The organism is Yinghuangia aomiensis (assembly GCF_039542225.1).
Taxonomy (GTDB): Bacteria; Actinomycetota; Actinomycetes; order Streptomycetales; family Streptomycetaceae; genus Yinghuangia; species Yinghuangia aomiensis.
In genome coordinates this window covers 1-54424 of the sequence record NZ_BAABHS010000017.1, presented here as the reverse complement: position 1 = coordinate 54424, position 54424 = coordinate 1, and the positions used below count along the sequence as shown (strand labels likewise).

Sequence of the window (54424 nt, the reverse complement as noted above, 5' to 3'; positions counted from 1 at the left end):
CGATCGTCATGGGCCTCGGCTACGGCTCCTCGCTGCTGCTGCTCGGCACCGCATGGGGCGTCATGCTCGTCGGCGCCATCTGCATGATCGGCCTCGCGCTCGCGTACGGCGCCATGCCCGCGCTCATCATGGGCGCCGTCCCGCCGTCCCAAACCGGGTCGGCGACCAGCTTCAACACGCTGATGCGCGCCGTCGGCACGTCCGTCTCCGCGGCCATCGTCGGCGTCGTGCTCTCCCACATGACCACCGACTTCGGCGGACGCGCGCTGCCGTCCGAGAGCGGCTTCCACGTCGGCCTGCTCATCGGCTGCGCGCTCGCCTTGGCCGCCGCCGCGATCGCCGCGTGCATCCCGGTGCAGCACCGCCGCACGGAAGCCCCCAAGGCCACCCCTGCCGGAACGCCCGCCGCAGCCCGCGTCTCCTGACCGCGACAACACCCCGGAAACCACGTCGCGCCCGCGACCGCGACGCCACCCCCGAAATCACGTCGCGACCGGGGACGCACGGCTGAAACCATGCCCCCATGGCACAAAACACCTTCGAAGCCCTCGTCGCCGAAGCCGAGGCCGCGCCCGTCGAAGGCTGGGACTTCTCCTGGCTCGACGGGCGCGCCACCGAGCAGCGGCCGTCGTGGGGCTACCAGCGGCTCATGGGCGAACGCCTGGCGCATGCCCACGCCGCGCTCGACATCCAGACCGGCGGCGGCGAAGTCCTCGCCGGCGTCCCGAAACTGGCGCCGCTGACCGTCGCCACCGAATCGTGGCCACCCAATGTCGCCAAGGCCACTCGGCTGCTCCACCCCCTCGGCGCGGCCGTCGTCCACGACCCGGACGAGCCGCCGCTGCCTTTCGCAGCCGACGCCTTCGACCTGGTGGTCAGCCGCCACCCGGTCACCGTGTGGTGGGACGAGATCGCCCGTGTCCTCGCCCCCGGCGGCACCTACCTGTCGCAACAGGTCGGACCCGCCAGCGTGTTCGAACTGGTCGAGTTCTTCCTCGGCCCGCAGCCCGAAGGCGTGCGCCGCAAACGGCACCCCGACGACGCCCGCCACGACGCGGAAGCCGCCGGTCTGGAGGTCGTCGACCTGCGCGCAGAATCGCTGCGCACCGAGTTCCTCGACATCGGCGCGGTGGTCTACTTCCTCCGCAAGGTCATCTGGATGGTCCCGGGCTTCACCGTGGACGCCTACCGCGGCCGCCTCCGCGACCTGCACGACCGCATCACCGCGGAAGGCCCTTTCGTCGCCCACACGACGCGGTTCCTCATCGAGGCCCGCAAACCGCGCTGACCCGCCGGTCACCCGCCCGGCCGCTCGCCGATCGGCAACCGCGCCTGCGGCTTGTGTCGTCGGCAGGCGCCTCGTCGTCAGCCGCCGTTGCCCACCCGCTCCTCGATGCGATCCCGGCTCAGGTACGCGTCCGTGTACTCGAAGTCCTGGAGCCGCGCCGGGCGGCCGGTCTGGAAGCCGGTGCGCACGAAGTCGTCGCCCGCGGCGGCGTTCAGCGCCCAGTTGACCATCACGCGGGTCCGCGCCGTCATGGTCGGCAGCGCCATCAGGTGGTAGCCGCGGGCGACCGCCTGCGCGGGGATGCCGTGGAGTTCGACGCCGAGCGGCTTCGACACCGCGTCCTTGCCGCCCAGGTCGACGACGAGCCCCAGGTCCTTGTGGAAGTACGGCCGCATGACGTCGCCGCGGATCCGGGCGGCCACGTTGTCGCCGAGCGTCTTGCCCTGCCGCTGGGCGTGCTGCGCGGTCGGCGGCGTGATCGCGTCCCCGCCCTTCGCCAGGTCGGGGATCGCAGCCGCGTCGCCCGCCGCGAATACGTCCGCCAGCCCCGGCACCGTCAGGTCCGGCGCGACCACGAGCCGCCCGCGGAGCGTGTCGCACGACAGCGTGTCGACCAGCGGGCTCGCCGCGACACCGGCGGTCCAGATCAGCGTGTGCGACGGCAGCACCCGGCCGTCGGTGAGCGTCACCTGCGTCGGCTCGATCGCCTTCACCGACGTGCCCAGCGAGAACTCCACGCCGCGCTTGCGCAGCATGGCCATGGCCTTCGCACCCAGGTTCTCGCCGAGTTCGGGCAGCAGCTTCGGCGCGACGTCGACGAGGTGCCATTCGATGTTCGCCGGGTCGAGCCGCGGGTAGCGGTGCGCGGCGGCGGTGGTGAGCCGTTGGAGGCAGGCCGCGGTCTCGGTGCCCGCGTAGCCGCCGCCCACGACGATGAACCGCAGCCGCGCGTCGCGTTCCACCGGATCGCTGGTCACCGCGGCGAGGTCGAGCTGCGAGATGACGTGGTCGCGCAGGTACGCGGCCTGCGCGAGCGTCTTCATGCCCAGCGCGTGCTCGGCCAGGCCCGGGATGTCGAAGGTACGCGTCGTGCTGCCCGCGGTCAGGACCAGGTGGTCGTACGGCACGTTCACCAGTTCGCCGGTGGTCTTGCGGACCACGCACACCTTCGCCGCGGGGTCGACGCCCACCGCGCCGCCCGGCAGGATCCGCGTCCGGCGCAGCCGCCGGCGCAACGACACGGCCACCGACTGCGGGGTGAGCACCCCGGCGGCGACGTGCGGCAGCAGCGGCAGGTAGAGCTGGTAGTCGGTCGGGGTGACCAGGCACAGGTCGGCCTCGGCCGGTGCGAGCCTGCGTTCGAGCCGGTGCAGGCATTCGGCTCCCGCGAAGCCGCCGCCGACCACCACGATCTTGGGACGCGCCATGGACCGCACTCCTTACGCCGGGGCTTGGACGTCGTGCGCCGGAGCGCGCCACGGCGCACAACCGGCATACCGGGCAGCCTACGGAGCAAACCGCCGGTCCGCGCGCGTCAACGAGCGAAGACAACGGCGGACACCCGCGGGACACCCGCTTGGCACTCGCCGATACCCGGAGACGCGGCACCTAGGCACCTATCCGGCGATCTTCCGGGAATTCCCATGACGGCCGCCTCCGTATACGGCCGAACAGGTGGCCGCCGCGGCCGCGGACCGGGACGTTCGACGTCGTCACGCGGACAACAGCGCCGGATCGATCCCCAGGGTCTCCCGCAGCGCCTCGACCCCGCGGGGCGTGACCTTGACCGCGCGCCGTGAACCGAAGCGTTCGCACCAGCCGGAGTCGAAGGCGTGGGTGCACAGCGCGGCACCGGCGATCCCGGACAGGTGGGCGCGGCGTTCCGTCCAGTCCAGGCAGGGCCGGGCCAGCGGGCGGCGACCGGGGCGGGACGGGGTGAGCGGGATGCCCTGGGCGGCGAACCACGCGAGGCCTGCGTCGGTCAGCGCGAAGCCGGTGTCCTGGACGAGCAGGCCGCGCGTGGTGAGGGCGTCGGTGATGGCGATGCCGAGGCGCCCGGCGAGGTGGTCGTAGCAAGTACGGCCGCGGGCCAGCGCGTCCGACACGCTGCGCGCCCGGAGGGTGGTCGCGGGCTGCGCCGGGGGGCCGGCGAACGCGGCCAGGTCTTCGACGAGTTGCGCGGCGCGCGAGTCGGCGACCCGGACGTACCGGTGCCGCCCCTGGCGTTCCTCGGCGAGCAGGCCGCCCGCGACCAGGCGGCTGATGTGCTCGCTGGCGGTCGACGGGGCGACCCCCGCGTAGCGGGCGAGTTCGCCGCCGGTCCAGGCCCGCCCGTCGACCAGTGCCAGGCAGATCGCCGCCCGGGTGGGGTCCGCGAGCAGCCCGGCGACGGCGGCGAGCCGGGCGGCGGAACGGTCGGATTCGGTCACCCGTCCAGCATGCCGCAGGCACGATTCGGCGAGCGCCGAAACGTCCTCGGCCTAGCGTCGAGGACATGACGAGCCCTGAACACGCGTCGCCGACCGCCACCGCGCCGGTCGCCATCTGCGGCCACGCCGCGGTCGTCCGCGTCCTGGCCGATCCCCGGTACCAAGTCCCGCCCGCCGCCACCGATTTGACCGGCGCGCCGGCACGTGGAGTGGCCTGGCTGCGGGCATCCGTCGCCCGCTTCGCCAACGGCGAGACCCACGCCCGGCGGCGCGCCTACGTCACCGCCCGCCTTGCGGCGCTCCGGCCCGACGACCTCCGGGACGCGGCTCGCCGGGAAACCGCGGCGACGTTGGCGCGTACCGCTCTGTGGGCGGCCTCCCGCCCCACGGTGTCGGAGGCCGCGCATCCGCACGGCACGGTCGTCGTCGACGTCATGGCCGCGCTTGCCCGCCGCGTCCCCCTGCGGGTCGTCGCCGCCGCGCTGGGTGCGCCGGACGCGGACCTCGACCGCGCGGCTGCCGCGACCGTCCGGGCCGCGGCCGCGTACCACCCGACCGCCGACGAGGACACCGTCCGCCGCGCCGACCCCGCCGTCGCCGACCTCGCGGCGATGTTCGCCGCCGCCGAACCGCACGCCGGTTCCGAGGACATCGCCAACCTGATCGGCATCCTCGTGCAGACCTGCGAGTCCACGGCCGGCCTCGTCGGCAACACCGCGGCCGCCGCCCTGCGCCTCCCGCCCGCGGCCCGCGCCGTCCCGGTCGAACGGCTGGTCGGGGAAACCCTCCGGCACGACCCGCCGGTACGTGCGACGCTCCGCCGCACCACCGAACCGCTGTCCGTCGACGGAACCGCGCACCCGCCCGGCACCGCCGTCGCCCTCGACTTCGCCGCCGCGAACCGCGACCCCGTGGTGTTTCCGGCACCGGACGCCTTCGACCCGGACCGCCCCGCGGCGGACCCCGGACACCTCGCCTTCGGCGCCGGGCTCCGGCCCTGCCCCGGATCCGCGCATGCGCTCGCGCTGGCCTGCGGCGTCCTGGAACCGCTGCTCGCCGCGGCCGAGCTTGCCGAGCCCGACGCGGCGACCGCCTACCAGGAGCCGGCCAACCCCCGCGTCCCCGTGCGTCTCGACGTCCGCATCCCCACACCCCACGGAGAGCCCCGATGACCGCCCCCGACCGCTCCCGCGTCTACCTCGCCTTCCGGGCCCTGCACCGCGGCCCGCGCCCGCTGCTGCTGCCCAACGCGTGGGACCACGCATCCGGCGCCGCGCTGGCCGCGGAAGGGTTCCCCGCGGTCGGCACCACGAGCCTCGGCGTCGCCGCGGCCGCCGGGAAGCCCGACGCACACGGCGCGACCCGCACCGAGACCCTCGCGCTCGCCCGCGGACTCGCCCGGCTGCCCGTCGCCGTCAGCGCCGACATCGAATCCGGCTTCGGCGGCGGCCCCGACGACATCGCCGCACTCGCCGCGGACCTGAACGCGGCAGGCGTGGCCGGGATCAACATCGAGGACGGCCGAGCCGACGGCACCCTCGCCGACACCGCCACCCAAGCGCGGCTGATCGCCGCGATCAAGGCCGCGGCCCCCGACCTGTTCGTGAACGCCCGCACCGACACGTACTGGCTGGGCGGCGGCGCCGACCCGCTCACCGACACGCTGCGCCGCACCGAGGCCTATGCGGCGGCCGGAGCGGACGGCGTATTCGTCCCGTCGCTGCCCGGCGACACGGCGATCGCCGCCGTCGTCGCCCGGATCGAGGTCCCGCTGAACGTGCTGTACGCGCCCGACCGGCACACCTACGCCCGGCTCGCCGACCTCGGCGTCGCCCGCATCAGCTGCGGCTCGTTGCTGTTCCGGGCCGCCCTGCACGCCGCGGTCGCGGCGGCCCGCGCAATCACCGCGGAATCCCCGGACGCGGTGGGGGAGATCGCCGCCGGGATCCCGTCCTACGCCGCGGTCGCGGCCCTCGCCGACGCGTTCGCCTGACGGGGACGGAGCCCGGCACCGCCACCGGGCCCCACCCCCGCGTGTTCAGCTGCGTTCGAGCGACCGGAGGCCGCGGCCTTCCTGCCAAACGCGGATCACCAGGCCGTCCGAAGCGGCGTTCAGGCCGGTCATGACGACCTCGGACAGGTCCGCGCGGAACAGGTACGACGCGCCCGGGTCCGGGAGTTCGCCGCCCCACGACTCGAACACCGCGAGCTTCTCGCCGAGGTCGGTGATCGCCACCGCGCGGCCGGCGAGCTTGGCGTCGCCGCGCCAGTCGGCACCCGACGCGGTGCCGGTCCCGCAGTGCAGCGCGAACCGCGGATCACGCAGGAGGTCCTTCGCCTTGACGGCGCCCGGCATGCTGCCGAACCACAGGTCGCCGTCCAGGAACTTGCACTCGGTACCGCTGATGCGCGGCGAGCCGTCCGCCCGCAGTGTCGCGACGGTCTTGTGGGTGAACGCGTCGAACGCGTGCTGCACCTCCGCCGCGAACCCCGGTTCGTCCTTGGCCACATCGGCCCAACGCGCCATTGCTTCCCCTTTTCCCTCGAGCCCCTCGGAGCTGCGCGGACGGCGCGTGCGGGCATGGTCCCCGGCGGCCGTCCACACAAGCCGACCACGCTACGGGCCGGGACCGACAACCCCGCGAACGCGCGCCCACCGGGCCGGTGCACGTGACCCGAGTGGACCAACCGAAGAGTTTTTCCGGTGATGTCCCGGGCTCACACGAGCGCGGCCGGTTCGGCGGACAGTGTCCGGGCCGTCGCGCGCAGCTGCCCGAGGAATGCCGCGGCCGCCGCCGACGGGGCCACGCCGCGGCGCGTCGCGGCATGCACCGCACGCACCGGGACGTCGTCGGCGTCCAGCGCGCACACCGCAAGATCCGCGCGCAGCGCGCCCGCCGCGAGGGCCGGGACCAGCGTCACGCCGAGCCCCGCCGCGACGAGCCCCTGCTTGGCGATCCAGTCGGACGCGACGAAGCCGATCCGCGGCGCGAAGTCCGGGCGCAGGTAAGGCCCGAGCAGGGTCTGCTCGGGCCGCCGCCCGCCCGCGATCCACGACTCCGCGGCCAACTCGGCCAACCGCACCCGGCGCCGTCCGGCGAGCGGATGCGTGCGGGGCAGGGCCACGAGCATGACCTCGTCGAGCAGGTGGTGCAGCTCGGCATCCGGACTGTGGCCGGCGGGCCCGCTGACCACCGCGACGTCGAGTTCGTCCGCCGCGACGGCGGCGAGCAGCCGGGGCGTGAGGTCTTCGTCGAGGGTCAGGCCGACACCGGGGTGGTCCGCGAGAAAGCCCGCGATGGCCCGCGGCACCAGCGCGGCGCCCGCGGTGGCGAACGCCCCCACGCGCACCCGGCCGCGCGCCAGCCCACGCAGCTCGGCCAGGTCGCGCCGCGCCAGGTCCACCTGGTCGAGCACGGCGCGGGCCCGGGGGAGCAGGGCGTGGCCGGCGTCGGTGAGCCGTACGCCGCGGGGGAGTCGATCGAACAGCGGAGAGCCGACTTCGTCCTCCAGCGCGGAGATCTGCCGCGACACGGCGGACTGCGTGTAGCCGAGGCGGACGGCGGCCGCGGTGAACGACGCGGCTTCCGCGACGGCGAGGAAGACCCGGAGCCAGGCCGTCGAGAAGTCGTGCGCCACGGGATCGGCCGCGGTGCGCGCGATGCCGGCGTCGGCCACGGGCTCGGCGTGGGACCGTGCGAGCGGCCCGTCGGCGGCCGGGGTGGGCCGTGCCGCGTCGGTGCGCCCTGAGGCATGCGGTTCCTGCATGGCAACCATGCTAGACAATCGCTGGTGGCATCGCTTGTGCGCGCCTAGCGTCAAGGCCATGGAACACATCGCCTTCTTGGGTCTCGGGCGTATGGGCCTGCCGATGGCCCGCCGCCTTCTCGCCGCCGGTCACCCGCTGACCGTGTGGAACCGCACCGCCGCCCGCGCGGAACCCCTCGCGGCAGCGGGCGCCCGAATAGCCGCCGACCCGCACGACGCCGTCGCGGACGCGGACATCGTCGTCACGATGCTCGCCGACCCGGACGCCGTCCACGCCGTCGTCGCGGCCTTCGCACCCGCTCTCAAGCCCGGCACCCGGGTGATCGAAATGTCCACGATCGGCCCCGCGGCGCTGCGCGCGATCGCCGCCGAACTCCCCGACGGCGTCCACCTCGTCGACGCCCCGGTGCTGGGCAGCGTGGACCGCGCCGAGGCCGGCGAACTCCTGATCTACGCGGGCGGCGACACCGACCAGGTGACGGACGTCCTGGCCCACCTGGGCACCGTCCTGCCGTGCGGCGCGCTCGGCGACGGGGCCGCGCTCAAGCTCGTCGTGATCAACGCCGTCGTCGGCGGCGTCGCCCTGATCGGCGAAGCGCTGGCGTTGGCCGACGCCCTCGGCGTGCCCGCGGGGGCCGCGGAACGCGCGCTGGCAGCAAGCCCGTTGGCGGGCCCGTACGCCCGCGCCACCGCCACCGGCAGCGACTTCGCGGTGCGGCTTGCCGCCAAGGACGTCCGCCTCGCCGCCGACGCGGCACGCCTGCCGATCGCCGAAGCCGTGCTGGCCACGCTCACCGCGTTCCCGGACGTGGCCGACGCCGACCTCGCGCAGGTCACCGACCGGATCCGCGCCCGCGGATAGGCCGGACGGCGGCGGGCCGGCGCGCTCCGGCCGAACCCCGCCCCGACCGGGCCCGGGCGAGCCCGAACCCCCGCCGCGACCCGGTCCCGCGTCAGCCGAGCCCGGCCGTGACCGCGCCCCCGACGTGGAAATGCGCGGCCGCATGCTCGCCCACCGCGGTGGCGATGCGGTTGAGCATGTCCTCGCTCATCGGCGGCAGCGCGTCCAGCGGGAACCAGGCCGTCTCGGTGTTCTCGCCGTCCGCCGGATACGGCTCACCGCCGAGGTGGCGGCAGCGGAAGACCAGGTCCAGGTACTGCGCCTGGTCGCCGTTCGTGTAGACGGACATCTTGGTGACGTGCACGAGCGCCAGCCGCTCCGGCGCCGCGTCCACGCCCGTCTCCTCGAGGACCTCGCGGACCGCCGCGTCGGCGGGGTGCTCGCCGGGATCGATGATGCCGGTGACGGGCGTCCACGCGCCGTTGTCGGCGCGGCGCACCAGCAGGACGCGATCACCGTCCACCACCACGGCGGTCACGCCGGAGAGCCACAGCGGATGCGTGCCCACCTTGGCGCGCAGGGCGAGGATGAAGTCCGGAGTCGACATCCGGCCAGCCTACGTGTCCGCGCCGGAGCCGGGCGCGCATCCGTGCGGCGCCGAAGCCGTGTCCGGCGCCCCTGTCGTCGGGTTCGGAGCCGCGCACTGCTTGGCTTCTGCGCCTGGGGCTGGTTCGAGGGAGTCGTCCTCGCCGTCCGTCACCGTCCTCGTCCTCGTCCTCGGATTGGGGAAGGCCGAGTGCCTGGTCGAGGAGGCGGCCGTGGTCGGCGGGATGGCGCAGCCGCGTGCCGGGGGTGATGCGGTAGGTGTTGCGTTGGTACATCGCGACCATCAACACCCGCCGCTTCACAAGCGCGGCCCGACGGCCCGTGGGTGGACAACTCTCCGGCAACCGGCCGCGCCCCGTGACTTGGCCAAGTCATTCGTGGCCCGAACCAAACCTCAGCTTGCGTGCCAGGCCCTTATCGGCATGCGCGCTCATCGCTGCGAGCATCATGGGGGGCATAGCTGCACGATTCCTCGGTGAAAGTCCATCCTGCTTACTCACCGAGGGCGCGAGGGGGGTAAATCCCACACTTGTTACACGGGTTGGCGACGGAGAAGATGTCGGTGGTCGCCGGCCCCGATTATCATCGGACCCGCGGGTGCCATGAATGGAAACGGAGAATCTGTCGCCAAGGTGGCGTGCCATGGTTTGTGTTAAATGGCCGTCCGGCGCAAGTGATTCATTCATCCAGTGCAGCGCGGCACGAAAATCTGGAGCAACGCGGAGGACATCCGACGCGTTGGGGAGGAACGCATTCGCGAGTCTTCCCAAGGCGTCGTCCCGCCCTTCCCACCCGTACACATGAGCTTGTCCTCCCACCTCGGCTCCCAGCTCCGATATACCATGGATCCAATCAGTAGCGTAGGTCGCGGCATATGATCCCATCGCTCGGAGAACCTGACCGGGCTCAACGTCCGCCTTGCCAACCCGGGCCCTCAGATACCTCCGGGCAGCGTCGAAATGGTTTCTCCCCAGGGGAGGCCAGTTGAAATCCCCTTCTTCGAGTGACCCAAGTCGCGAGAAGGCGGCATGCGATAGTTCATGAATCACTTTGACGGCAAACTTGTCGCCTTCCGGTCCGGATTTCGCATCCAGATACCGTGTATTGATACTCACGCCCCCCTGCCAGGCCCGACCCCATGAAGGCTTCCCGGCACCGGGCCCGGCATTTTCCGGCGCCAGCGGGAGGGGGTGGGCGTGTAAAAACAGGGCATGGGCTTCGGGGTTCACCAAGCGGTGGTGCACGACCGAAGCGCCCAATAATTTTGCTTTCTTTAGACTTATCCGTTCCGGAGGCTTCTCCAGACTTATGCGCTCACCGGGCGGAATCGGCGGATATGGTGCTGAAATCTTGAAAGAAAACCGTGATCCGACAGCAGTGTCCACGATTTCTGTCATCTCGCCAACGGACTGCGCTCTCATAATTTCCCAAAATTCTCCAGAGTGTAAACTCAATCCTGTCATATTTGATTGCCTCGAATCGGGATCCTATTGACCGGGCTCCGGCGGTCGGAGTCATTTCGGGGCCCTTATGCTATAGCCGGTGAACGAAAGTGGACTATCTGTATTTCTGCGGGGACCTGCCGCGTCGGATCAAAAATCAACAGAGACCCTCGGCGTCAGCCACCCTGGCTGGTCTGTGTGGCACGACAGCGGATGTTGACGAGTTCCGGGAGCGGACGTTAATGCGTTGCGCTCTTCGAGTGCGTCTACAGCGTGGTGGCGACATGTCTGCCCTGCTGGATCACCCGTCGTGCGCCCGCGGTGGAGCGACCTGGAACGACCCGGCCGCCCGTCACCATCTGGGCAGACGCGCCCGCCGCCCGCTCCGAGGACGGCGCATGCACGAACCACCGGGCACCGTACGCCCCAGCCGCCCACGCGCCCGGACTCGTCGCGGCCACCACCGCCGCGGCCTGGACCCGGACGATCCGCCGCACCTGCAGCGGCGTCGCCCCGACCGCCCGCAGCAGCACCAACTCCCGCTGCCGTACCGCATAGCCGAGCATCGCCGCGACCACGAACACCGCCGCGGCGAGCCCGGCGAACGTCATCGGCCGGGCACGGATCCCGGCGTACGCGAGACCGGGGATTGCTGTGGCTCTCATGCGTCCAGCGTCGCCGCTCCGCCGCGGCGTGCCGATCGGGCGGGCTCCCGGATCGGGGGTTCGGATCGGCCTAGGAGCTACTCCGCCGCCGACGCCCCGGCCTTCGGGTGGTCCGCCGGCATCGGCTCCGGCGTCAGTCCCTGGTCGATCGCCGCCTCCGCCCATGTGTCGGTGAAGCGTTCGAGCAGTTCGCTCAGCCGGGTGCGGTCTTCGGCGGGCCAGTCCCTGATCGCCCAGGCGATGTCCCGCCGTCCCACCGCGTGGGCGCGTTCGCACGCGGCCGCGCCCGTCTCGCTGAGGGCGAGGAGCTGGATGCGGCGGTGGGAGGGGTGCACGGTGCGGGTCAGGTAGCCGTCTTCCTCCAGCGGGGCCACCTGGCGGCTCGCGGTGGACTGGTTGACGCCGAGGTGGCGGGCCAAGTCGGTGACCGAGAGCGGGCCCGTCCGGGACAGCAGCATGAGGATGCCGATGCCGGACTCGTGGGTGTCGATCTGCGCCAGACGCCGGAGGCGGCGGCGGGACGCCGGGAGGCGGCTCATCGCGGTGACCTGGGTGATGAAGGCTTCGATGCCGGCCACCGCGGGGTCGTCGGTCGGCGCGGCGGCGGCCATCCGGTCGGTCTGCTTCCTCACCATCCGGTTAGAGATACACGGGGGTGGAACGCGAGAGCAAGAACGGCGCCGAGGGGTGGCGGCAAACGGCGGCGGCGGTGGTGCGTTGTGGGCACCGCCGCCGCCAACGTCCGCCGTCTTGCGGACCGCCCCGTCGGGCGGCCCGCCGCGATCCGGGCGCCTACGCCAACCCGACCGGTCCCGGCGGCTCGCCGCCCTCCGGGCCCGGGGCGGAGCCCGTGCCCCCCTCGCTCGCATGGGACTCCGCATGGGCGTCCAGCAGGCCCAGCAGCCGGGCGACCTCGTCGTGGGGCGCCCCCTGCCGTTGCTCCGCGTAGTACGCGGCGCCGAGTTGCTTGAACAAGTCGGACTGGGCGCGGTTGGCCTGGAACTCGTCGGCCTTGAGCTTCCCCGTGGCCACCGTTTCCCGGACCTTCTCCTTCGCCTGGTCGAGGAAGCCGCTCATGACGTCGCCTTTCGTCGGGACTCGCCGCGCTCCGCCACCGCGGACGGGCACGCCTCACTCGTACCCGCCGAGCCCGCCCGGCAACGTTCGGCCACCGGAAAACTCCCCTCGGCCCGCCGGCCGATTACGAAGCGTCACTGCCGGACGCCGCGAGGCCCTCCTCCACGGCCGCCATGACCGCCCGCCAATGCTCGCGCTGCCGCCCCCGTTCTTCCGCGTCGGCCAGCCACTCCTGGTGGAACCGCAGCATCGTCTTCTCGCCCGCGGCGCGGATCGCCACCTGAACGGTCGTGTCGTGGTCCCACGCGGCAGGGCGGTACGTCACCCGGACCCGGTCCGGCGGCCGGTAGCTGCGCACCTCGCCTTCCGTTCCCTCGTCCGTCCGGTACGGGGCACCCTTCTCGGGGCTCAGCTCCGCGCCCGCGCCCAGCCACAGCGCCACGCCGTCGTCGTCGGTCAGGAACTCCCACACCTGTTCCGCCGGGTACGGCAGGGTCTTCGACACCCCGATCTGGAATCCGGCGTCCTGGGTCCGGCCGACCTCGTCCGTCATGGCGCTGCTCCTCTCCACCCCGCTCCGCTTCCACGCCGATTCTGTTCCGCATACCTGACAGATCCCGTCAGGATCCGGGAGAGAATATGAACATGCGTGCGAGCCGACTGCTGTCCGTCCTCCTCACCCTGCAAACCCGCGGCCGGGTGACCGCGCAGGAGCTGGCCGACGAGCTGGAGGTGTCGGTGCGGACGGTCTACCGCGACATCGAGTCGCTCGGCGCCGCCGGAATCCCGGTGTACGCCGAACGCGGCCCGGCCGGCGGCTACCGGCTCCTCGACGGCTTCCGGACCCGCCTGAACGGCCTTACCGCGGACGAGGCCGACTCGCTGCTCTTCGCCGGCCTGCCCGGGCCGGCCGCCGAACTCGGGCTCGGCGCGGTCGTCGCGTCCGCGCAGCTCAAGCTGATGGCCGGGCTCGCGCCGGAGCTGCGCGAGCGTGCCGAACGCACCGCCGAGCGCTTCCACCTCGATACCGTCGGCTGGTACCGCGAAGCCGACCGGTCGCCGCACTTGGCGGAGGTGGCGAATGCGGTGTGGCGGCGGCATCGCATCCGTGTGCGGTACCGGCGGTGGGGCGGCGCGGCGTCCGAACGGGTGCTCGAACCGTATGGGCTCGTCCTCAAGGCCGGTGCGTGGTACCTCGTCGCGAAGCCCGTCGACGGCGACGCGCACCGCACCTACCGGGTCGGGCGCATCGACGAACTGGAGCCCGTCGAAGAGGAGTTCGAGCGCGAGGCGGAGTTCTCCCTGCCGGAGTACTGGGCGGCGTGGGCCGAACGGTTCGAGGACGAGCTGTACCGGGTGCCCGCGGTCGTGCGGCTGTCGCCGCGGGCCCGGCTCGCCGTCGCGGCGCTGTTCGGGCCGTACCGCGAGCGGGCCGTCGCCGAGACCGCGAGCGCACCCGACGCCGACGGATGGGTGCGCGCCGTCCTCCCGCTCGAATCGCTCCGTTACGGGGCCCACGAACTCCTGCAGCTCGGCGCCGAAGCCGAGATCCTCGGCCCGCCCGAACTCCGCCGCGCGGTCGCCGCCCAGGCCCGCGCGGTCGCCGCCATGTACGAGGACGACGAGGGCGCCGAAGCCGATGGGGCGGATGCAGCCGACGCGGCCGATGCCACCGATGAGGCCGCGGAAAGCCGCGCATAACCGGCAAACATTCCGACACGTCCCCGCGAGCCGCCCCGCACGCATGACCGCACCCGCCCGTGAGGCTTAGCCTGCATGGACTAGACCAGTGCGGATGCCGGTTGGGTCGGTTCCGGGCTGGTCGCCGCACACGTACGACACGCGGAACCGGCCCGCTCCGGAGCCCGCGAGGACAGGAGCGCAGCGCACGATGGACACGACCGGCCGGCCTCTCGTCTACATCGGCAGCTACACCGCGGACACCGACGGCCGCGGCGCCGGCATCACCGTGTGCGCGTACGACCCGGAAACCGGGGAACTCACCCCGCTGGGTGAACCGGTGGCCACCCCGTCGCCGTCGTTCCTCGCCGTGCACCCGGACGGCCACACGCTCTACGCCGTCAACGAACTCGAACCGCACGGCACCCTCAGCTCGTTCGCGATCGCCATCGACGGCTCGCTCACCCCCCTCGGCACCGTGCCCACCGGCGGCAGCGCGCCGTGCCACCTGGCCGTCGACCCGACCGGGCAGTACGTCCTCACCGCGAACTACGGCGACGGCCGCGTCTCCGTTCACGCGATCGGGGGACACGGCGCCGCCGAACCCGCCGACGTGGTGATCTCCCTCGCCGGACACGGACCCGACACGGAACGCCAGACCGGCGCGCACGCCCACCAGGTCGTCTTCGACGCCGACCTGCTGCTCGTCTGCGACCTCGGCTCGGACCGGGTCTGGCGGTTCCGCTTCGCCCACGGCGCGGCCACCCCCGACACCCCGTGGGCCGTCACCCCCGGCACCGGACCGCGCCACCTCGCCCTCGCCGGCCCCGGCCGCGCCTGGGTCGTCGGCGAACTCGACCCCGCCGTCCACCCCCTGCCGACCGGTACCCCCGCGGCCGTCGAGGCCGCCGACACGTCGGTGCGCAACTACCCGTCCGCCATCGTGGCCTCGCCCGACGGCCGCTTCGTCTACGTCGCCAACCGCGGCCCGGACACCGTCACCGTGCTCGACGTGGAAGGCGACACCATCCGCAGCATCGGCGAGTCCCCGGTCGGCGCCGCCTGGCCGCGCGACGCCGCCCTCGTCGGCGAGTTCCTCTACATCGCCGCACAGGACGGCGACGCCGTCACCGCGCTGCGCCGCGACCCGGTGACCGGACTCCTCGGCGAACCCGCTGTCGTGCTGAAGACCGGCAGCCCGACCTGCATCACCATCGGACCACGCCGAGGCTGAGCACCGTACACGCGCCGCCTCCCCGGCCGACGCCGTTCCCGCGCCTACGCTGAGCGGTATGCACCACGAGATCGACCTCGCCGACGTTCCGCGGCTCACCCGGGACGACGGGCTGTGCGCGTGGGCGGCGCAGGACGGCGCCCGCGCGTGGGCGGACGGGACGGCCGTCGCGGTCGCCGCACCCGGACTGTCGCTGCGCGACCGCCTCGTGGTGCACGGCGAGCGCGACGCCCTGGTCCCGCTCGTGCGCGCGGTGTTCGACGAGATCGGCGCGACGTACCGGCCGCTGGGCGCGCCCGAACTGGTGCGCGCCCTCGGCGACGGCATCGACGGGCTGGCCGTGCTCGGCGAGTTCGCGTGGATGGAACGCCGCGCCGGCGAGACGGCCACCGCGACCGGCGGGGGACGCAAAGACGCCGAGTGGCTGGAGCCCGCCGACGACGCGCACATCGCGGCGCTCATCGACGACGTCTTCCCCGACTCGTACGCACGCCCGGGCATCCCCGGTGTGCTGCGCTGGGCCGGGATCCGCGGCGCCGACGGGCGGCCCGCGGCGGTCGCCGCGGAAGCGTGGTCGGCGCCCGCGATGGGCTTCCTCAGCGGCGTCGCCGTGGACCGCACCGCCCGCGGGGCGGGGCTCGGCCGCCGCGTCTGCGGGTTCCTCGTCGACGCGATCCTGGCCGAGCGCGGCCGCGTCGGACTGATGGTGGACGACTGGAACGCGCCCGCGGAACGCCTGTACCGCAAGCTCGGGTTCACCTACCGGCGGCTAGCGGCCGCCGCCATGACCCAGCCCGGGTAGCGAGCCTGGGAAGTCCGGGTGAGAAGCCCGGGACACAGCCGTACACCTAGTCTCCGGATGTATCCGGATCTCCGGACGTCTCCGGACACGGCCTACCTAGCCGCGGTTCCGGGCGCCCGCGGGGCGCACGAGCCACCACAGCGCCCCCGCACCGGCCACCGCGGCGCCGACCAGAGCCGACCGCCACGGCAGCGTCACGGCCAGCACCGTACAGCCCCCGAGGCCGGCGAACGGCAGCCATCGGGGCGGCGGATTCTCGTCGGCACCCAGCCGCATCGCCGACGCGTTGGCGAGTGCGTAGTAGACGAGCACACCGAACGACGAGAAGCCGATCGCGCCGCGCAGGTCGACCAGCGTCACCAGCAGCACGACCACCGCGCCGACCGCGATCTCGGCGTGGTGCGGCACCTGGTGCCGCGGGTCGACGGCGGCCAGCGTGCGCGGCAAGTGCCCGTCCCGGGCCATCGCGAGGGTCGTCCGCGACACGCCCAGGATCAACGCGAGCAGCGACCCGAGCGCGGCCACCGCCGCGCCGATCCGCACCACGGGAGCGGCCGCCGACCAGTCGGACGCGCGGACCGCGGCGTCCAACGGCGCGGTGGCGTGGGCGAGTCCGTCCGGCCCGAGGGCAAGCAGCGCGGTGAGCGCCACCGCCGCGTACACGACCAACGTGATGCCGAGGGCCAGCGGGATCGCCCGGGGAATCGTGCGCTGCGGATCGCGGACCTCCTCGCCGAGCGTCGCGATCCGGGCGTACCCGGCGAAGGCGAAGAACAGCAGGCCCGCCGCCTGCAGCACGCCGTAGGCGCTCGCGTCCGGAAACGGAGTCAGACGATCGGTGTCCGCGACGGTCAGACACGCGGCGACCACAAAGGCCAGCACCGCAAGCGTGACGGCCACGACGGCGCGGGTCAGCCACGCGGCCTTCTGCACGCCACGCAGGTTGAGGAGCGTCAGCAGGACGACCGCGCCGGCGGCCGTCGCACGGGCGTAGTGCGGCCACACGTAGGCACCCACGGTCATGGCCACGGCCGCACACGACGCCGTCTTGCCGACCACGAACGACCAGCCCGCGAGGTAACCCCAGAACGGGCCGAGGCGTTCACGGCCGTACACGTACGTACCGCCCGACTGCGGATGCCGCGCCGCCAAGCGCGCCGACGACGTGGCGTTGCAGTAGGCCACCGCCGCGGCGATCGTCAGACCGATCAGCAACCCCGAACCGGCCGCCCGCGCCGCGGGCGCGAACGCCGCGAACACCCCCGCGCCGATCATCGATCCGAGGCCGACGACGACCGCGTCTCCGGTACCCAGACGGCGCGCGAGCCCGGGAGCGGGGGATGGCTGGGGCTGGTTCACCGCACGTGCATATCAGCCCGCGGCAACGCCCGGGTGAACCCGCGCCGAATGCCGGCCTCCCGCCCTGTCAGCGCCCTGTCAGGCATCGGTCAGCGCCGCCGCCGACGCTGGACCCATGACGCACCACCGCGAAACCGGCGCCGTACGCTTCGGCCTCGCCCAGGACGGCCGCCGGCCGACCGCCTTCGAAGCCGCGTTCAACACCCCGCACGCCGCCTTGGTGGCGCAGATCTACGGGGACCCCGAACCACCCGGCGGCGAACTCGGCACACCGACCACCGTGCGCCTCCGGCACGCCCACGTCGCGGGCGACATCGCGCTGCTCACCGTCGACTGGGCACGCGACGACCCGGACGACTCGGCCGACGGGGACGCTCCGATCCGCGGCACGGCGACGGGTGTGGCGCGGCGGACGGAGGACGGATTCTGGCGCTACCGGGTCGAGGCGCCGTTCTCGTGAGCTTCGGTCGGGCGTCCGGGTGCGGAGGGCCGTTCCGGGGGCGTTTCTGTGGCGGCTGCCGGTCGGTGGGTGGCTGCCGCGCCGGTGGGCCGCTGCCGGTCGGTGGGCGGCTGCCGGTCAGTGCCAGAAGCCCTTGTGGACGTCCCGCATGCCGGGCACGTCCACGGGGCCGACGACGGTGATCGGGCGGCTGCCGGCCGCGAACACCGTGCGGCACGGCAGCTTGAGCGTCGGGTTGCGGGCGTCGTCGCCGGTCAGGATGTACAGGTCGGCCTCGGACAGCGCGAAAACGACGCGCCCGATACCGGACCAGTAGATCGCCCCCGAGCACATCGCACACGGCTCGCAGCTCGTGTAGAGCGTGCTGCCCGGGAGCAGCGCGGCGTCGACGCGGGTGGTGGCGATCCGCACGAGGTTGGTCTCGGCGTGCCCGGATACGTCGCCGGTCGTCCCGACCGAATTGCGGGCGGCGGCCAGGACGTCGCCGTCCGCACCGGCCAGCACCGCGCCGAAGGGGTGATTGCCGCCGTCGCGTGCTTCGGCGGCGAGTTCGACCGCGCGGGACAAGTGCGTCCTGTCGATGGCGGTCAGGAAACCGTCGACCACGGTGAACCTCCCCATTCCGGTACCCCGACCGTCGTCCGTGGTCAGGGTACCGGCGCCGAAGGTCCCGCATCGGCACCCGGGCCCGCGCGGGTGGGTGCTCAGTAATCGATGCGGTCGGCCTTGGCCAGCCACGCGTCGAACGGCGCGTTGCGCTGCGGCAGGTCGAGCTGCTCGACCGGTGTCGGCCACATCGATGCGGGCTTCTTCTCGAACAGGTCGTAGAACTTGCGGTCGTCGAACCCGGCCACCGCGGCGTCGTCCCGATCGGCGCAGAACACGATCCGGTCGACGCGGGCCCACAACGCCGACGACAGACACATCGGACACGGCTCACACGACGTCACCAGGACACAGCCCTCCAACGCGAACACGCCCAGCTTCTGACAGGCCGCGCGCATCGCCGTCACCTCGGCGTGCGCCGTCGGGTCCAGATTCGCGGTGACCTGGTTGTTCCCGATCGCGACGATCTCGCTGCCCTTGGCGACCAGCGCACCGAACGGACCGCCGCCATCGGCCACACTCGCGGTGGCCAACCTGATCGCCTCCTCCATCCAAGCCCGCTCCAGCTCCTGGACGCTCGTCTGCTGGGTCTGCACGCGTTACTCCTTTGCGGAAGAAGACAGTTGTGGGTGGGGGCGTGTTTGTGGGCCGCGGGCGCGGGGCGGACTACGCCGTCGGCACGCCGCAGATGTGCTCGGGACCGGCCGGGGGGTGTGGCAGGTCCAAGCCCGTCGCGTTGCGGATCGCGTTCGGGATCGCGGGGGTGGCGGAAACGGTCGGCGGCTCGCCGAGGTAGCGCACGCCGTAGGGCGGGTGCGAGTCGGCCGGTTCGACGACGTCGACGGCCATCGGCGGCATGTCCTCCGGGCGACGGTCGGTCATCGGCAAACCTCCACTGGAGCCGGTACGTTCGGTCAACACGGGCCGAATTCACCCGCACTCGGCGGACGTTGCGGCAATTCGGCGACGGACCCGCGGCCGCATTCGCCGAGGCACTTCCGAAAACGGCCGCCGCCGCATCACGGGTTCCACTCTTTCCTCGTTCCGCTGCGACGGATGTCAGCGAGTACACCGCCAATGGAGTGATCTCAGCTAGCGGCGGAAGGGTTGAAAGCCACGGTGGGGCGGGCGTGGTTCTTCGTAGGCTCCTACAAGGGGCCCCGGGCGGTCACGGCGGCTTGGTCGAGCGCGCGAGGGGCTGTGTGCGGGCATGGGGCGGGGCGCGCGGCTATCACGGTCGCTTGCCGTGCCTCAAGTTCTCCGTCCACAGCCGACGTTGTCCACAAGCCCGGTCGCGTGATTCGACCGTTGCGCGGAATGATCTCGGCGACGGCCAGGTTCTGGCCCGTACGACCCGCCCGGCCGCCCGGCCGTCAACGCCCTGGAGTTGTGCCATGACCCGCGCCCGCATCACCGTGCAGTACCTCGGCGGCCCGACCGCGCTCGTCGAAATCGGCGGGTTGCGCCTGCTCACGGACCCCACATTCGATCCGCCGGGCGACCATCCGGTCGGCGCCCGCAAGCTGGTGAAGACCGCGGGCCCGGCCGCCGCGGCCGACGAGGTGCTCCCGGCCGACGCCGTCCTGCTGTCCCACGACCAGCACCCGGACAACCTCGACCGCTCCGGCCGAATCGTGCTCGACGCGGTGCCGCTCGTGCTGAGCACCGCGTCCGCGCACGAGCGGCTCGGCGACACGGTCACCGTGCTGCCGAACTGGGCGTCCACCGAACTGCCCCGGCCGGACGGCGGCGTGCTGCGGATCACCGGCGTCCCGGCCCAGCACGGCCCGGACGGCACCGAGCACCTGGTGGGCGAGGTGACCGGTTTCGTGCTGGAAGGCGACGGCCTGCCCCGGGTCTACGTCAGCGGCGACAACGCGTCGCTCGACGTGGTCCGCGCGATCGCCGACCGACTCGGTCCGGTCGACGTCGCGGTGCTGTTCGCCGGCGCGGCCCGCACTCCGGTCGCCGACGGCCCGCTCACGCTCACCAGCGAACACGCCGCGGAGGCGACCCGCATACTCGGCGCCGCGCACGTCGTCCCGCTGCACTTCGAGCACTGGACGCACTTCACCGAGGGCGCCGACACCCTCGTCGACGCGTTCGCCGCCGCGGGCCTCGCCGACCGCCTGCACCTGCCGAAGCCGGGCGAGCACGTCGAGATCGCGGTAGACGAAGACTGACGCCGGTCGGCTGCCGCCTGGAACGGAGACCGGGTTTGCAGCACCACCGCGGCAGGCAGTGCCGTCAGTTCCCGGCCGGAGGAAGCTCCGCGCCGAGGTGTTCCGCCACGCGAGCGCGCAGCCGGTGGTACTCCTCGGCGCGCCTGCGGAGCGGTCCAGCCGGGCGCACGACCGTCCGGGCCGGCCCGACCACCTGACCCCGGATGAACTGCTCGTAGGTCAGGTCGAGTTCCACGCCGCTGGGCAACCGGTTCCACCAGTGGAACCCGTGGTCGTCGTCACCCGACCGCACCGTGCCCACCAGCAACTCGCCACCGAACACGTCGTGCACGACGAGCGCGGTGATGTCGCAATGCCCGAGTGCCGGGTTGTCGATCCCCCACGGGGTGCGCTCGGCGTCGTCGGGGGAGCAGGTGTCGGCCGCCCACGCGGCACGGATCGCGGACTCGAACCGGGTCAGGGTCCAGGGGGCGGGCCGGGCATCCGCGGGCTGGGCAGGCGTGGGCTGGGGTGGGGTGGTCATGGGGGGAGGGTGTCAGGGGGGTGTGACAGGGGGGTGTGACAGGGCGGGTGGGGGCGCATGGTGGGCCCCTGACGATGACGATGACGATGACGTCCTGAGGTTCGGCGCGAGGTCACGCAAGCCGGGGCGCAGGCAATCGAGGGTTTTGAACTTCTGATGCGCGAGGCGCCGGCGCCGGCGCCGGTTCAGGCGTACAAGCCCTTCAGCGTGATCGACAACCCGCCGACCAAGGCCAGTCCCAGCACCAGGCGTCGCATCCGGGTGTCGGACACGCCTCCGATCCGGCTGCCCGCCGCGATGCCGATCGCCACCGCGCCCGTGATCAGCAGCCACGAACGCAGCGGCATGTCGGGCAGGCCCTTCGCGGCGACGGACAAGCCGTTGACGGTGACCCCGTAGAACTGCGCGTTGGCCACGAATTCCGCGCCGGCCCAGCCCGCGTTGACGCCGTACAGCGTGAGCGGCGGGCCGCCGACGCCGGCCGACGCGTTCATGATGCCGCTCGCCGCGCCCGCGGCCAGCGCACCGCGGCGTCCGCGCAGCCCGCGTAGGCGCACCCCGGCGAGCAGCAGGGACACCGAGGCCACGACCAGCGCGCCGATGCCGATCATCAGCACCTGTTCCCGCAGCCGGCCCACCAGCCAGGCCCCGACCGGCACGGTCAGCATCGCCGCCCCGACCAGCGGCAGCATCGCGGTCAGACGCACCCGGCGCCACGCGGTCGCGAGACCGTACGCGCTGATCGCCCCCGCCGCGAGGTTCGACAGCAGCACGCCTTGCCCCGGCCCCAGCAGCAACACCAGACCCGGCCCCGCGACCAGCCCGAAGCCGATACCCGTCAACCGCTGCAACGAGGCGGCGACAAGCACGACGAGGCCGACGAGGAAGGGGACCATGCCGGGCATCTTGTCAGCTGATCGGTGGGGGAGAGGGGGGCGGCACCGGTGGCCACGGGCGTCGGTGGCGGGTGGCCCGGTCATCCGACTCGCACTCCGTCAGCTCCTACGCCACGGAGGCAGGTCGATTGACGCGGGGGCCACAGCTCCGAGCGGGCAAGGCCGCCGACCAGCACGCCCCGGCGGGTGCCCCGGGTGTAGCCACAGCGACGATGCAACGCATCGCCCGACGCGTGCGCTCGTACCGGGTGACCACACCTCGACACGACGGCCATCCGGCCTACGACCGGACCGGGACGCCCCGCCGCCATCTCACGACGACAGCGTCGCGTACCGCTCCCGCAGTGTCGGCTTGTGGATCTTGCCGGTCGCTGTCATCGGCAGCTCGGCTACGAAGTGGATGACTCGCGGCACCTTGAAGCCCGCCAGCCGCGACCGGCACAGCGCCTCGAGATCCGCCGCGGAGACGGTGCCCGGATCGGCCACGACGACCGCGCACACGCGCTCGCCCCACCGCGGGTCGGGCACGCCGATGACCGCGGCCTCGTGTACGGCCGGGTGTTCGCGCAGCACCCCTTCGACCTCGCGGGCGCTGACGTTCTCGCCGCCGGAGATCACGATGTCCTTCTTGCGGTCCACGACATACAGATAGCCGTCGGCGTCCACCCGGCCGAGGTCGCCGGTGCGCAGCCAGCCGTCGCGGATCGCCTCGGCGGTCGCCGCCGGATCCTCCCAATAGCCGTCGCACACCTGGGTGGCACGGATCGCGATCTCACCGGGCTCCCCGGCTGGCACGTCCGTCCACTTGTCGTCGACGATCCGCAGCTCGACCCCCGGCCCCGGGCGTCCCGCGGCGGTCAGCAGCTCCGGACGGTGGTCGGCAGGCGTCAGGAACACCGCATTCCCGGACAATTCGGTCGACCCGTATCCCTGACCCAAATCGCAGCCCAGCACCTCCGCGGTACGGGCCAACAGTGCGGGAGAGATCGCCGACGCGCCGTACCCGATACCGCGGACCCGACCGCGCAACGCCGCGGCCTCCGGCTGCGCAAGCAACGCGTCGATCATCGTCGGCGCCAGCGACATGCTGGTGATGCCGTACTCCGCGACCAGCCCCGGCAACCCCGCGGGATCGAACTTGCGCAACACCACCGCGGGCCGACCCGCCATGTGGTGCATCGGCACTTGGTACGCGCCCGCGACGTGGCACAGCGGGAACGGCGTCAGGAACACCGTGTCCTCCTGCACCGGACGCCGCGCCAACGTCGTCCGCATCGCGGCGGCGAGACTCCGATGCGTCAGCCGCACACCCTTCGGCCGCCCCGTCGACCCCGATGTGAACAGCAGCCACGCCAAGTCCGCGTCCGAGGCCGGGCCCTCCGGCTCCACACCCGCGCCCTCCGCGAGCAGCGCCGCCCAGTCGCCGAACCGCACCACCGGCCCCGGCCACACACCGTCGAGCCCGTCCGCCGGACCGTCCTCGGCGAGCACCATTTCGGCCCCGGCCCGATCGAGCTGCTCGGCCCACTCCCGCGGATGCAGCCGTGGGTTCAACGGCACCAGCACCCGACCCGCCTGCGGCACGCCGTAGCAGGCCGCGACGTACTCGGCCCGGTTGTGCGCGACGATCGCGACGCGTCCCCCGGGGGACACCCGCCGCGCCACCGCACCGGCCAACCCGGCACTCCACGCCCGCAACTGACCGAACGTCAGCTCAACCCCGTCATCCGGGCACACCAAGGCCACCGCGTCGGCCCGCTCCCGGGCCGCCCCCGCCAGGATCTCGTGAAGCAACACCCTCGCGACGCTACCGCACCCCCGAACCGCCCCTCCGGGACGGAGGTCCTGGGACGGGTCGACCGGGGCCGCGACGGCACAGGCGCGGGCCCCAGCCCACCGCCGCGCGGCGGTATGAGGGCGGGACGAGGCGCGTGGACGAGCCGCGTGGACGAGGACTTCGGCCCGTGGGCCGCGCCGCCGGCGTCCGTCCGTGAACGCTCCGGTGATCGGATCAGGGCTGGGGTCGAGGGGGCAGCTGCGCAGGGGCGATGTATCGCCGAGCAGGTTCCCCACCTGAACCGGCGCCGCGCCCACCGCCGGTTCGGCGTCCACGGCTCCGGCCGCCGTGGACCCCCGTCCCTGCCAGGTACCCCCACGTGACCAGTCGCTTCACAGCAGGGGCGAATCGAAGCGGCAACACCGTCCCGCCACCGTCCGACAGGTTCCGGGCACCCCGCTCCGACCGGTTGTTTTCCTGTGCGGCGCCCGCCGTGAACGCCCCACCGCGTCGGTGGCACGATGGGGCGATGGCGATCACCACCGGAGGCGGCAGCGGCGAAGCGGAGCGGGTTCGGGGGTTCTGGCGGGAGTTGGGGCTGCCGGGGCTCGTGGACGTGCACACGCATTTCATGCCCAAGCAGGTGATGGACAAGGTGTGGGCGTACTTCGACTCCGCCGGGCCGCTGATCGGGCGGCCGTGGCCGATCACCTATCGCAGCGAAGAGCAGGCGCGGGTGGAGACGCTCCGGGCGTTCGGGGTCCGGCGGTTCAGCGCCATGCTCTACCCGCACAAGCCGCAGATGGCGGCATGGCTCAACGCCTGGGCTGCGGACTTCGCGGCGCATACCCCCGATTGTCTGCACACCGCCACGTTCTTCCCCGAGCCGGACGCGGCCGACTACGTCGCCCGTGCCGTCGGCGACGGTGCCCGCGTGTTCAAAGCGCACCTCCAGGTGGGGGCATACGACCCGAACGATCCCCTCCTGGACGCCGTGTGGGGGCTGCTTGCCGACGCCGGGATTCCGGTGGTGACGCACTGCGGCTCCGGGCCCATGCCCGGCAAGCACACCGGACCCGGGCCCATCGGCCGGGTGCTCGACCGGCATCCGGGGCTCCGGCTGATCGTCGCGCACATGGGCATGCCGGAGTACCGCGAGTTCCTCGACCTCGCCGACCGGCATCCGCAGGTCTACCTCGACACCACTATGGCGTTCACCGACTTCGCGGAGCGCGACGCGCCGTTCCCGCGGGACGAACTCGCCCGGCTCGCCGCCCTCGGCGACCGGATCCTGCTCGGCTCCGATTTCCCGAACATTCCGTACCCCTACGTCGACGCCCTCGCCGCCCTGGAACGCCTCGACTTGGGCGCTCCCTGGCTGCGCGCCGTCTGCCACGACAACGGAGCGCGGCTCTTCGGGATCGAGGAACCCGCGGCACCGTGATCGGGTGGCGGAACGGTGCGGCAGAATGCGTCCGTGTCGCGAATTCGGTTGGCTGCACTTGTCGTTGCGATGGCGCTGGGCATGGGCCTGTTGACCTCCTGCACCGTGCCGGAGGGTGCGGTGACCGGGGTCGGCGTGGCCGCGGACGGGGCGCCGATGGTCTTCGTCGCCGTCTGCAAGGGGCGCATCGATGCCGCGGTGCTCCACGAGGAGGGCGACGCGACCCCCGAGGCCCACACCCACTGGCAACACGCCGGTGCCGTCAAAGACTTCGCGGCCTGGCCGTTCGCCGGTAATGCGGAGTGGAGCGTCGACCGGTCACCGCTGCTGTCGCCGGGGCACGCCTACACGCTCTACGGGGCGACGCACGACAACACGTGGTCGGGAGTGCATGTGCGCTTCAGCTTCGACGACTTGGCTGCCCTGTCCGTGGACCAGGTCAGGTACAGCCCCTGGCGGGACGTCAATTCCGTGGTGACCACCTCCGTTGCCGAGTTCCGGGCGCATGCCTGTGACCAGCGGAAGAAGTAGGGAGCCGACACCGCACTCGGGGGCCAACCCCCGAGAACCCCCGAGAACCCCCGAGTGCGGTGTGGGCTCAACCCGGCACGTCGACACGCCCGGAGGCCCCCCGGCCGTCGCCGGTCAGGCGAAGACGCGGACCAGCGGCTGGGAGGAGCTTCCGCTGAGCATCACCACGCGGCCGTCGGCGACGTAGGTGATGCCGCCCAGGTCGATCTCCACCTCGTCGTCCTTGTCCGGGTAGGCGTTGCGCGAAGCCGCGGTCGGCGCGCCGGCCGCGGCGGGCTTGGCGCGCAGCGTGTGCACCGTGGTCACCGTGCCGTCCGCCTTCGCGAACCGCTGCACGTGCGCCTCGGTGCCGCCGTGGTCCTCGCCGACGAGCACCAGCACGCCGGAATCGTCCGCCGACAGCGGCATGGGGTAGCCCGAGACCTTGGTGGACGACGACCACAGGCGCTTGCCGGTCGCCAGGTCGAACGCGCCGACGCTGCGCACGTCCTGGGCCGACCCCAACCCGGTGTAGAGGACGCCGTCACGGACCACCACCGAGCCGTCGTACTCGTTGAGGCCGTCGAGCATGCTGCTCTTGTCGAAGACGATCTCGTCCTCCTCGCCGACCTCGAACCGTGCACCGGGCTTGAGCGCGCCGTCGTAGACCGCGATCACGCCGGCCTTCTTGCCCAGGATCCCGGTCGCGTTCCACTCGTCGAAGACGACGACCGGGTCGGCGGCGAGCAGGCTGGGCCAGCTGTCCGGGCCGTTGGCGAGCTGGGTCTTCGCGCGTGCTGTGCCGGTGGCCGGGTCCAGCACCACCACGCCGCCGATGTACTTGGTCTTCTGGTCCATCTTCTGGACGGTGACCGCGATCTGCGTCGGCGAGGCCAGCACGTCGCGGATGTCCCAGCTGCCGTAGACCCCGCCGTCGTCCTGGGACTTGTACTTCCACTTCACGGTGCCGGAACGCAGGTCGAACGCGTAGACGTAGCCGCCCGCGCCCGCGACCGCCTGGTCGCCGAACCCGCTCAGCGCCATCTCCCACGCCCCCGAGGATTCCGTCAGGACTGCGGACCACAGAACGGTTCCGGCGTCGAGGTCGAGCGCGGAGACGTTGTCGCAGTCGCCCGAGGCACCCTCCCAGCCGACGAGGCCGACATTGCCGACCGGCCGCGCGGCCGCGGCGCAGATCTTGCCCGCAGCCGCGGGCAGCGCCACCTTGCCCGTCTCGGCGCCGCCCGCCACCTCGCGCACCGCGATACCCGACTCCAGCACCGTGTAGACCTTGGCGCCCACGACCCATCCGCCGCGCGCGGAGTCCGAGCGGCCGGGGGCGGCCGCCGTCCACGCCTGGACGAGATCGCTCTTCGGCGCGGCCTTCGACCCGCCGGGGCCGGGGGACGCGCCGGACGCGGCCGACGCCGGGGCGTCCGAATCGCCGTCGTCCGAGCCGCCGAACGCGAACCACGCGCCCGCACCGGCCAGCAGGACCAGGACCACGACACCCGCGACGACCGCCGGGAGCCGACGGCTCCGCCCACCGGACGCAGGCCCGGGGCCGAACCCCGGCCCCGGCCCCGGCCCCGACCCCGACCCGGGGCCGAAGCCCGGTCCGGATCCCGACCAGGGGCCGTTCGGGGGCGGCGCCGGATACGGGGGCGGGTAGGCGGCCGGGTAGGGGGCGGTCGCCGGTGGGGGCACCGGCGGGCGGGAAGGCGGGGGAGGTGTGGTGGGGCGGGGAGGGGTGTCCGGCATCGCTGCTGCTCTCGTTCAGGGGTGCTGCCCGTCGTGGGTCGCCAAGGTACGGGCACACTGACAAGGTCGATCAACGAATACACGTCGCCGAGAACCGAGGGATAGCCGCAAAGCGCGCCGAAACAGGTTCCGGGCGCCGAGCCACCGGCGCGGTGGAGCGGCGACGCGGGCCGCGGCTGCTCGACGTGGCCGGCCGGGGACAGGACCCACACGACGTCTCCGACGTCGAGCGCGGCGGCCCACCACGGTGCGGCACCGGCGCGCCCGGGGCCCACTCCCCGCCGTACGACGCCTGTGGCCCTCCCTGCGGGGGCTCGGGAGATCGCCAGGGTAGGTACCACCCCAACGCAGCGCACCACCCCCAACGCAGCGCACCACCAGAGCGTGCCGCCGCCCGAGCGAACTGCCGCCAGACCGAGCCGGCATCGGAGATGCCTGCCGCGGCGCTGCCGTGCTTCGCGCTGCCCCGTCGCCCCGCCTTCGGCGCGACGAACGAGGGTCGGCGTTGATCACCGGGTCGAGCGCCTTCGGGGCCGGCCGGACCGCGCGGAGCAGGTCGCGGAGCCTCGGGAGCGACGCCGGCCCCGGTGTGAGCGATCGGGCGTCGCGATGCGACGCGCTCGACCAGGAGGCCGGCGGCGGTGCACCGTCCGCCGGGCGTCGCACGGACACACCACCGTCAACAACGCTCGTGATCAATACACCTAGCTCACCACCCGCCCCCGGAAGTGGCGGATGCCGCGGCCGAGGAGCAGTGCGGTGGCGGCTATCAGGACCGGGTAGACGACGAGCAGGCTCAGGTGGTCCGCGGAGGTGACCGAGGCGCGGAAGCCCTCGCTCAGGAACGTCAACGGGTTGATCAGCGAGACGAGTTGCACCCAGCGCACGTTGTCGAGTGCGCTCCACGGGTACAGCGTGCAGCCCAGATACAGGACGGGGGTCAGCAGCGTGGCGAACAGCGCCATCACGTTGCGGGCCTGGAACGCGGAGCCCAGGTAGAGGCCGAGGCTGGAGAACAGGAGCGCGCCGAGCGGGGCGAGGGTCAGCAGCACCGGCCAATCGATGTGCAGCGCGGGGCGTTCCGCCGGGACGAACTCGGCGAGGGGGAACACCATGGCCGCGGCGAGCAGTCCTTGCAGCGCCCCCACGGCGACCTTGGCGCACGCCACCAGGGAGACCGGCACGGGGGAGAGGACCCGGTCGTCGATCTCCCGGGTCACGCCGAACTCCTGCACCAGCGGCATCGCCACGGCGGTGATGCCCTGGAACAGCACGACCATCGCGAGCATCCCGGCGAGCAGGGTCGTGGCCTGGTCCGCGGCGAACGTCGAGCCTGCGGAGGTCCCCGAGGCGCCGGCGGCGATGTGGGGCATGACGTAGCCCAGGGCGAACAGCAGCATGAGCGGCTGCACGACCGATCGGGCGAAGAAGTCCAGCGGCTGGCGGCGCAGCACGGTCAAGTCGCGTGCCACCAAAGCGCCGAAGGCGCGGACCGTGGCGGACACGGGCATGCCCGGGTGAGGTGACGGGCCGGTCGGCGGCAAGGCGGCGGCTTCGCGGGAGTGGACGGCGGTCATCGGTCCCTCAGCTCCTTTCCGGTGAGGTGGAAGAACACGGCTTCCAACGTGGCGGCTTCGGCATCCGCCTTGAGCGCCGCGGGCGTGCCGAGCGCGAGCAGGCGGCCGTGGTCGATCACCGCGACCCGGTCGGCCAGGCTGTCGGCCTCGGCCATGTCGTGGGTGATCAGCACGGTGGTCTGACCCGCCGCGCGCAGGTCGCGGACCAGGTCGTGCAGGGCTATGCGGCTCTGCGGATCGAGGCCGGTGGTCGGTTCGTCGAGGAACAGCACGGCGGGGCGGTGCAGGATCGCGCGCGCGATCATCAGCCGCTGTGCCATGCCGCCGGACAGCCCGCCCACCGGCTTGTCCGCCGCGCCGGCCAAGGCGACGCGGTCGAGTTCGCGGTCCGCCGCGAGGCGGGCGTCGGCGCGCCGCATGCCGAAGTAGCGGCCGTGGAAGACGAGGTTTTCGCGGACGGTCAGGCTGCGGTCGAGGGTGGAGTGCTGCGGGACCACGCCGATGATGCGGCGCGCCGCGGCGGGCCGGGCGGCCACGTCGACGCCGCCGACCCAGGCGCGCCCGCCGGTGGGGACGACGGCGGTGGTCAGCATGCCCACCGTCGTGGACTTTCCGGCGCCGTTCGGGCCGAGCAGCGCGAAGACCTCGCCGGCGCGGACGGACAGGTCGAGCGCGTGCACGGCTGCCGTGCCGTCCGGATACACCTTCGCGAGTCCCTTGGTGTGCACGACGGCGTCGCCGGGCGGACCCGTGCCGGATCCGGCCGGTGAGGGAGTCGGCACGGGGTGAGACGGGACAAAAGCGGACATGGTGGCCCCCGGGTCGCGGTGGTCGGACGTCGGTGAGGGAAATCGGTGAGGGAGTTCGTGAGGGAGTTCGTGAGGGAGTGCTCGCGCTGAGGGAGTTCGCGCCCGAGCGGTGGCCGCCGGGCGGTGGCGGCGCCGGAGCCGATTCCGAGTTGGACTGGACGGTCCAGTCCAAATATTTCTCCGCTAATATTGGACGCATGCGTCCAAGTCGTCAAATCCGCAGCTCAGAGGCCGATTCGGCAGCGGAGTCCGGGGCGGGGGCGGCGGGCAGGCCCGCACGTTCCGGGCGTCCTGGCCGTCCCGACAAGCGGCGCGCCATCATCGACGCCGCCAAAGAGGTGTTCCTCCGCCAGGGATTCACCGATACGAGTGTCGACGTCGTCGCCGCGGAGGCGGGCGTCTCGAAGCAGACCGTCTACAACCACTTCGGTGACAAGGCGAACCTGTTCACGGCGGTGATAGAAACCGCTCAGCAGGACACCGCGAGCATCGCCGAAGAGCGGTTCGCCGCGTTCTTCCGGGAGTCCGGCGACATGGAGGCGGACCTCCGCGCCGCGGCCCGCATCTGGACCGACATGGTGCTCGCGCCCGAGGTCTCGGGCCTGCGCCGGGTCATCATCGCCGAGCAGTGGCGGCACCCGGAGATCGCCGCGCAATGGTCCCGCCCGCGGCCGGCGTTCGAAGACGCGCTCGTCGCCGAACTTGAGCCGCACGTCGCGGCGGGCGACCTCGAGATCCCCGACGTCCATGTGGCCGCACACCAGTTGATCCTGCTGACCGTCCACGAGGCGATGCACGCCTCGCACTTCGGGCTGCACCGCCTGTCCGAGCACCAGGTCCGGCGGATCGTCGACGACGGCGTCGACATGTGGCTGCGCAGCTACCGCACGCGGCCCGCACCCCAGACCGACCAGGGCGTGTCCTAGGCCGCCCCGATCCACGCCGCGGACGCCGACGCCCCGGCCCGCCGCGGCGGACCGGGGCGTCCGGTCGGGAAATGCGGGAGGGTCTTACCCCGCCGCCTCGTCGTAGGCCTTCGCCACCCGCTTGGGCGCCGCCAGCCGCCACGCGTCGACGAGCATCGCGCGCAGCTCGTCGAGGTCGTCGACGGCGGCCAGGTGCGCCCGGATCCAGTCGAAGTTGTCGTCGTGGCCGGGCCGCAGGAAAAACTTGTCCGGCTCCGCCGCGATCAGCTCGGCGCGTTCCTCGCGCGGGCACTTGAACGCCATGGACGCGTCGTCGTCGCCGAGCGCCGCGAAGATCTTGCCGCCGACCCGGAACGTCGGCTGTCCCCAGCTCAGCTTCTCGGATGTCTCCGGCAGGGCCAGCGCTTCGCGGCGGACGTCGTCGGCGGTTGCGGGCATGGGCGTTCCTCCGTGCTGATGGGGTTCCGTCGGCGCGCGGCCCGAAACGGTCACTCCCGCCACGCTAAAGGCCGCCACCGACACGTGCTACGGCACGAGCACCAGCCGCCCGCGCAGCCCGCCCGCACCGAGCCGTTCGTACGCCTTCGCCGCGTCCGCCAGCGGGTACGTCGCCGCGACCCGGAGCGTCAGGCCCCCGGCCGCCGCCAGCCGCGACAGCGCGGCCAGCCGCTCCGCATCTGCCGCGACCAGCACAATCCCGGTGTCGATCCCGCGCAGCGGCGCCGCCGGGACGGCCCCCAGCGTCACGAACACGCCGCGGTCGCGGACCGCGCCCAGCACGGCCGTGCCGCCGAGGACCGCCGCGTCGACCGCGCCGTCCACGCCGCCGGGCACGAGCGCCCGGACCGCGGCCGCGAGGTGCTCCGTCCCGCGCGGCACGAACCACTCCGCGCCGAGCCCGCGTACGAAGGCCTCGTCCGACGCGCCCGCCAATGCGACCACGCGCAGCCCGCGCCGCACCGCCAACTCGACTGCGAAAGCACCCACCGCGCCCGCGGCACCGGTCGCCAAAAGGGTCTGGCCGGGCGCCAATCCGGCGCGGTCCAAGGCCTGTTCGGCGGTGAGCGCGTTGAGGGGGATCGTCGCCGCGGCAACCGGGTCGACTCCCGCAGGCGCCGGTGCGACCTGCACCGGGTCGAGCAGCGCGTAGTCGGCGTGCGCTCCCGAGGAGACGTCGAGGAGGTGCTGGATGCCGATCACGTCGTCGCCGACGGCGTAGCCGGCGACACCGGAGCCGAGCGCGTCGACGGTGCCGGCGAGGTCCCAGCCCAGGCCCACCGCGTCGCGCCGCGGATGGAAGCCGATGGCGGCGAGAGCCCCGGACGCGGTCGCGGCGTCGACCGGATTGACCGCGGCCGCCCGGATGCGGACCCGGACTTGTCCCGGCCCGGGCTCGGGCCGCGGCAGCTCGGCGAGTTCGAGGACGTGGCCGTCGCCGACGGGACGGGAAACCAGAGCGCGCATGAGACGTACTCCCTCAGGTGACACGGCAGGAAGGCGGCCCGCGCCGAAGCGGGGGCCGCGCTGTTCGACACCACGAACCTAGGAGCGGGTACTCTCTGTCGGTAAGTACGTACCTGGAAGTGCGTATCGGATCGAAGGGTGCGTCCATGTCCACGCTGACCGCCGCCCAACGCCGTGAGCGCGACCGCGCGGCCTACGACGCCTTCCTCGCCGCCTGTCCGGCCCGCCAACTCCTCGACCGCATCGGCGACAAGTGGGTCAGCCTCCTGATGGCCGCTCTCTCCGACGGCCCGATGCGCTACGCCGAACTCGGCCGCAAAGTCGCCGGCATCAGCGAGAAGATGCTGACCCAGACGCTCCGCGGACTGGAACGCGACGGCCTGGTCACCCGGACCATCACCCCGTCCGTGCCGGTCCGCGTCGACTATGCGCTCACCCCGCTGGGCGAGAGCCTCGGCACCGTCGTCCGCGAACTGAAGCGCTGGGCCGACACGCACATGGACGCCATTGCCGCGGCCCGCGATGCCTACGACACCCGTACCCCCGGCGCCTGAGCCGAGCGCCGGATCCATACGGTGGCGTGTGGTGGTGCGGCCGGACACAGCCGGGCCCGACAGCGAAAACCCGGACGTCGCTCCGCCCCGTGACCTGCCAGAATCCCCCTATGACCACACGATCGCCGGGACCGCGCGGCGGCGACCGCAGCACCACATCCACCGATGGCAAGGCAGCCTCGAAACGGGGCTCGGCCCACCGGCCGGGCGCGGCGGCGAAACCCGCGGTCGCCGGCCCGGTCACCGGTGCCGACGTCGCCCGCGCGGCCGGCGTCTCGCGCGCCACGGTGTCGTACGCCATGAACGACACCGCCGACGCCCGCATCCCCGAGGAGACCCGCCGCCGGGTCCGCGAGATCGCCCGCGAACTCGGCTACGAGCCGCGCTCCGACGCCCGTTCGCTGCGCCGCGGCCACACCGACTTGGTCGTGCTGCCGACGTACACGATTCCCTTCGGCGGGCTGCTCACCGCGTTCGTCAACGACTTGTCCCGCGAACTCCACCGGCTGGGCCACACGTTGGTCACGTACGGCGACCCGGATGCCGACCCCATGGCCGCCGCGCGCGCGTGGGCCGCGCTCCGTCCGGCCGCGATCGTGGTGCTGCCCGAGCGGCTGACCAGGGAATCCACCGCCTACCTCGCCGCGCGCGAAATCGCCATCGTCGGCCTCGCCTGGGGCAAAGCCCCCATCGACGGGGTGCACTTCGTCCTCGAAGGCGAGACCGGGAGATCCGGGTATGTCGCCGCGGAACACCTCATCGCGCAAGGCCGTCGCGACATCGCCGTCGTGATCCCGCGCGAGGGCCGCGACGACGTGATCGGCTTGGCCACTCTGGGCCGCGAACGCCTCAAGGGTGTCCAAGAAGCCGTCGCCGCGGCTCCGCACCCGGTGCGGGTTCGCATCGTCGAGATGGCGGAATCCCCGGCCTCCGCCGCCGAGGTCGTCGCGAGCTGGGCGTCCGACGACCGGCCCGACGCGGTGTTCGGCTACAACGACGAATATGCCGCGTTGCTCATGGGTGCTCTGTCCGACGCCGGAATCCGGGTCCCCGACGACATCGCCGTGACCGGCACCGACGATCTGCCGCTGTGCGAAATGGTGCGCCCGCGACTCACCAGCGTGGGCTTCACCCCGGCGGTCACCCTCGGCGCCGTGGCCCAGCGCATTGCCGACGCGGTCCGTAGCCCGGTACCGGAAGAGCCGAAGCGCGTGATCATGTGGCGCGCGGAACTGCGGCCGCGGGATTCCGCCTGAGCGGAACCGCGCCCGCGGGCTTCCGGTGAGCGGATCGGCGCGCCGCAGCGGCGGGGCGGCGTCCCGCGCCTCCGCCGCCGGACGCGGCAGGATGGCCGCATGTCCAACCTCACCAGCCGCGTCCTCGACATCCGCACCGGCCGCACCGAAACCGTGTACGACCTGACCGCCGAGTGCGCCGCCTTCCTGCGCGATGCGGCGTCCGGCCGGGACGGTCTGCTCAACGTGTTCACCCCGCATGCCACGGCCGGTATTGCGGTGATCGAAACGGGCGCGGGCAGCGACGACGACCTCCTCGCCGCGCTGCGTGATCTGCTTCCCGCCGACGACCGCTGGCGGCACCGCCACGGCAGCCCCGGCCACGGCCGCGACCACGTCCTCCCGGCATTCGTCCCGCCGCACGCCACCCTCCCCGTCATCGACGGAGCGCTGGCCTTGGGCACGTGGCAGTCGGTCGTCCTGGTCGACACCAACGGCGACAATCCCGATCGCCACGTGCGGTTGTCGTTCCTCGGCTGACCACGGCCAAGGCGGCAGGCGGCCGGCGGACGGCCCGCGCGACAGACAGCCAGTGCAACAGACAGCCAGTGCGGCAGACGGCCAAGCCGCCCGCCGCCGGGCACGATCTACGATGATGGGCACGGCATCGCGCGCTGGGCACCGTCCGGGTGTGCGTGGAGGTGCCTGTGACATGCCTGTTGGAGGCATCGCACTGTGTCAGTCCATTTGAACCACACGATCGTGCATACCCGTGACAACCGGGCCTCGGCCGAATTCCTCGGGGGAATCCTCGGGTTGGTGCCCGGCGAGACGTGGGGACCGTTCGTGCCGCTCGACCTGGCGAACGGCGTCACGCTGGACTTCGTGTCCACCGACATCGACTTCCCCGCCCAGCACTACGCGTTCCTCGTCAGCGAAGCGGAATTCGACGGCATCTTCGCGCGCATCACCGAAGCCGGCGTCACCTACTACCCGAGCCCGAGACTGGACAACCCGGGCCACATCAACCGCAACGACGGCGGCCGCGGCATGTACTTCCTCGATCCCAACGGCCATGCCATGGAAGTCATCACCAAGCCGTACGGCGGCTGATCCCCGGCCGGGTTCCTCGGTCGGCTCACACCAGGCCGAGGAACCCCGGCAGGGCCGCGTGGAAGCCGTCCGGCACGCTGCCGCCGGTGCCGTCGGCGGACGGCATCCGCGTCAGCGGATCAAGGGCATCGGCGGCGCAATGGAGCGGAGGATGCGCATGTCGGAAATCTGGGATCCGTACGGCAGCCTGCAGCGCACCTTGTGGATCGGCGGCGGGCAGTGGTGCGGCAAGTCCACCGTGGCGGAAATCATCGCCAAGGAGCATGGCTTGACGGTGTATCACTACGACTTCCACGACGCCCGCGGCCACCAGGATCGCCGCGTCGCGCGCCGTGTCGCGCGGGGCGAGCCCGTGGCAGATCCGACCCCGGACCAGGTCTGGGTGGAACAGAGCCCGGAGGAGATGGCCGCCGAGACCCTGGCCGGCTTCCCCGTCCGCTTCGCGTGGGCGCTGGACGACCTTCGCGCACTGTTCACCGGCCGGCCTGCGATCGCCGAGGGATGGGGACTGCGCCCGGAGCTCGTCGCGCCGCTGCTCGACTCGCTTCGGCGCATGGTCGTCCTCGTCCCCACCGACGACTTCCGCCACCACCAGCTCCGCACCCTGCCGCGCGCACGAGCCCTCAACGCCCTCGTCACCGACCCGGCCCGCGCCCAAGCCAACCGCATCGCCCGTGACCGGCTGATCGCCGAGGACGCGGCGCGGAACGCACGCCGCCTCGGCATCCGCATCATCGAAGTCGACGGCACGCTCGACGCGTCGGCGGTGGCGACAGAGGTGGCCGAGCACTTCGCCCCTTATCTCGGTGCGTGATGCCAAGCTGAAGGCCTGGTTCTCCGTCCAGGGCGCTCCGGTAGACGCGGCCGTCTTCGATGACTGGTGGTCCGGCCCGCTGTTTCACTCGGACGTAGGAGCCCCGCGGCGGCCACGCCTCGCACAGCCCGCCATCTCGGGGGACAGGCTCACGACCCCGGAACGGCGGCTCGTGCAGATGTGTAGGTCCACAGGGACGACACGACGTGGGGCCTATCGGGGCGTCGTCGCGGCAGCATCCGTGTCGGCGCCTGGCGGTGGTGCCCGACGGGGCGGGCCGGCTGTCGGGGATACCGCTGAGGCCGCCTGCAGCAGGTCCCAGGACCCCGCCCGGTGTCCCTGGTCATGCGTTCTCCCTCCCGCTAGCGTGCGGCCATGACGCAGCCGGAGAATGTGACGCCGTTTCAGATCGAGGTCCCGGACGCCGATCTCGTGGACTTGCGGGAGCGGCTGGCGCGTACGCGGTGGCCGGACACGGAGACCGTCGACGACTGGTCGCAGGGCATACCGCTGGCCTACGTGCGCGACCTCGCCCGCTACTGGGCCGAGGACTACGACTGGCGGAAGGCCGAGGCGCGCTTCGCCGCCTACCCGCACTTCACCACCGCGATCGACGGCCTCGACATCCACTTCCTGCACATCCGGTCGCCGCACGAGGACGCGATGCCGCTGATCCTCACGCACGGCTGGCCCGGGTCCTTCGTCGAGTTCCTCGACGTCATCGGCCCGCTCACCGACCCGACCGCGCACGGGGGCGACGCGAGCGACGCGTTCCATCTTGTGGTGCCGTCGCTGCCCGGGTACGGCTTCAGCGGCAAGCCGGAGCGCGCCGGGTGGAACGTCGAGCGCATCGGCGCCGCGTGGGCCACGCTCATGGACCGGCTGGGCTACGAGCGCTACGGCGCGCAAGGCGGCGACTGGGGTTCCATGGTCACCGTCGCGACCGCCAAGGCCGGCGGCGACAAGGTGGCCGGCATCCACCTGAACATGCCGGTGGTGTCGCCTGACCCCGCCACGTTCTCCGACCTGACCGACACCGAACGCAAAACCCTCGCGGACCTCGCGTCGCACCGCGACCACGGCACCGGGTACTCGAAGATCCAGTCCACCCGCCCGCAGACCCTCGGCTACGGGCTGGCCGATTCACCGACCGGGCAACTCGCGTGGATCGTCGAGAAGTTCCAGGCCTGGACGGACTGCGACGGACACCCCGAGAACACCCTCACCCGCGACCAGATGCTCGACAACGTGACGCTGTACTGGCTCACCGGCACCGGGGCGTCGTCCGCACGCCTCTACTGGGAGAGCTTCAACGGCCCGCACCTGGACGAAGTGACCACGCCGACCGGCTGCTCGATCTTCCCGCACGAGATCATCCGCGCCTCGCGCCGCTGGGCGGAGAAGCGCTTCACGGACCTGCGCTACTGGAACGAACTCCCGGCCGGCGGCCACTTCGCGGCCTTCGAACAGCCGCAGACCTTCGTCGAGGAAGTACGCCGGTTCTTCCGCCTCGTACGCTGACCGCCGACCCGAAGGCCGCGTGATCCAGTCCGCGGCCTACGCCGCCGTCGGGCGGGACGAGTCGGTCACCAGCTTGACCGCGATCAGACCGAGCATGGTGCCCATGACGTAGCGCTGCGCACGCAGCCAGCCGGGGCGGCGGGCCAGGAACACCGCGATCGTGCCCGCCGCCAGCACCATCGTCAGGTTGACCGCGACGCTCGCGGCGATCTGCACGCCGCCAAGCACCAGGCTCTGCAGGAACGCGTGCCCGGCCTTCGGATCGAGGAACTGCGGAATGATCGTCAGATAGAGCAGCGCGGCTTTGGGATTCAGCAGGTTGGTGAACAGCCCCATCATGAACAGCTTCCGCGGCGAATCCCGGGGAAGCTCGGCGGCCTCGAACACCGAGATGCCGCCCGGCTTGAGCGTCTGCCACGCCAGCCACAGCAGATACGCGGCACCCGCGGCCTTGACCGCGACATACAGCTCCGGCACGGCCACGAACAGCACCGACATGCCCAAGCTGGTCGCCACGAGGTAGACCACGAAGCCGACGGCCACGCCCGCGATCGAGATGGCACCGGCCCGGCGACCCTGCGTGATGCTGCGGGACACGCAGTACATCATGTTCGGCCCCGGCGTCAGCGCCATGCCGAGGGCCACCGCCGCCACACCCAGAATCGCCCCTGTTTCCATGCCGGTGAGCGTAAAGCGCCTTGCCGACTCGGTGCAATAGGAATATTGTTCTCGGTGCAATCAAGGTCGAGGCGCGCGCAATCCGCAGCGGAAAGCGAACAGCCGCCGCGGTAGCCGAGCAGCCGAGGAGAAGCCGTGGACTTCCGCACCGTCGCCGACGCCGTGGCCGCCGACATCGCCTCCGGCCGCCTGCGCCCCGGCGACCGGCTCCCCACCCAGCGCGACTTCGCCCGCGCCCACGGCATCGCCAACTCCACCGCCACCCGCGTCTACGCCGAACTCACCCGCCGCGGCCTCGTCGTCGGCGAAGTCGGCCGCGGCACCTACGTCCGCGCCGCCACGCCGCGCCCGTTCGCGCTCGCCGAACCCACCACGGCCGCCGTCGACCTCGAACTCAGCGTCCCCGCGGTCCCCGAGCAGTTCCCGCTGCTCGCCGACGGCATGAGCCGGATGCTCCGCCCCGACGTCCTGCGCGACGCCCTGCGCCCCGTCGGCGCAGCCGGCACCCCGGAGGCGCGGGAAGCCGCCGCGGGCGTCCTGGCCCGCGCCGGGTGGGCCCCGGAGCCCGACCGTGTCCTGTTCACCGGTACCGGACGCCAGGCCCTCGCCGCGGCCGTCGCCGCGCTCGTGCCACCCGGCGGCCGCCTCGGCGTCGAAGACCTCACCTACCCGGCAGCCCGCGCCATCGCCACCCGGGTCGGCGCCACCCTCGTCCCGCTCGGCATGGACACCGAGGGCCTACGCCCCGACGCCCTCGCCGAAGCACACAGATCCGCCCGCCTGCACGCCGTTTACGTCCAACCGACCCTGCACAACCCGCTGTCCGTCACGCTGCCCTACCAACGACGCCTCGAACTCGCACAAGTCACGGGCACGTTGGGAATCCCGATCATCGAAGACGCGGTTTGGTCCCACCTCGCCACGGATCCCGGGCCGCCGCTCGCCGCCTTCGCACCCCACCACACGGTGCTGATCGACAGCCTGTCGAAACGCGTCGCCCCCGGGCTCACCCTCGGCTTCGCCGTGGCCCCCGCATCCGGCGCCGATGCCGTTGCGCACGCCATCCGCTCCGGCGCCTGGACCGCCCCGCGCTTCGCCCTGGAAACCGCACTCGGCTGGATGCGCGACGGCACCGTACGCAGCATCGAAGCCGCCAAACGCACCGACGCCCGCGCCCGCCAGGCCGCCGTGGCCGACCTCCTCGCCGGCTTCCGCATCCGCACCGCGCCCGAGGCGTCCATGTGCTGGTGGGACCTGCCCGAACCGTGGCGCGCCGACACGTTCGTCGCGGCTGCCGCACGCCGCGGTATTGCGGTCACCCCAGGCGCGGCCTTCGCAGTACGCGCCACCGCCGCACCCAACGCCGTGCGCCTCGGACTGGCCTCCCCGCCGCCCGACGTCCTCGCCCGCGCCGTGGCGACACTGGCCGCCCTCGCCCGATCGGCACCCGACGACGAGGCGATCGGCTGAGCCACGCCGCCACGCGGAAGACCCGACAGGGACCGAGCCGCCTACTCCGACGGCTCCGTCCCCGCCGGCCAATCCCACATCGGGACCTCGCGCAGCGGATGCAGTTCGGCGTCGGTCCGCGCATGCGAGTTCTGCATCGCGACCTGCGACCCGAACTCGACGTGCTCGCGAAGCGCCTGCCGGAACGGCGCATCGGACGGCAGCCCGGCCTTGTCCGCCGCCGCCATGTACAGGTCGACGAACCGCTGCCGCTGCTCCTCGGCGATGCGCAGCCCCCGGTGCACCGCGATCAGTTGCAGGAACCCGCCCATGGCGCGGCTGAACGTGTCCGGGCCGCCGAACGTCTCGGCGGTGAACGCCGTGAGATGGGCAACGTGTTCGGGCTTCCCGTCGCCGAACAGCGGCTTCAGCAGGGGATCGGCAAGCACACTGCCGTAGAAGATGTCGATGAAGCGGTGGAGGCCTTCTTCTCCGCCGGCATGCTCGTAGAGCGTCACCATGCGGTCAGCATGACACGGCGGCCCCGGGTTCCGGCAACTCGCCGAGCTCGCCGGCCAGTTGGCGGCGCAAAAGTTTGCCGGTGGGGGTGTAGGGGAGTGCCTCGCGGACGACCACGTCGTCGGGGGTGCGCGAACCGCGAAGCTGGGCACGCACGTATGCGCGCAACTCCTCTGCGTCCACCGTCTGCCCGGTTGCGGGGACGACGGCCGCGGTGATGCGTTGGCCCCACTGGTCGTCGGGCATTCCCACGACCGCCACTTCGCGGACCGCCGGGTGGTGGATGAGCACGTCCTCGATTTCCGCGGGGGCGATGTTCTCACCGCCCCGGATGATGGTGTCGTCCGCGCGGCCTTCGATGTACAGGTAGCCGTCGGCGTCGATGTGCGCCCGGTCGCGGGTGGGGAACCAGCCGTCGTCGTCGAGCACCGACCCGGTGCCGAGGTACTCGCCGGATACCTGCCGGCCGCGCACCCACAGCTCGCCGTCCCGGACGGCGCCTTCCACGCCGGGCACGAACCGGCCCGCCGAGCCGAGACGGCGGCGCACCGCGGGATCCTCGGACACGAACGCGGCGCGGTGCTCATCGGGGCCCAGGACGGCGATCGTCGAACTGGTCTCGGTGAGGCCGTAGGCGTTGGTGAACCCGGCGTCGGGGAAGGCCGCCAGCGCCGCGGCGAGCACGGTGGCCGGCATACGGGCGCCGCCGTAGGCGATACCGCGCAAGGCCGGAGCGTTCGCTTGGCCGCCGTCGAGGGCGTCGACGATCCGCGCCAGCATGGTCGGCACCACCATGGCCTGCGTGACGGCTTCTCCGCGCACCAGCCGCAGCCACTGCCCGGCGTCGAAGTCGGGCAGGTGCACCATGCGGCGTCCCGCGTACAGGTTGCTGAGGACGCCGCCGACTCCGGCGACGTGGTACGGCGGCACGCTCACGAGGATCGCGTCGTCGTCCGCGGCCGACGCGAACTCGACGGTCTGCAGGACGTACCCGACCAGATTGTCGTGCCGCAGCACGACGCCCTTGGGGCGCGACGTGGTGCCGGACGTGAACAGCACGACGGCAGGTGCCGAGTCGTTCTCCGCGGAGGCAATCGGATCGGCCTTCGTGGCATCGTCGAACCACCGCGAGGCCGCCAGGACCGGGGCGGGGGAGTCGGCGAGTGCCGGGGCGTAGGCGTCCTCCGCGACCACGACCGCGCCCGGGAGATCGCCGATCAGTTCGCGCAACTGGGCGCCCGAAAGCCGGTAGTTGAGCGGCGTCAGCGGGACGCCCGCGTGCGCGGCCGCGAACAGCAGCGCGGGGAACGCCGGGCCGTTGACGCCCACGTACACGACGTGCCGTGCGCCCGCGTCGCGCAGCAGGCCGGCGCCCGCGGCCGCGGTGCGGGCGAGTTCGGCGTACGTCAGCCGCCGCGCGTCCGGCTCCGCCCGGCGGCCTACGGCCACCCGGTCGGGGTTGGCGGAGACCGCCATGTCGAGCAGCATCCCGATGCCCACGGGAACCCTCCCCTTCCGCGGCCCTTCCGAATATCGAAACGGCGGACAACCCGCCGACGGCACCGCTCCCGCAGCGAACCCCGTAGGGCGCGCGGGATCAAGAGGCATCGGCGAAGGCAGCGCATTCGATTCGGCTCCGCAGAGGCTCCGCAGAGGATCCGCAGAGGGTCCGCGGAAGGTCCGCGGAGCGGCCGTAGGGGCTTCGAAGAGGCTCCGCAGGGCCGCAGACGGCATGGGTGTGCCCCCGGAGCTGCCACTCCGGGGGCACCTGCCGCGCTGTGGGGCACGGGTATTGCGTGGTCGATTGCCCCGAGCGCTGGACACGGCCTGGGTATCGGGGCATTCCGTGCACATCGCCGGCGCCTCGGGCGCACGCTGACGGCGGTGTACGGGCTCAGGAACGCAGCGGGGCGATGTCCGACGGTGCCAGCTTGCGGCCGGCGATGCCGTCGAAGCCGTTGCGGTCCTGGTAGCTCTCCTCGCCGATGACGCGGCCTTCGTCGTCCATGACCCACACGATCGCCATGCGGACCTCGTACAGGTAGTACGCGTCCTGGTCGTCGATGTCTATGCCCATCGCGGCGAGGGCCTTGCCCGGGTAGGCCATCTTCATCACGCCGTCGGTGAGCACCGCGTGGCGGTCCACCGCAAGACGGTCGATCTCGTGCACGAGCTGCGTGGCGCCGCTCGCCACGAACGCGCTGTAGTACGCGCGGATGCCCTCGGTGCCGCGCGGGTGCAGGCGCTCGTTGTCCGGCGGGCCGAGGCGGTAGACCGGCTCCGGGGCGAGGGTGCCCATGAGTCCGTCGAGGTCGCCCTGCGCCTCGGACTTCATGTGCGTGACGATCGTTTCGAGGTTGCGCCGCAGGGCCGGGTCGGTCTCCTCGGCAAGCCGCTTCTCCAGCGGCACCCACGTCAGGTTGGGGTCGATGATCGCTGCGGTGTTCGCTGCGGGGTTCGCGGGGGCCATGGCCGACTCCTTGCACACGCCTTTGTTGTTTATGGCGTAAACGTTCTAGCATTGCTCCGTGACACGGTCAATGAAAACGCGGCTCGGGCTCCGCGACATCGTCCTGGCCGCCCGTGCGGTGCTCGCCGAGGGCGGTGTTCCGGCGCTCACCATGGCGGCGGTCGCCCGCCGGCTCGGGGTCACCCCGATGGCGCTCTACCGGCACGTCGACGGGCGCGACGAACTCCTGGCCGCGGTCGCCGACTCGGTCCTCGAGGACGTCGGCGCGGCGGCCGCGGAGCCCGGACTCCCGTGGTGGGACGCGGTGGAGTCGTGGATGCGCGACGTCCGGCACCGGATCGTGGAAAGCCCGTGGACTGCCCAATTGATCGGCACTCCCACACAGATCGCCCCCGCGTGGGTGGCCGCGCTGGACCGGCTGCTCGCCGCGCTCGAACGCGCCCCGCTGGACGACGACGCGCGCGCGGGCGCGTTGACCTGGATCGCCCGCACCACGGTCGGCATCGTCCTGCTGGAAGCCAAGTCCCCGCTCGCGCACGCGGGCCGCGCGGTCGGTGCGCCGCTGGAGGCCGCCCTGGAGACCGCGTCGCCGGAGATGGCGGCCCGCTGGGCACGGATCGAACGACCGCTCGAGCGCCACGGGGACGACTATTTGTTCGAAGACCTGGTGCGGCAGACGCGAGCCCGATTGCACGCGGCAGCACGTTTTGAAAAACACGAAGACGGGACAGCGACCCCGGAAGTCCCCGAAGTCCCCGAAGTCCCCGAAGCCCCCGGTATCCCCGACAGCTCCGACACCCCCGGCGACCTGACCGACGCCCAGTGGCACCTGATCCGCGTGCTCCTGCCGCCCCCCGACCACCGCGGCGCGGCCCCCGCCGACGACCGCCGGGTGCTGAACGGCCTCCGCTACCGCGAACGCACCGGCGCGTCCTGGCGCGACATCCCCGCACGCTACGGCCGCTGGCAGACCCTCTACGGCCGCCACCGCAAGTGGGCCGCGGACGGGACCTGGAGCCGCGTCAGCGAGGCGCTCGCCGGCCGGGAGTGAGCCGTGCGCGGAACCGGAGCGGAAGCCCTCGACGCCCCGCTCCGCCCCATGACCGCCAGCCGCGCCGAAGTCGACGCCGGCATCAAGGAAGCGATCGGCCTCGTCCCGCACTTCTTCACCACGATTCCCACCGAACTGCTCGGGCCCGAGTGGGAGATCTTCAAGCGCCTCGAACCCGGCGAGACGCTGATCCCGAACAATCACAAGGAACTCGTCGGCGACGGCATCCACGCCGAGACCAAGTGCCGCTACTGCTCGCTGTTCCACCGGACAAGTGCGCAGACTGTCCGCGGACCCTGCCTATTCGCGAGCTGCCGCCCCGGACGTGCCCGTCGCCGCCTCGTCGGCCCCGGTCGCACCCGCCGCCGTCCCGGTCACCCCGGCCAGGGCGGCGACCGCCAACTGCGTCGCCCGCTCGTTCACCGCTGCGAAGTCGTCGCCGGACTCGATGGCCTTCGTGGCCGCGTTGACGAAGCCCTGGAGTAGCCCGGCCGTCCGGCGCGGGGCGTCGTCGCCCAATTCCTCCAGCGTCTCCACAAGGGGCTGCAGGATGTCGCGGTGCGCGTGCTCGGCGCCCGCCCGCAGGGCCGCCGCGTCGCGGTCGCCGGCCAAAGCCTGCGCCACGCGGTGCTCTCCGTCCCGGACCAAGGCCAACTGTGCGGTGACGAACGCCGCGACGCGTCCCTCCGGGGTGTCGGCCGCGGCCATCGCCGTGCGGATCGGTGCCGTCCAGCGCGGCGCGGCCTCGACCACCACCGCTTCGAGGAGTTCCTGGCGGCTGCCGAAGTACTTGTACACGCTGTTGCGGGCCAGCCCCAGCCGATCGGCGACGGCGCCGAACGTGACCCGGGCGGCGTCGCCCTCCTCCAGCAGCTCGTGCGCCGCGCGCACCAGCGCGGCGCGCTGCTGCGCGCGGTGGTCGGCGACGGACGCGGCGGAGATCCTGGGCACGCGCCCAGTCTAGGGAGCGGCCGGCCGACAGCCTCCGGCACTTGGGGACGCGGTGTCGCCATCTGTTATCTTGGCGACGCGGTGTCCCCAACCTTGGTGTCGGCATCCCACCGCCCGGACGTCGCCGCGGCCCCGCGAACGACCCGGATCCCGCACACTCGAAACACCCCGAAGGGACCCCACCGTGTACCTCGCCCTGCGCGAGCTGCGCGCGGCACGCGGCCGCTTTCTGCTCATGGGCAGCGTCGTCATGCTGGTGGCGGCACTGGTCGGCATCGTGTCCGGCTTCACCGCCGGCCTCGGCAACGACACCGTCTCGGCCCTGCGCGCCTTGCCCGCCACGCACTTGGTGTTCTCCGCCGACGCCAAGTCCGACCAGTTCAACCGCAGCCTCGTCGGCGCCGACGTGCTCGACGCCTGGCGCGCCGAACCGGGCGTCGAGGCCGCGCCGCTGGGCGTCGCCATCACCCGCGGAACGACGAACCGCGGCGTGGAGATCGACCTCGCGGCCTTCGGCGTGGAACCCGGGTCGTTCGTCGCGCCGGACCCCGACTCGGGGCAGCCGGTCGGCACGACGCCGGGCGGCATCGTGGTGTCCCGGAAGCTCGCCGACAAGGGCGTCCACGTCGGGGACATGCTCACGATCGACCGGCTCGGCACCGCGGTGCGCGTCGACGGGATCACCGGTTCCGCGTCGTACGGTCACGTCCCGGCCGCGTACGTGCCGCTCGACGTGTGGACGCGGCTGCGCTTCGGCATCCCGGGCGCCGACCCCAACGCGACGCTGCCGCGGCAGTTCAGTGCCGTGGCCGTCCGCGCATCGGGCTCGGCCGCCCTGCCGATCGACCGGCTGGACGCCGCGAAGGGGACGCACACCATCAGCCGCGGCGCGTCCTTCGCCGCCGCCCCCGGCTACAGCGGCGAGCGCGTCACCATGAACTCCATCCAGGTGTTCCTGTACCTGATCGCGCCGCTCGTCGTCGGCGCCTTCTTCGCCGTGTGGACGGTCCAACGCGGCCCGGAGCTCGCGCTGTTGCGCGCCATGGGCGCCTCGCGTCCCCGGCTGCTGTGGATCACCGCGGTGCAGGCGGCAATCGTGGTCGCCGCAGGGGCCGTTGCCGGCGGGGCGGTCGCGGCCGGCGTCGGACTGCTGCTCGGCTCGGCGGTCCCCTTCAGCCTGCCGCCGCTCACGCTCGTGGCCACGCTCGGCGGAGTCGCCGCCCTCGGCCTGGCCGGCACCGCGATCACCCTCCGCCGGGTCACCGCACCCGACCCGCTCACCATGCTCGGAGCCCACCGATGAGCCTCGTGCTGTCCGACGTCACGGTCACCCTCGGCCGCGGCGACACCCGCACCACCGTTTTCGCGGGCCTCGACGCGGCGTTCGCACCAGGACACCTCACCGCGCTCGCCGGGCCGTCCGGCTCGGGCAAGTCCACACTCCTCGCTGTGGCCGGGGCGCTGCTGCGCCCGGACCGGGGGTCGGTCGTGCTGGGCGACCGCGACCTGGCGGCGCTCTCCGATGCCGAACGTGCGCGCGAACGCCGCGAGCACATCGGATACATGTTCCAAAGCGGCAACCTGCTGTCCGCACTGACATCCGTCGAACAACTGCTCGCCGCCGCCTACATCGCCGGGCACAAGCCGTCGCGGCTCAAGAAGCGCGCCGCCGAAGCACTTGAGGAAGTCGGCCTCGGGCAGCGGCTGCGGCACCGGCCCGACCAGCTGTCCGGCGGCGAACGGCAGCGCGTCGCCCTGGCCCGCGCGCTGTTCCTCGGCCCCGAACTGCTGCTGATCGACGAGCCGACGGCGGCGGTGGACCGCGGTCAGGCGGCGATGCTGGTCGAGGTCATCGCGGAACGCGCGCGGGCACAGGGCTGCGTGGCGGTAGTGGCCACCCACGACCCCGTGGTGATCGCCGCCGCGGACGAGGTCGTGAACCCGGCGGGGGAGCGGGTCTCCGTCTGACGCGCTTCTCCGCCGCTCCGGTGGGCCGGTCCGGTGCCGGCCGGACCGGCGGCGCAGGAACGTGCCCGGCAGTTCCCGGCGTTCAGCCTCGGCGGACCGCGCTCACCCGAACGGTGGTGAACCCATGGTCGCGGAACGTCGCGGAATCCGCCTCGCGCAGCGCCGCCGGGATGTCGAGGCCCGGCGGCAGCAGCGGCCGCAGTTCGGCGAGGCTCAGGCGCCAGTAGCGGGCCATCGGGCTGCCCGTGGCGACGGTGGTCGACGTGCGGTGCGTGGCGATGTCCGTCAGTCCGGTCGCGGCCACGTGGGCGGGGAGTTCGCGGGCCCAGAGGGAGTCGGTGCCGACGTACCGGTGCTGCGCCTCCACCATGGCGAGTGTGACCGTGCGGTACGCCCGATGGGGTGAGTCGTAGACCGGCGAGTGGTCCGGTTCCTCGACGACCAGGCGGCCGCCGGGGGCCAGCCAGGACACCATGTCGTGGAGGATGCGGTCGCGTTCGACCAGGTCGCAGAGCAGATAGCGGACGTGGATGAGATCGAACTTCCCCTCCGGGAAGCCGTCGCAGCGCACGTCGTGACGCACGAACTCCAGGTTGCCGAGCGGAGATCGGGCGGGCGGCTCGGCCAGGTCCGTGGCGACGACCCGGGCGCGCGGGAACTGCTCGGCCAGGCGGCGTGCCACGCTGCCGGTGCCCGCGCCCAGTTCGAGGCACAGCCGCGGCGCGGGACCGCGCAGCGCGGCCAAGGCGGCGAACGTATGCGGATCCAGCGCGTCGGCCAGTGCCGCGAGCCGGCGCGACGCGGTGAACTCCCGGGCGGGCGAGGGGATCGGGGCGTAGGCCAAGGAGTCTCACAAGGTCTCGTCGATCGGGCTGCCCCGGAACGGAGGACGCCGGCGGCGGCGCCGCGACGGCCCCGCTGCGCCGAGTGTGGCCAGCGGGATGGTTGCGGCGCAAATGAGCGGTGGTCAATGCGGGTGAACGGGGGCGGGGCGGCTGACCGGGACTTGACGGCTAATGGGGTTAGCTTTAGCTTGAAGCTAATCACATTAGCCAATCAGCTCAGGGAGTAAGCCATGCCGATCGCCAAAGCGGCCCGCGTATCGGGCTGGGCCTTGCTGGTGGGGTTCCTCGCGGTGTTCACGGTGTTCGAGTCGGCGAAGTACGGGTTGGTCACGACGACGGGAGCCGTTGTCGGGCTGGCGATCCCGGAGGTCGCCGGGCGGCTGTCCGGCCGGGCGCCGCGTACCGCCGCCGCATTGCGCGCGTGGTGGCTGCCGACGGTGCTTCTCGTCGTCGCCATGGTGTCGCCGGTCGGCGGGCCACCGCTGTTCACGGCGGGGCTGGGGTGGCTGACCCGGATCACCGCCGAACGGCTCCGCCCGTAGCGCGGGCGACGTGCCGCGGATCCGGTCCGGTCGATCATGTCCGGGCCGGGGTCACCAGGTTGGCCGGATGCCTTCTGCACTTGTCGTCGGTTACGACCCGCACGCAATCCCCGGCGTCGACGGAGAGGCGCTGCGTGCGGCGCTCGACGGGGAACTTGCCCGGTTCGGCGAACACGGCATCGACGCGGCCATGACGCTGGTCGTGTTCGACGAGTCCGCCGAGCCGCCCTCGTCGCCTCGCTGACCGAGCGGCCGTGGGACGTCGTGGTGGTCGGCGGCGGCGTCCGCAAGACCGAGCCGCTGCTGCCGCTCTTCGAGCGGATCGTGAATCTGATCCGGCGTCATGCACCCCAGGCCGCGATTGCGTTCAACACCAGCGGCGGGGACAGCGTCGAGGCGGCCCAGCGGTGGCTGTGAAACCCCCCGTGCGATTCTCCCTCGGCAGGTCCCGCGGGGGATCGGCCACGGCGGGGGACACGCAGGCCCGCCCGCGCCTCGGCGATCGAGGCGCGCAGGGCGGCTAGCGTCGGGCCATGGCCGAGATCGAGGTCGACGCGGACCGGGCGCGGGTGGTGTCGCCCGCTCTGCTGGTCGTGTGCCTGGGCTACTTCATGGTCATTCTGGACAGCACGATCGTGAACGTGGCGCTGCCCGCGCTCGCCCGCGAACTCGGCACCGGCGTCAGCGGACTGCAATGGGTGGTGGACAGCTACCTGGTGGTGCTTGCCGCCGGCCTGCTGTCCGGTGGCGCGCTGGCGGACCGCTTCGGCGCCCGGCGGATCTTCCACCTCGGGCTGTGGCTGTTCGTGGCCGCGTCCCTGGGCTGCGGGCTCGCCTCGCAGGTGTCGGTCCTGGTGGCGGCCCGGGTGGTGCAGGCCGCGGGCGCGGCGCTGACCGTCCCCGCCTCGCTCGCCCTGCTGCGTGCGATGTACGCCCGGCCCGGCGCGCGGGCCCGGGCGGTAGGCGTGTGGGGTTCGGTGGCGGGGCTCGCCGCGGCGAGCGGCCCCGTCCTGGGCGGGGTGCTGGTCGAGGCGGCGAGTTGGCGGTGGGTGTTCTTCGTGAACATCCCCATCGGGTTGGCCGCCATCGCCCTGTCGCGTCATCGCGTCCCCGCCCCGGAACCCCGGGAACGCGGCCTGGACCCGGCCGGACAACTGACCGGTGTCCTGGCGCTGACCGCGCTCGCTCTGGCGCTGATCGAGGGCGGGCACCGCGGGTTCGACGCGCTGGTGATCGGCGGCGCCGTGGTCTTCGTCGTCGCCGCGGCGGCGTTCGTCATGGTGGAACGTGCCGCGGCCAACCCGATGCTGCCCCTGACGCTCTTCCGATCGCCGACCTTCACCGGCGGGTCGGCGGTCGGCCTCCTGATCAACCTGGGCTTCTACGGCCAGTTGTTCGTCCTGAACCTGTACTTCCAGCAGGTCAGGGACTATTCCGCGCTACAGGCGGGCTTGGCGCTGCTTCCCCAGATGGGCGTCGTGGTGCTCGGCTCCACGCTGTCCGGGCGGTTCACCGGTGCCCGCGGCAGCCCGCGGCGCACCGTCCTCACGGGGCTTCCGATCGCCGCCGTCGGCATGTTCGGCCTTGCGTCGGCGGCCTCGGGTGTCCCGTACCTGCTCCTGGTACCGCCGCTGATGGCCTCGGGGTTCGGCATGTCCTTCACCATGCCTGCGGCCACGACCGCGGTGACCGACAGCGCTCCGGCCGAGCGGGCGGGCCTGGCCTCCGGCGTCATCAACGCGGCGCGGCAGACCGGCAGCGTGATCGGCGTCGCGCTGATCGGCGCGCTGGTGGGCTCGGGTGCGCCCGACGCGTGGGGAGTGCGTGCGGCGTTCGCGGCCGCGGGCGGCAGCTTCGTCGCCGCCGCTGTGGTGACCCTGGTAACGATCGACCGGCCGGGACGCGCCTGAGCGCCGCGCGGCGGCGGACGTCAGTCCACGATCCACCGCACAGGCCTATCCCTCGGACTCGCCCTTCCCCATCAGCCGCTCCATCCCGCCCGTCACGAACTGCACCCCGAACTCGAACTGTTCATCCGCCGTGAGCCCCGCCACCACCGCGAAACTCCGCCGCAGCGTCGCATAGCGGTCGCCCTCCGCGGCCAGCTGCTCCGTCAACTCCGGCAGGGCCGGGTGCACCCCGGTCGGCCGCGCCGCGACCTCGTCCCGTGCCGACGCGTACGCGAACCGGGCCAGCAGCGAGAACGACATGATCGCCTCCGCTTCGCTCAGCCCCTCCTCGTGCAGCACGGCCAGCAGCCGGTCGAGCACCTCGATCCCACTGGTCGGGATCACCACGTGGGCTTTCAAATACGGCTGGTACTCCGCCTCGACCAGTCCGGCCCGCCGCATCGACCAGGCCAGGGCCAGGGTCAGCTCGCGCCACCCCGCGTCCTCCGGCACCTCCGGCGCTTCGAGAGCCGCCGACACCGCCGCCGCGGCCACGAGCGCCAGCAACTCGTCCTTGTTCTTCACGTGGTAGTGCAACGCACTCCGGTCGACACCCAGCCGATCCGCCACACTCTGCATGGTGACCTGCCCCGGCGGCATCGCCAGCGCCGTCTCCACGATCTTGTCGCGGTCGATGCGGCGCGGCCGCCCCAAGCGCTTCTGCTGCGGCGTTTCCGTGCCCATGCCGACATCCTCCCGCCGCCCGGTGCGTGTGCCCTACGGGGGCCCACCGCCACCGCGCGACGATCATTCTGCCAGCCCGGGCCGCACCGCTCCGGCGTCGGCCGTACCGGCCCGCACGGTCGCGGACACGGCCCGGCCGCGCGGCCGGAACCCGTCGAGCAGCAGCGCGGCCAGCACCCCCGCCGGGTCCCCCTCGTCGGCCGGCCCCGCGATCTCGTCGTAGCGGCGGTCGACGACACCGTGCGTGGCGGCGAAGACGACGCGGAGCATGCTCTCCGGGTCCACGTCCGCACGCAGCGACCCGTCCGCCGCCGCTTCCCGGAGCGCCCGCTGCCACACCGCGCGCACCGCGTCCCGCCGGGCGACCAGCGTGGCCAGCGACGGCGTACGGCGGATGTACGTCCAACTGTTCGACAGGCACAGGAACTCGCGCGGATACCGCAACGCCACCCCGACGCTCGCCCGCACCATCTCCTCGACCCGGTTCGCCGAAGGACCGCCCCCGGGGTCGGCCGACGAGGCCTCCAACGCTGCCTCCAGCGCCCCCAGATATCGCATCACCAGGTCGGCCAGCAGCGTCGACTTGTCCGGCACATGGCTGTAGAGCGACGAGGGCTTGAGCCCGCACGCCGCCGCAATGTCCCGCACCGACGTCCCGTGGTACCCGCGTTCGGCGAACAACTCCGCCGCGGCGGACAGCACCCGTTCGCGGGCGTCGACGGAGGCATGCGCGGTCTGTTGGGCCATTGCTTCCCCTCGGGGCCTGGCGTACCGTCCGGGGCAATCGGCGTACGAACGATCGTTCGTACGCCCGCTCGGCAGCCTATACCGCCGCACTGCCCGGAGGTACCCCGTGGCCGATCCGCAGCCGAACCCTCAGCCGAACGCCCTTGACCCCACCGCCGGCTCCCTCGAAGAACGCCTCCCCGTGATGGCCGCAATCCGGGCCACCGCACACGGTTCCGTCGACACTCCCGCAGGCCGCTACTTCGCCACCGCCGCGGGCGTCCGGGCCGCGCTCGCCGACGTGGACCGGTTCGTCGGCTCGTTCATCGACACCACGGCGCTGCCCGCCGACGAAGTGATGCTGTCCGCCGTGCCGGAACCCGAGCACGGCCGGCTGCGCAAGGTCGTCAACTCGGTCGTCGCCCACCACCGCCTCGCGCCCGCCGAGCCGTTCATCCGCACGACGGCGGCGGAGCTGGTCGCCGCTGCCGTCGCCGCGGCCGCGGACGGCAGCCCGGTCGACCTGGTCGCCGCCGTGTCCGACCCCCTGCCCAGCGCGGTCATCGCGCACATGCTGGGCGTCCCGCAGGCCGACCGCGAACGCTTCCAGATCTGGTCGGACGAACTCCTCGACGCCCAGCAAGACCGCCGCGCCCGCACCCTCTCCCAGGCGCACCCCGAATTCGCCGCCTACATCCAGCGGCTCATCGACGACCGACGTGCCGCCGACGATCCCCCCGACGACATCGTCACGCGCCTTCTGCAGACCGCCTACGACGACGGCACGCTGCTGTCCGACGCGGCGGTCCGCACCCAGACGATGTTCCTGATCGTGGCCGGCAACGAGACCACCCGCAACCTCGTCGCGAACTGCCTCCACACCCTCGCCGCCCACCCCGACATCTACGCCGCGGTACGCGCCGATCCCGCACTCCTCCCCGCGCTCGTCGAGGAGTCGCTGCGCCTCGACGCACCCGTGCAGATCCTCGCCCGCGCCGTGCGCGCCCCCACCGAGGTCGCCGGGTGTCCGCTCGCCGCCGGCGACCGTGTGGTCCTCGGCATCGCGTCCGCCAACCGCGACGAAAGCGTGTACGCCGACCCCGACGTGCTGCGCCTCGACCGCGCGAACCCCCGCGACCACCTGGCCTTCGGCACCGGCCCGCACGTCTGCCCCGGCGCCTCCCTGGCACGTCTGGAAACGCTCGCGATCCTCCAAGAACTCTGCGTCCGTGCCGAAAAAGTGCGGCTGGCACCGGACTTCGCCGCGGAACCCGGCACGGTCTTCTGGGCGCACGGCCAGCGCCGGCTGCCCTGCCTGATCACCCCGGCCGACCCGTGCTGACCCCCGACCCGCTGGAGTCGGCGGCCCGCGAAGCATTGTCGCCGGAGTCCTTCGCCTACATCGCGGGCGGCAGCGGCGACGAGGTCACCTTGCGTGCCAACACCGCCGCGTGGCGGGCCTACGCGCTGCGCCCGCACGTCCTGCGCGACGTCGTCGAAACCGACCTGACCACCACGGTCGTCGGCACCCCGCTCGCCGCCCCGATCGGGATTGCGCCCACCGCCATGCACAAGCTCGTCCACCAGGACGGCGAACTCGCCACCGCGCGCGCCGCCGCCGCGGCGGGCGCGCTGATGACGGTGTCGATGTTCGCCAACCACAGCTATGCCGACGTCGCCGAGGCGATGGACGGAGCACCGTTCTGGGCGCAGATGTACCTGCTGCGGGACCACGGCCTCACCCGCGAACTCGCCGTGCGCGCCAAGGAAGCCGGGGCGCGGGCACTCGTCGTGTGCGTCGACGGGGCGGCGGTGCCGCGCAGGTCGCGGTTCGCCGGAGGGGCGTTCGTGCCGCCGAAGGGACTCGCGTTCCCGAACGTGCGGGAAATCGGGCTCACCAAGGCGATCACCGGACTCGACCGGGCGATGACCTTCGACGACCTGACGCTGTTCCCCGAGTGGACCGGCCTGCCGATCGTGGTCAAGGGCGTCCAGCGCGGCGACGACGCGGCCCGCTGCGCGGCCGCCGGAGCCGCCGGGATCGTCGTGTCGAACCACGGCGCACGGCAGTTCGACGGCTGCACGCCGACCGCCGCGGTGCTGGGCGAGATCGTGGACGCCGTTGCCGGGAACGCCGAGGTCTACGTCGACGGCGGCATCCGCTCCGGCTCCGACGGGGTCAAGGCGCTCGCGCTCGGCGCCCGCGCGGTGTTCGCCGGACGCCCGCCGCTGTGGGCGCTCGCCGCCCACGGCGAGGCCGGCGCGACGGCGTGGCTACACGACTTCGCCGAGGACATCGCCCGCGTCCTCGCCTTCTGCGGCTGCCGGACGCCGGGGGAGGCCACCCGGGACCTCGTCGCGCGCGCCTGGCCCCCGCCGCACGGCTGAGCCGACGCCGCACCGGGGCCCTCGAAGCCACGCGTCGAGGGCCCTGAAGTCGGCATCGGTGAGCCCCAGCGCGTGGTCCACGTGGTGCAACAGCGCGGGCGCGGGATGGCGGTCGGCGACCCACGCCCGGTCCACGTCGGTGAGTTCGTCGTCCACCCAGACGAACGGCCGTCCCGCGGCCCAGGCGACGAGCGCGCGGGTCTTCCAGTGCAGCCCGGCGCGCTCGTCCAGGGCGTCGACGGCCGTCGGCTCCGGCCACACCACGACCGGGAGTCGCGGCAGCCCCAACAGCGGCGCCAGTTCGTCGTTCGCGTCGTGCATCCACGCCGTCGCCCACACCAACCGGCACGGCAGCGCGGCCAACCGGGGCCCCAGCGCGGGATCGCAACGGGTCGCGTACGGGTCGTCGGCGGCGGCGAACGAGCCCACGGGCGGCGGGGCGGCGCCCCCGAACGGCACAACGGTCCCGTCCACGTCGAGGAACAGCAGCGGCGGCTCATGCGGGCTGGTCACCCGGACACGGTAATGCCCGGTCCCGTCCCGCCGAGCGCGGGACGGGGCCCCGCCCCCGCGGCGTCATACCGGGCAGCACAGGCACGCCGTCCCGCGGCGCTGCCGGACCACGCACCCGCCAGGGGGACACCGACAATGCATCTCGTGCACAGCCGCCGTCCGGAGGACGAGCCGGGCGGCGACGAGCCGGACAACGTCGCCGAACGCGCGGCCGCGGCCCTGCACGCCGCCGGGAACGGCATCAAGCCGCCGCCGTGGCTCGCCCCGCGCGGCCTGGCCCGCGGCCGGCGGGCCCGCCGCGTCCGCGTGCTGGCCGCGGCGGGCGGC

The 54424-nt window shown here is 72.7% G+C and carries 57 protein-coding genes and 3 pseudogenes (1 of these 60 cut by a window edge); 29 read left to right on the top strand and 31 right to left on the bottom strand.

The annotated features are described in order from the left end of the window. Positions 1-425 carry the final stretch of an MFS transporter gene (locus ABEA93_RS23470; RefSeq protein WP_345677687.1) on the top strand. It extends 1030 nt beyond the left edge of the window, so only the last 425 of its 1455 coding nucleotides appear in the window; its start codon lies off the left edge, out of view; its stop codon occupies positions 423-425. 98 nt (positions 426-523) lie between these two features. Next, on the top strand, positions 524-1288 hold the full coding sequence (locus tag ABEA93_RS23465) for a methyltransferase domain-containing protein (protein ID WP_345677686.1): 765 nt from the start codon (positions 524-526) through the stop codon (positions 1286-1288). Between the two features lie 77 nt (positions 1289-1365). On the opposite strand, the gene ABEA93_RS23460 is transcribed toward ABEA93_RS23465, so the two are convergent. Together ABEA93_RS23460 and ABEA93_RS23455 are read right to left on the bottom strand one after the other, a co-directional pair. Beyond that, positions 1366-2715, bottom strand: coding sequence for an NAD(P)/FAD-dependent oxidoreductase (locus ABEA93_RS23460; RefSeq protein ID WP_345677685.1), 1350 nt, complete (start codon positions 2713-2715; stop codon positions 1366-1368). Between the two features lie 285 nt (positions 2716-3000). After that, the gene (locus tag ABEA93_RS23455) at positions 3001-3717 is read right to left on the bottom strand and encodes an ArsR/SmtB family transcription factor (RefSeq protein WP_345677684.1); all 717 of its coding nucleotides are present in this window, start codon (positions 3715-3717) and stop codon (positions 3001-3003) included. 65 nt (positions 3718-3782) lie between these two features. Between ABEA93_RS23455 and ABEA93_RS23450 the strand changes: the two genes are divergently transcribed. Both ABEA93_RS23450 and ABEA93_RS23445 read left to right on the top strand, forming a co-directional pair. Next, positions 3783-4889, top strand: a complete 1107-nt coding sequence (locus ABEA93_RS23450) for a cytochrome P450 (RefSeq protein ID WP_345677683.1) — start codon at positions 3783-3785, stop codon at positions 4887-4889. Continuing rightward, positions 4886-5710: an isocitrate lyase/PEP mutase family protein gene (locus ABEA93_RS23445; protein WP_345677682.1), complete on the top strand. Its 825-nt coding sequence runs from the start codon at positions 4886-4888 to the stop codon at positions 5708-5710. Before ABEA93_RS23450 ends, ABEA93_RS23445 begins: the two co-directional genes overlap by 4 nt. A gap of 45 nt (positions 5711-5755) precedes the next feature. On the opposite strand, the gene ABEA93_RS23440 is transcribed toward ABEA93_RS23445, so the two are convergent. Together ABEA93_RS23440 and ABEA93_RS23435 are read right to left on the bottom strand one after the other, a co-directional pair. Further along, on the bottom strand, positions 5756-6244 hold the full coding sequence (locus tag ABEA93_RS23440; protein ID WP_345677681.1) for a pyridoxamine 5'-phosphate oxidase family protein: 489 nt from the start codon (positions 6242-6244) through the stop codon (positions 5756-5758). A 191-nt stretch (positions 6245-6435) separates the two neighbouring features. Continuing rightward, on the bottom strand, positions 6436-7485 hold the full coding sequence (locus tag ABEA93_RS23435) for a LysR family transcriptional regulator (RefSeq protein ID WP_345677680.1): 1050 nt from the start codon (positions 7483-7485) through the stop codon (positions 6436-6438). A 58-nt stretch (positions 7486-7543) separates the two neighbouring features. Between ABEA93_RS23435 and ABEA93_RS23430 the strand changes: the two genes are divergently transcribed. Continuing rightward, entirely contained in the window at positions 7544-8347 is an 804-nt protein-coding gene (locus tag ABEA93_RS23430; protein WP_345677679.1) for an NAD(P)-dependent oxidoreductase, read from the top strand. A gap of 91 nt (positions 8348-8438) precedes the next feature. Here ABEA93_RS23430 and ABEA93_RS23425 read toward each other — a convergent pair whose 3' ends face one another. From ABEA93_RS23425 to ABEA93_RS23405, 5 genes are all read right to left on the bottom strand, one after another. Then, a complete protein-coding gene (locus tag ABEA93_RS23425; RefSeq protein WP_345677678.1) occupies positions 8439-8933 on the bottom strand; it encodes an NUDIX hydrolase in 495 nt (164 codons plus the stop codon). Between the two features lie 1707 nt (positions 8934-10640). Further along, positions 10641-11039 carry an FtsX-like permease family protein gene (locus ABEA93_RS23420; protein ID WP_345677677.1) on the bottom strand — a complete coding sequence of 133 codons (399 nt, stop codon included), beginning with the start codon at positions 11037-11039 and terminating at the stop codon, positions 10641-10643. A 77-nt stretch (positions 11040-11116) separates the two neighbouring features. Continuing rightward, complete coding sequence (locus tag ABEA93_RS23415) at positions 11117-11674, bottom strand: MarR family winged helix-turn-helix transcriptional regulator (RefSeq protein WP_345677676.1); 558 nt, start codon at positions 11672-11674, stop codon at positions 11117-11119. 157 nt (positions 11675-11831) lie between these two features. Next, the gene (locus ABEA93_RS23410; protein ID WP_345677675.1) at positions 11832-12116 is read right to left on the bottom strand and encodes a hypothetical protein; all 285 of its coding nucleotides are present in this window, start codon (positions 12114-12116) and stop codon (positions 11832-11834) included. Positions 12117-12240: 124 nt separating this feature from the next. Next, positions 12241-12669 (bottom strand): SRPBCC family protein, encoded by a 429-nt coding sequence (locus tag ABEA93_RS23405; RefSeq protein WP_345677674.1) that lies wholly within the window; start codon positions 12667-12669, stop codon positions 12241-12243. 92 nt (positions 12670-12761) lie between these two features. Between ABEA93_RS23405 and ABEA93_RS23400 the strand changes: the two genes are divergently transcribed. The 3 genes from ABEA93_RS23400 (at position 12762) to ABEA93_RS23390 (ending at position 15832) form a co-directional block, all read left to right on the top strand. Then, positions 12762-13817, top strand: coding sequence for a helix-turn-helix transcriptional regulator (locus tag ABEA93_RS23400; protein WP_345677673.1), 1056 nt, complete (start codon positions 12762-12764; stop codon positions 13815-13817). A gap of 190 nt (positions 13818-14007) precedes the next feature. Next, positions 14008-15030, top strand: coding sequence for a lactonase family protein (locus ABEA93_RS23395; RefSeq protein ID WP_345677672.1), 1023 nt, complete (start codon positions 14008-14010; stop codon positions 15028-15030). Positions 15031-15088: 58 nt separating this feature from the next. Continuing rightward, complete coding sequence (locus ABEA93_RS23390) at positions 15089-15832, top strand: GNAT family N-acetyltransferase (RefSeq protein WP_345677671.1); 744 nt, start codon at positions 15089-15091, stop codon at positions 15830-15832. 96 nt (positions 15833-15928) lie between these two features. Here ABEA93_RS23390 and ABEA93_RS23385 read toward each other — a convergent pair whose 3' ends face one another. After that, entirely contained in the window at positions 15929-17191 is a 1263-nt protein-coding gene (locus ABEA93_RS23385; protein ID WP_345677670.1) for an APC family permease, read from the bottom strand. A 115-nt stretch (positions 17192-17306) separates the two neighbouring features. Between ABEA93_RS23385 and ABEA93_RS23380 the strand changes: the two genes are divergently transcribed. Continuing rightward, on the top strand, positions 17307-17651 hold the full coding sequence (locus ABEA93_RS23380; protein WP_345677669.1) for a DUF4440 domain-containing protein: 345 nt from the start codon (positions 17307-17309) through the stop codon (positions 17649-17651). 117 nt (positions 17652-17768) lie between these two features. On the opposite strand, the gene ABEA93_RS23375 is transcribed toward ABEA93_RS23380, so the two are convergent. From ABEA93_RS23375 to ABEA93_RS23365, 3 genes and pseudogenes are all read right to left on the bottom strand, one after another. Further along, positions 17769-18257, bottom strand: coding sequence for a nucleoside deaminase (locus ABEA93_RS23375; RefSeq protein ID WP_345677668.1), 489 nt, complete (start codon positions 18255-18257; stop codon positions 17769-17771). Positions 18258-18355: 98 nt separating this feature from the next. Next, positions 18356-18808, bottom strand: coding sequence for a nucleoside deaminase (locus tag ABEA93_RS23370; protein WP_345677830.1), 453 nt, complete (start codon positions 18806-18808; stop codon positions 18356-18358). 115 nt (positions 18809-18923) lie between these two features. Next, positions 18924-19118 (bottom strand): annotated as a pseudogene (locus tag ABEA93_RS23365) (hypothetical protein); the annotation flags it as partial. A gap of 533 nt (positions 19119-19651) precedes the next feature. On the opposite strand from ABEA93_RS23365, the gene ABEA93_RS23360 reads away from it, so the two are divergent. Then, the gene (locus tag ABEA93_RS23360; protein WP_345677667.1) at positions 19652-20440 is read left to right on the top strand and encodes an MBL fold metallo-hydrolase; all 789 of its coding nucleotides are present in this window, start codon (positions 19652-19654) and stop codon (positions 20438-20440) included. A gap of 64 nt (positions 20441-20504) precedes the next feature. Here the strand turns inward: ABEA93_RS23360 and ABEA93_RS23355 are convergent, their stop codons facing one another. From ABEA93_RS23355 to ABEA93_RS23345, 3 genes are all read right to left on the bottom strand, one after another. Next, complete coding sequence (locus ABEA93_RS23355) at positions 20505-20963, bottom strand: YunG family protein (protein WP_345677666.1); 459 nt, start codon at positions 20961-20963, stop codon at positions 20505-20507. A gap of 185 nt (positions 20964-21148) precedes the next feature. Continuing rightward, positions 21149-21859 carry a sulfite exporter TauE/SafE family protein gene (locus ABEA93_RS23350; RefSeq protein ID WP_345677665.1) on the bottom strand — a complete coding sequence of 237 codons (711 nt, stop codon included), beginning with the start codon at positions 21857-21859 and terminating at the stop codon, positions 21149-21151. Between the two features lie 312 nt (positions 21860-22171). Beyond that, positions 22172-23656 carry a class I adenylate-forming enzyme family protein gene (locus ABEA93_RS23345; protein ID WP_345677664.1) on the bottom strand — a complete coding sequence of 495 codons (1485 nt, stop codon included), beginning with the start codon at positions 23654-23656 and terminating at the stop codon, positions 22172-22174. 509 nt (positions 23657-24165) lie between these two features. Between ABEA93_RS23345 and ABEA93_RS23340 the strand changes: the two genes are divergently transcribed. Together ABEA93_RS23340 and ABEA93_RS23335 are read left to right on the top strand one after the other, a co-directional pair. After that, on the top strand, positions 24166-25080 hold the full coding sequence (locus tag ABEA93_RS23340; RefSeq protein WP_345677663.1) for an amidohydrolase family protein: 915 nt from the start codon (positions 24166-24168) through the stop codon (positions 25078-25080). An 81-nt stretch (positions 25081-25161) separates the two neighbouring features. Beyond that, positions 25162-25611 (top strand): hypothetical protein, encoded by a 450-nt coding sequence (locus tag ABEA93_RS23335; protein WP_345677662.1) that lies wholly within the window; start codon positions 25162-25164, stop codon positions 25609-25611. Between the two features lie 114 nt (positions 25612-25725). Here the strand turns inward: ABEA93_RS23335 and ABEA93_RS23330 are convergent, their stop codons facing one another. The 3 genes from ABEA93_RS23330 to ABEA93_RS23320 all read right to left on the bottom strand — a co-directional run bounded on the left by ABEA93_RS23330 (position 25726) and on the right by ABEA93_RS23320 (position 29710). Next, positions 25726-27096 carry an outer membrane protein assembly factor BamB family protein gene (locus ABEA93_RS23330; protein WP_345677661.1) on the bottom strand — a complete coding sequence of 457 codons (1371 nt, stop codon included), beginning with the start codon at positions 27094-27096 and terminating at the stop codon, positions 25726-25728. Positions 27097-28055: 959 nt separating this feature from the next. Continuing rightward, on the bottom strand, positions 28056-28928 hold the full coding sequence (locus ABEA93_RS23325; RefSeq protein WP_345677660.1) for an ABC transporter permease: 873 nt from the start codon (positions 28926-28928) through the stop codon (positions 28056-28058). Continuing rightward, a complete protein-coding gene (locus tag ABEA93_RS23320) occupies positions 28925-29710 on the bottom strand; it encodes an ABC transporter ATP-binding protein (RefSeq protein WP_345677659.1) in 786 nt (261 codons plus the stop codon). Before ABEA93_RS23320 ends, ABEA93_RS23325 begins: the two co-directional genes overlap by 4 nt. A 224-nt stretch (positions 29711-29934) precedes the next feature. Here ABEA93_RS23320 and ABEA93_RS23315 point away from each other — a divergent pair, with 224 nt between their 5' ends. Beyond that, on the top strand, positions 29935-30663 hold the full coding sequence (locus tag ABEA93_RS23315) for a TetR/AcrR family transcriptional regulator (RefSeq protein ID WP_345677658.1): 729 nt from the start codon (positions 29935-29937) through the stop codon (positions 30661-30663). A gap of 84 nt (positions 30664-30747) precedes the next feature. Here ABEA93_RS23315 and ABEA93_RS23310 read toward each other — a convergent pair whose 3' ends face one another. Next, entirely contained in the window at positions 30748-31101 is a 354-nt protein-coding gene (locus ABEA93_RS23310; RefSeq protein ID WP_345677657.1) for an MmcQ/YjbR family DNA-binding protein, read from the bottom strand. A gap of 87 nt (positions 31102-31188) precedes the next feature. After that, a complete protein-coding gene (locus ABEA93_RS23305) occupies positions 31189-32127 on the bottom strand; it encodes an NADP-dependent oxidoreductase (protein WP_345677656.1) in 939 nt (312 codons plus the stop codon). Positions 32128-32273: 146 nt separating this feature from the next. On the opposite strand from ABEA93_RS23305, the gene ABEA93_RS23300 reads away from it, so the two are divergent. The 4 genes from ABEA93_RS23300 (at position 32274) to ABEA93_RS23285 (ending at position 35029) form a co-directional block, all read left to right on the top strand. Further along, positions 32274-32681 carry a winged helix-turn-helix transcriptional regulator gene (locus tag ABEA93_RS23300; protein ID WP_345677654.1) on the top strand — a complete coding sequence of 136 codons (408 nt, stop codon included), beginning with the start codon at positions 32274-32276 and terminating at the stop codon, positions 32679-32681. A gap of 110 nt (positions 32682-32791) precedes the next feature. Beyond that, positions 32792-33937 (top strand): LacI family DNA-binding transcriptional regulator, encoded by a 1146-nt coding sequence (locus ABEA93_RS23295; protein WP_345677653.1) that lies wholly within the window; start codon positions 32792-32794, stop codon positions 33935-33937. 99 nt (positions 33938-34036) lie between these two features. Next, entirely contained in the window at positions 34037-34456 is a 420-nt protein-coding gene (locus ABEA93_RS23290) for a YjbQ family protein (protein ID WP_345677652.1), read from the top strand. Between the two features lie 195 nt (positions 34457-34651). Next, positions 34652-35029 carry a VOC family protein gene (locus ABEA93_RS23285; RefSeq protein ID WP_345677651.1) on the top strand — a complete coding sequence of 126 codons (378 nt, stop codon included), beginning with the start codon at positions 34652-34654 and terminating at the stop codon, positions 35027-35029. A gap of 25 nt (positions 35030-35054) precedes the next feature. On the opposite strand, the gene ABEA93_RS23280 is transcribed toward ABEA93_RS23285, so the two are convergent. Then, positions 35055-35294 (bottom strand): hypothetical protein, encoded by a 240-nt coding sequence (locus ABEA93_RS23280; protein WP_345677650.1) that lies wholly within the window; start codon positions 35292-35294, stop codon positions 35055-35057. Between the two features lie 9 nt (positions 35295-35303). Here ABEA93_RS23280 and ABEA93_RS23275 point away from each other — a divergent pair, with 9 nt between their 5' ends. After that, on the top strand, positions 35304-35843 hold the full coding sequence (locus tag ABEA93_RS23275; protein WP_345677829.1) for a hypothetical protein: 540 nt from the start codon (positions 35304-35306) through the stop codon (positions 35841-35843). A 375-nt stretch (positions 35844-36218) separates the two neighbouring features. Next, a complete protein-coding gene (locus tag ABEA93_RS23270; RefSeq protein WP_345677649.1) occupies positions 36219-37364 on the top strand; it encodes an epoxide hydrolase family protein in 1146 nt (381 codons plus the stop codon). 36 nt (positions 37365-37400) lie between these two features. Here ABEA93_RS23270 and ABEA93_RS23265 read toward each other — a convergent pair whose 3' ends face one another. Then, complete coding sequence (locus ABEA93_RS23265; protein ID WP_345677648.1) at positions 37401-38042, bottom strand: LysE family translocator; 642 nt, start codon at positions 38040-38042, stop codon at positions 37401-37403. A 135-nt stretch (positions 38043-38177) separates the two neighbouring features. Between ABEA93_RS23265 and ABEA93_RS23260 the strand changes: the two genes are divergently transcribed. Next, a complete protein-coding gene (locus ABEA93_RS23260) occupies positions 38178-39512 on the top strand; it encodes an aminotransferase-like domain-containing protein (RefSeq protein ID WP_345677647.1) in 1335 nt (444 codons plus the stop codon). 41 nt (positions 39513-39553) lie between these two features. Here ABEA93_RS23260 and ABEA93_RS23255 read toward each other — a convergent pair whose 3' ends face one another. From ABEA93_RS23255 to ABEA93_RS23245, 3 genes are all read right to left on the bottom strand, one after another. Then, positions 39554-40012 (bottom strand): group II truncated hemoglobin, encoded by a 459-nt coding sequence (locus tag ABEA93_RS23255; protein WP_345677646.1) that lies wholly within the window; start codon positions 40010-40012, stop codon positions 39554-39556. 4 nt (positions 40013-40016) lie between these two features. Next, positions 40017-41510 (bottom strand): class I adenylate-forming enzyme family protein, encoded by a 1494-nt coding sequence (locus ABEA93_RS23250; RefSeq protein WP_345677645.1) that lies wholly within the window; start codon positions 41508-41510, stop codon positions 40017-40019. Between the two features lie 394 nt (positions 41511-41904). Continuing rightward, on the bottom strand, positions 41905-42480 hold the full coding sequence (locus ABEA93_RS23245; RefSeq protein ID WP_345677644.1) for a nuclear transport factor 2 family protein: 576 nt from the start codon (positions 42478-42480) through the stop codon (positions 41905-41907). A 58-nt stretch (positions 42481-42538) separates the two neighbouring features. Here ABEA93_RS23245 and ABEA93_RS23235 point away from each other — a divergent pair, with 58 nt between their 5' ends. Further along, positions 42539-43531, top strand: a complete 993-nt coding sequence (locus ABEA93_RS23235) for a transposase (RefSeq protein ID WP_425585056.1) — start codon at positions 42539-42541, stop codon at positions 43529-43531. 300 nt (positions 43532-43831) lie between these two features. On the opposite strand, the gene ABEA93_RS23230 is transcribed toward ABEA93_RS23235, so the two are convergent. Then, on the bottom strand, positions 43832-44482 hold the full coding sequence (locus ABEA93_RS23230; protein WP_345677643.1) for a TetR/AcrR family transcriptional regulator: 651 nt from the start codon (positions 44480-44482) through the stop codon (positions 43832-43834). A 184-nt stretch (positions 44483-44666) separates the two neighbouring features. Between ABEA93_RS23230 and ABEA93_RS23225 the strand changes: the two genes are divergently transcribed. Together ABEA93_RS23225 and ABEA93_RS23220 are read left to right on the top strand one after the other, a co-directional pair. After that, entirely contained in the window at positions 44667-45785 is a 1119-nt protein-coding gene (locus ABEA93_RS23225) for an ABC transporter permease (protein WP_345677642.1), read from the top strand. Next, positions 45782-46450: an ABC transporter ATP-binding protein gene (locus tag ABEA93_RS23220; RefSeq protein ID WP_345677641.1), complete on the top strand. Its 669-nt coding sequence runs from the start codon at positions 45782-45784 to the stop codon at positions 46448-46450. The genes ABEA93_RS23225 and ABEA93_RS23220 overlap by 4 nt, the downstream gene beginning before the upstream one ends. Before the next feature lie 82 nt (positions 46451-46532). On the opposite strand, the gene ABEA93_RS23215 is transcribed toward ABEA93_RS23220, so the two are convergent. Beyond that, positions 46533-47294 (bottom strand): class I SAM-dependent methyltransferase, encoded by a 762-nt coding sequence (locus ABEA93_RS23215; protein ID WP_345677640.1) that lies wholly within the window; start codon positions 47292-47294, stop codon positions 46533-46535. 231 nt (positions 47295-47525) lie between these two features. Between ABEA93_RS23215 and ABEA93_RS23210 the strand changes: the two genes are divergently transcribed. The 3 genes and pseudogenes from ABEA93_RS23210 (at position 47526) to ABEA93_RS23200 (ending at position 49747) form a co-directional block, all read left to right on the top strand. Beyond that, on the top strand, positions 47526-47837 hold the full coding sequence (locus ABEA93_RS23210) for a hypothetical protein (protein WP_345677639.1): 312 nt from the start codon (positions 47526-47528) through the stop codon (positions 47835-47837). A 67-nt stretch (positions 47838-47904) separates the two neighbouring features. After that, positions 47905-48254: pseudogene (locus ABEA93_RS23205) on the top strand (hypothetical protein). Positions 48255-48370: 116 nt separating this feature from the next. Continuing rightward, entirely contained in the window at positions 48371-49747 is a 1377-nt protein-coding gene (locus ABEA93_RS23200) for an MFS transporter (protein ID WP_345677638.1), read from the top strand. Between the two features lie 45 nt (positions 49748-49792). Here ABEA93_RS23200 and ABEA93_RS23195 read toward each other — a convergent pair whose 3' ends face one another. Next, the gene (locus ABEA93_RS23195) at positions 49793-50470 is read right to left on the bottom strand and encodes a TetR/AcrR family transcriptional regulator C-terminal domain-containing protein (RefSeq protein ID WP_345677637.1); all 678 of its coding nucleotides are present in this window, start codon (positions 50468-50470) and stop codon (positions 49793-49795) included. 63 nt (positions 50471-50533) lie between these two features. Beyond that, a complete protein-coding gene (locus ABEA93_RS23190; protein ID WP_345677636.1) occupies positions 50534-51217 on the bottom strand; it encodes a TetR/AcrR family transcriptional regulator in 684 nt (227 codons plus the stop codon). 106 nt (positions 51218-51323) lie between these two features. On the opposite strand from ABEA93_RS23190, the gene ABEA93_RS23185 reads away from it, so the two are divergent. Both ABEA93_RS23185 and ABEA93_RS23180 read left to right on the top strand, forming a co-directional pair. Further along, positions 51324-52538: a cytochrome P450 gene (locus tag ABEA93_RS23185; RefSeq protein ID WP_345677635.1), complete on the top strand. Its 1215-nt coding sequence runs from the start codon at positions 51324-51326 to the stop codon at positions 52536-52538. Further along, positions 52532-53584, top strand: coding sequence for an alpha-hydroxy acid oxidase (locus ABEA93_RS23180; protein ID WP_345677634.1), 1053 nt, complete (start codon positions 52532-52534; stop codon positions 53582-53584). Before ABEA93_RS23185 ends, ABEA93_RS23180 begins: the two co-directional genes overlap by 7 nt. An 18-nt stretch (positions 53585-53602) precedes the next feature. Here ABEA93_RS23180 and ABEA93_RS23175 read toward each other — a convergent pair. Continuing rightward, positions 53603-54097, bottom strand: a pseudogene (locus ABEA93_RS23175) (HAD domain-containing protein); the annotation flags it as partial. A gap of 144 nt (positions 54098-54241) precedes the next feature. On the opposite strand from ABEA93_RS23175, the gene ABEA93_RS23170 reads away from it, so the two are divergent. Beyond that, positions 54242-54424 (top strand): hypothetical protein (locus ABEA93_RS23170; protein ID WP_345677633.1); only part of this gene is annotated, 183 nt, incomplete at its 3' end.

What these genes read in the sequence shown, in the direction of transcription:
- ABEA93_RS23465 (WP_345677686.1), top strand. Translation starts at nt 524, where the DNA reads ATGGCACAAAACACCTTCGAAGCCCTCGTCGCCGAAGCCGAGGCCGCG.
- ABEA93_RS23460 (WP_345677685.1), bottom strand. Translation starts at nt 2,715, where the DNA reads ATGGCGCGTCCCAAGATCGTGGTGGTCGGCGGCGGCTTCGCGGGAGCC.
- ABEA93_RS23450 (WP_345677683.1), top strand. Translation starts at nt 3,783, where the DNA reads ATGACGAGCCCTGAACACGCGTCGCCGACCGCCACCGCGCCGGTCGCC.
- ABEA93_RS23445 (WP_345677682.1), top strand. Translation starts at nt 4,886, where the DNA reads ATGACCGCCCCCGACCGCTCCCGCGTCTACCTCGCCTTCCGGGCCCTG.
- ABEA93_RS23440 (WP_345677681.1), bottom strand. Translation starts at nt 6,244, where the DNA reads ATGGCGCGTTGGGCCGATGTGGCCAAGGACGAACCGGGGTTCGCGGCG.
- ABEA93_RS23435 (WP_345677680.1), bottom strand. Translation starts at nt 7,485, where the DNA reads ATGCAGGAACCGCATGCCTCAGGGCGCACCGACGCGGCACGGCCCACC.
- ABEA93_RS23430 (WP_345677679.1), top strand. Translation starts at nt 7,544, where the DNA reads ATGGAACACATCGCCTTCTTGGGTCTCGGGCGTATGGGCCTGCCGATG.
- ABEA93_RS23425 (WP_345677678.1), bottom strand. Translation starts at nt 8,933, where the DNA reads ATGTCGACTCCGGACTTCATCCTCGCCCTGCGCGCCAAGGTGGGCACG.
- ABEA93_RS23420 (WP_345677677.1), bottom strand. Translation starts at nt 11,039, where the DNA reads ATGAGAGCCACAGCAATCCCCGGTCTCGCGTACGCCGGGATCCGTGCC.
- ABEA93_RS23415 (WP_345677676.1), bottom strand. Translation starts at nt 11,674, where the DNA reads ATGGTGAGGAAGCAGACCGACCGGATGGCCGCCGCCGCGCCGACCGAC.
- ABEA93_RS23410 (WP_345677675.1), bottom strand. Translation starts at nt 12,116, where the DNA reads ATGAGCGGCTTCCTCGACCAGGCGAAGGAGAAGGTCCGGGAAACGGTG.
- ABEA93_RS23405 (WP_345677674.1), bottom strand. Translation starts at nt 12,669, where the DNA reads ATGACGGACGAGGTCGGCCGGACCCAGGACGCCGGATTCCAGATCGGG.
- ABEA93_RS23400 (WP_345677673.1), top strand. Translation starts at nt 12,762, where the DNA reads ATGCGTGCGAGCCGACTGCTGTCCGTCCTCCTCACCCTGCAAACCCGC.
- ABEA93_RS23395 (WP_345677672.1), top strand. Translation starts at nt 14,008, where the DNA reads ATGGACACGACCGGCCGGCCTCTCGTCTACATCGGCAGCTACACCGCG.
- ABEA93_RS23390 (WP_345677671.1), top strand. Translation starts at nt 15,089, where the DNA reads ATGCACCACGAGATCGACCTCGCCGACGTTCCGCGGCTCACCCGGGAC.
- ABEA93_RS23380 (WP_345677669.1), top strand. Translation starts at nt 17,307, where the DNA reads ATGACGCACCACCGCGAAACCGGCGCCGTACGCTTCGGCCTCGCCCAG.
- ABEA93_RS23370 (WP_345677830.1), bottom strand. Translation starts at nt 18,808, where the DNA reads ATGGAGGAGGCGATCAGGTTGGCCACCGCGAGTGTGGCCGATGGCGGC.
- ABEA93_RS23360 (WP_345677667.1), top strand. Translation starts at nt 19,652, where the DNA reads ATGACCCGCGCCCGCATCACCGTGCAGTACCTCGGCGGCCCGACCGCG.
- ABEA93_RS23355 (WP_345677666.1), bottom strand. Translation starts at nt 20,963, where the DNA reads ATGACCACCCCACCCCAGCCCACGCCTGCCCAGCCCGCGGATGCCCGG.
- ABEA93_RS23350 (WP_345677665.1), bottom strand. Translation starts at nt 21,859, where the DNA reads ATGGTCCCCTTCCTCGTCGGCCTCGTCGTGCTTGTCGCCGCCTCGTTG.
- ABEA93_RS23340 (WP_345677663.1), top strand. Translation starts at nt 24,166, where the DNA reads ATGGCGATCACCACCGGAGGCGGCAGCGGCGAAGCGGAGCGGGTTCGG.
- ABEA93_RS23335 (WP_345677662.1), top strand. Translation starts at nt 25,162, where the DNA reads ATGGGCCTGTTGACCTCCTGCACCGTGCCGGAGGGTGCGGTGACCGGG.
- ABEA93_RS23325 (WP_345677660.1), bottom strand. Translation starts at nt 28,928, where the DNA reads ATGACCGCCGTCCACTCCCGCGAAGCCGCCGCCTTGCCGCCGACCGGC.
- ABEA93_RS23315 (WP_345677658.1), top strand. Translation starts at nt 29,935, where the DNA reads ATGCGTCCAAGTCGTCAAATCCGCAGCTCAGAGGCCGATTCGGCAGCG.
- ABEA93_RS23310 (WP_345677657.1), bottom strand. Translation starts at nt 31,101, where the DNA reads ATGCCCGCAACCGCCGACGACGTCCGCCGCGAAGCGCTGGCCCTGCCG.
- ABEA93_RS23305 (WP_345677656.1), bottom strand. Translation starts at nt 32,127, where the DNA reads ATGCGCGCTCTGGTTTCCCGTCCCGTCGGCGACGGCCACGTCCTCGAA.
- ABEA93_RS23300 (WP_345677654.1), top strand. Translation starts at nt 32,274, where the DNA reads ATGTCCACGCTGACCGCCGCCCAACGCCGTGAGCGCGACCGCGCGGCC.
- ABEA93_RS23295 (WP_345677653.1), top strand. Translation starts at nt 32,792, where the DNA reads ATGACCACACGATCGCCGGGACCGCGCGGCGGCGACCGCAGCACCACA.
- ABEA93_RS23290 (WP_345677652.1), top strand. Translation starts at nt 34,037, where the DNA reads ATGTCCAACCTCACCAGCCGCGTCCTCGACATCCGCACCGGCCGCACC.
- ABEA93_RS23280 (WP_345677650.1), bottom strand. Translation starts at nt 35,294, where the DNA reads ATGCTCCTTGGCGATGATTTCCGCCACGGTGGACTTGCCGCACCACTG.
- ABEA93_RS23270 (WP_345677649.1), top strand. Translation starts at nt 36,219, where the DNA reads ATGACGCAGCCGGAGAATGTGACGCCGTTTCAGATCGAGGTCCCGGAC.
- ABEA93_RS23265 (WP_345677648.1), bottom strand. Translation starts at nt 38,042, where the DNA reads ATGGAAACAGGGGCGATTCTGGGTGTGGCGGCGGTGGCCCTCGGCATG.
- ABEA93_RS23255 (WP_345677646.1), bottom strand. Translation starts at nt 40,012, where the DNA reads ATGGTGACGCTCTACGAGCATGCCGGCGGAGAAGAAGGCCTCCACCGC.
- ABEA93_RS23245 (WP_345677644.1), bottom strand. Translation starts at nt 42,480, where the DNA reads ATGGCCCCCGCGAACCCCGCAGCGAACACCGCAGCGATCATCGACCCC.
- ABEA93_RS23220 (WP_345677641.1), top strand. Translation starts at nt 45,782, where the DNA reads ATGAGCCTCGTGCTGTCCGACGTCACGGTCACCCTCGGCCGCGGCGAC.
- ABEA93_RS23210 (WP_345677639.1), top strand. Translation starts at nt 47,526, where the DNA reads ATGCCGATCGCCAAAGCGGCCCGCGTATCGGGCTGGGCCTTGCTGGTG.
- ABEA93_RS23200 (WP_345677638.1), top strand. Translation starts at nt 48,371, where the DNA reads ATGGCCGAGATCGAGGTCGACGCGGACCGGGCGCGGGTGGTGTCGCCC.
- ABEA93_RS23195 (WP_345677637.1), bottom strand. Translation starts at nt 50,470, where the DNA reads ATGGGCACGGAAACGCCGCAGCAGAAGCGCTTGGGGCGGCCGCGCCGC.
- ABEA93_RS23190 (WP_345677636.1), bottom strand. Translation starts at nt 51,217, where the DNA reads ATGGCCCAACAGACCGCGCATGCCTCCGTCGACGCCCGCGAACGGGTG.